At 29.2% G+C, this 57,671-nt stretch carries 56 protein-coding genes (2 of these 56 cut by a window edge); 43 read left to right on the top strand and 13 right to left on the bottom strand.

Translation table 11 applies throughout. From position 1 onward, the window contains the following. Together ACQZHJ_RS09105 and ACQZHJ_RS09100 are read left to right on the top strand one after the other, a co-directional pair. On the top strand, positions 1–1,471 hold the final stretch of the coding sequence (locus ACQZHJ_RS09105; RefSeq protein ID WP_430485240.1) for a discoidin domain-containing protein. The gene continues 4,436 nt to the left of window position 1, outside the view; only the last 1,471 of its 5,907 coding nucleotides appear in the window; its start codon lies off the left edge, out of view; its stop codon occupies positions 1,469–1,471. Between the two features lie 91 nt (positions 1,472–1,562). Beyond that, on the top strand, positions 1,563–2,012 hold the full coding sequence (locus ACQZHJ_RS09100; protein WP_430485239.1) for a thioredoxin family protein: 450 nt from the start codon (positions 1,563–1,565) through the stop codon (positions 2,010–2,012). A 142-nt stretch (positions 2,013–2,154) separates the two neighbouring features. Here ACQZHJ_RS09100 and ACQZHJ_RS09095 read toward each other — a convergent pair whose 3' ends face one another. Then, the gene (locus ACQZHJ_RS09095) at positions 2,155–3,810 is read right to left on the bottom strand and encodes an S-adenosylmethionine decarboxylase (RefSeq protein ID WP_430485238.1); all 1,656 of its coding nucleotides are present in this window, start codon (positions 3,808–3,810) and stop codon (positions 2,155–2,157) included. Positions 3,811–4,001: 191 nt separating this feature from the next. On the opposite strand from ACQZHJ_RS09095, the gene ACQZHJ_RS09090 reads away from it, so the two are divergent. The 3 genes from ACQZHJ_RS09090 to ACQZHJ_RS09080 all read left to right on the top strand — a co-directional run bounded on the left by ACQZHJ_RS09090 (position 4,002) and on the right by ACQZHJ_RS09080 (position 6,736). Next, complete coding sequence (locus tag ACQZHJ_RS09090; protein WP_430485237.1) at positions 4,002–4,445, top strand: PIN domain-containing protein; 444 nt, start codon at positions 4,002–4,004, stop codon at positions 4,443–4,445. A 99-nt stretch (positions 4,446–4,544) separates the two neighbouring features. After that, positions 4,545–5,708: a class I SAM-dependent methyltransferase gene (locus ACQZHJ_RS09085; RefSeq protein ID WP_430485236.1), complete on the top strand. Its 1,164-nt coding sequence runs from the start codon at positions 4,545–4,547 to the stop codon at positions 5,706–5,708. A gap of 230 nt (positions 5,709–5,938) precedes the next feature. Continuing rightward, the gene (locus ACQZHJ_RS09080; protein WP_430485235.1) at positions 5,939–6,736 is read left to right on the top strand and encodes a 5'-methylthioadenosine/adenosylhomocysteine nucleosidase; all 798 of its coding nucleotides are present in this window, start codon (positions 5,939–5,941) and stop codon (positions 6,734–6,736) included. Between the two features lie 162 nt (positions 6,737–6,898). Here ACQZHJ_RS09080 and ACQZHJ_RS09075 read toward each other — a convergent pair whose 3' ends face one another. Both ACQZHJ_RS09075 and ACQZHJ_RS09070 read right to left on the bottom strand, forming a co-directional pair. Then, positions 6,899–7,045, bottom strand: a complete 147-nt coding sequence (locus ACQZHJ_RS09075) for a hypothetical protein (protein WP_430485234.1) — start codon at positions 7,043–7,045, stop codon at positions 6,899–6,901. A gap of 92 nt (positions 7,046–7,137) precedes the next feature. Continuing rightward, entirely contained in the window at positions 7,138–8,322 is a 1,185-nt protein-coding gene (locus ACQZHJ_RS09070) for a class I SAM-dependent methyltransferase (RefSeq protein ID WP_430485233.1), read from the bottom strand. A gap of 333 nt (positions 8,323–8,655) precedes the next feature. On the opposite strand from ACQZHJ_RS09070, the gene ACQZHJ_RS09065 reads away from it, so the two are divergent. The 7 genes from ACQZHJ_RS09065 (at position 8,656) to hisJ (ending at position 18,598) form a co-directional block, all read left to right on the top strand. Next, positions 8,656–10,035 carry a sulfurtransferase gene (locus ACQZHJ_RS09065; RefSeq protein ID WP_430485232.1) on the top strand — a complete coding sequence of 460 codons (1,380 nt, stop codon included), beginning with the start codon at positions 8,656–8,658 and terminating at the stop codon, positions 10,033–10,035. 2 nt (positions 10,036–10,037) lie between these two features. Next, positions 10,038–10,463 carry a hypothetical protein gene (locus tag ACQZHJ_RS09060; RefSeq protein ID WP_430485231.1) on the top strand — a complete coding sequence of 142 codons (426 nt, stop codon included), beginning with the start codon at positions 10,038–10,040 and terminating at the stop codon, positions 10,461–10,463. 127 nt (positions 10,464–10,590) lie between these two features. After that, on the top strand, positions 10,591–12,804 hold the full coding sequence (locus ACQZHJ_RS09055) for a sugar-binding domain-containing protein (protein WP_430485230.1): 2,214 nt from the start codon (positions 10,591–10,593) through the stop codon (positions 12,802–12,804). Then, complete coding sequence (locus tag ACQZHJ_RS09050; protein ID WP_430486881.1) at positions 12,779–16,177, top strand: Ig-like domain-containing protein; 3,399 nt, start codon at positions 12,779–12,781, stop codon at positions 16,175–16,177. The genes ACQZHJ_RS09055 and ACQZHJ_RS09050 overlap by 26 nt, the downstream gene beginning before the upstream one ends. Positions 16,178–16,437: 260 nt before the next feature. Further along, complete coding sequence (locus ACQZHJ_RS09045) at positions 16,438–16,674, top strand: DUF1292 domain-containing protein (protein ID WP_430485229.1); 237 nt, start codon at positions 16,438–16,440, stop codon at positions 16,672–16,674. A gap of 164 nt (positions 16,675–16,838) precedes the next feature. Continuing rightward, positions 16,839–17,630: an endonuclease/exonuclease/phosphatase family protein gene (locus ACQZHJ_RS09040; protein WP_430485228.1), complete on the top strand. Its 792-nt coding sequence runs from the start codon at positions 16,839–16,841 to the stop codon at positions 17,628–17,630. 143 nt (positions 17,631–17,773) lie between these two features. Beyond that, positions 17,774–18,598 carry a histidinol-phosphatase HisJ gene (hisJ, locus tag ACQZHJ_RS09035; protein WP_430485227.1) on the top strand — a complete coding sequence of 275 codons (825 nt, stop codon included), beginning with the start codon at positions 17,774–17,776 and terminating at the stop codon, positions 18,596–18,598. Between the two features lie 333 nt (positions 18,599–18,931). Here the strand turns inward: hisJ and ACQZHJ_RS09030 are convergent, their stop codons facing one another. Further along, entirely contained in the window at positions 18,932–20,323 is a 1,392-nt protein-coding gene (locus tag ACQZHJ_RS09030) for a tetratricopeptide repeat protein (RefSeq protein ID WP_430485226.1), read from the bottom strand. 381 nt (positions 20,324–20,704) lie between these two features. After that, the gene (locus ACQZHJ_RS09025) at positions 20,705–22,612 is read right to left on the bottom strand and encodes an NAD(+) synthase (protein WP_430485225.1); all 1,908 of its coding nucleotides are present in this window, start codon (positions 22,610–22,612) and stop codon (positions 20,705–20,707) included. Positions 22,613–22,918: 306 nt separating this feature from the next. Here ACQZHJ_RS09025 and ACQZHJ_RS09020 point away from each other — a divergent pair, with 306 nt between their 5' ends. The 18 genes from ACQZHJ_RS09020 to ACQZHJ_RS08935 all read left to right on the top strand — a co-directional run bounded on the left by ACQZHJ_RS09020 (position 22,919) and on the right by ACQZHJ_RS08935 (position 38,262). Next, entirely contained in the window at positions 22,919–23,332 is a 414-nt protein-coding gene (locus tag ACQZHJ_RS09020; RefSeq protein ID WP_430485224.1) for an NfeD family protein, read from the top strand. A gap of 20 nt (positions 23,333–23,352) precedes the next feature. Beyond that, positions 23,353–24,300 carry an SPFH domain-containing protein gene (locus ACQZHJ_RS09015; RefSeq protein ID WP_430485223.1) on the top strand — a complete coding sequence of 316 codons (948 nt, stop codon included), beginning with the start codon at positions 23,353–23,355 and terminating at the stop codon, positions 24,298–24,300. Positions 24,301–24,499: 199 nt separating this feature from the next. After that, a complete protein-coding gene (locus ACQZHJ_RS09010; protein WP_430485222.1) occupies positions 24,500–25,555 on the top strand; it encodes an alanine racemase in 1,056 nt (351 codons plus the stop codon). 327 nt (positions 25,556–25,882) lie between these two features. Next, entirely contained in the window at positions 25,883–26,923 is a 1,041-nt protein-coding gene (locus tag ACQZHJ_RS09005; protein ID WP_430485221.1) for an RnfABCDGE type electron transport complex subunit G, read from the top strand. An 11-nt stretch (positions 26,924–26,934) separates the two neighbouring features. Then, positions 26,935–27,603, top strand: a complete 669-nt coding sequence (locus ACQZHJ_RS09000; RefSeq protein ID WP_430485220.1) for an RnfABCDGE type electron transport complex subunit E — start codon at positions 26,935–26,937, stop codon at positions 27,601–27,603. 31 nt (positions 27,604–27,634) lie between these two features. Then, complete coding sequence (gene rsxA, locus ACQZHJ_RS08995) at positions 27,635–28,210, top strand: electron transport complex subunit RsxA (protein WP_430485219.1); 576 nt, start codon at positions 27,635–27,637, stop codon at positions 28,208–28,210. A gap of 18 nt (positions 28,211–28,228) precedes the next feature. Continuing rightward, the gene (locus ACQZHJ_RS08990; protein ID WP_430485218.1) at positions 28,229–29,029 is read left to right on the top strand and encodes an RnfABCDGE type electron transport complex subunit B; all 801 of its coding nucleotides are present in this window, start codon (positions 28,229–28,231) and stop codon (positions 29,027–29,029) included. 97 nt (positions 29,030–29,126) lie between these two features. Continuing rightward, on the top strand, positions 29,127–29,627 hold the full coding sequence (locus ACQZHJ_RS08985) for a deoxycytidylate deaminase (protein WP_430485217.1): 501 nt from the start codon (positions 29,127–29,129) through the stop codon (positions 29,625–29,627). Positions 29,628–29,796: 169 nt separating this feature from the next. Next, the gene (locus ACQZHJ_RS08980; RefSeq protein WP_430485216.1) at positions 29,797–30,261 is read left to right on the top strand and encodes a MarR family transcriptional regulator; all 465 of its coding nucleotides are present in this window, start codon (positions 29,797–29,799) and stop codon (positions 30,259–30,261) included. A 2-nt stretch (positions 30,262–30,263) separates the two neighbouring features. Further along, the gene (locus ACQZHJ_RS08975; RefSeq protein WP_430485215.1) at positions 30,264–31,238 is read left to right on the top strand and encodes a beta-ketoacyl-ACP synthase III; all 975 of its coding nucleotides are present in this window, start codon (positions 30,264–30,266) and stop codon (positions 31,236–31,238) included. 99 nt (positions 31,239–31,337) lie between these two features. After that, positions 31,338–32,282, top strand: a complete 945-nt coding sequence (fabD, locus tag ACQZHJ_RS08970) for an ACP S-malonyltransferase (protein WP_430485214.1) — start codon at positions 31,338–31,340, stop codon at positions 32,280–32,282. A gap of 6 nt (positions 32,283–32,288) precedes the next feature. After that, positions 32,289–33,029 (top strand): 3-oxoacyl-[acyl-carrier-protein] reductase, encoded by a 741-nt coding sequence (gene fabG, locus ACQZHJ_RS08965; RefSeq protein WP_430486880.1) that lies wholly within the window; start codon positions 32,289–32,291, stop codon positions 33,027–33,029. Positions 33,030–33,040: 11 nt separating this feature from the next. Beyond that, the gene (gene fabF / locus ACQZHJ_RS08960) at positions 33,041–34,282 is read left to right on the top strand and encodes a beta-ketoacyl-ACP synthase II (RefSeq protein ID WP_430485213.1); all 1,242 of its coding nucleotides are present in this window, start codon (positions 33,041–33,043) and stop codon (positions 34,280–34,282) included. 11 nt (positions 34,283–34,293) lie between these two features. Beyond that, a complete protein-coding gene (accB, locus tag ACQZHJ_RS08955; RefSeq protein ID WP_430485212.1) occupies positions 34,294–34,797 on the top strand; it encodes an acetyl-CoA carboxylase biotin carboxyl carrier protein in 504 nt (167 codons plus the stop codon). A gap of 2 nt (positions 34,798–34,799) precedes the next feature. Next, complete coding sequence (fabZ, locus tag ACQZHJ_RS08950) at positions 34,800–35,219, top strand: 3-hydroxyacyl-ACP dehydratase FabZ (protein WP_430485211.1); 420 nt, start codon at positions 34,800–34,802, stop codon at positions 35,217–35,219. Positions 35,220–35,230: 11 nt separating this feature from the next. Next, entirely contained in the window at positions 35,231–36,583 is a 1,353-nt protein-coding gene (locus ACQZHJ_RS08945) for an acetyl-CoA carboxylase biotin carboxylase subunit (protein WP_430485210.1), read from the top strand. Further along, the gene (gene accD, locus ACQZHJ_RS08940) at positions 36,576–37,454 is read left to right on the top strand and encodes an acetyl-CoA carboxylase, carboxyltransferase subunit beta (protein WP_430485209.1); all 879 of its coding nucleotides are present in this window, start codon (positions 36,576–36,578) and stop codon (positions 37,452–37,454) included. The genes ACQZHJ_RS08945 and accD overlap by 8 nt, the downstream gene beginning before the upstream one ends. After that, the gene (locus ACQZHJ_RS08935) at positions 37,447–38,262 is read left to right on the top strand and encodes an acetyl-CoA carboxylase carboxyltransferase subunit alpha (protein WP_430485208.1); all 816 of its coding nucleotides are present in this window, start codon (positions 37,447–37,449) and stop codon (positions 38,260–38,262) included. The genes accD and ACQZHJ_RS08935 overlap by 8 nt, the downstream gene beginning before the upstream one ends. Positions 38,263–38,325: 63 nt before the next feature. Here ACQZHJ_RS08935 and ACQZHJ_RS08930 read toward each other — a convergent pair whose 3' ends face one another. Next, complete coding sequence (locus tag ACQZHJ_RS08930; protein ID WP_430485207.1) at positions 38,326–38,715, bottom strand: PadR family transcriptional regulator; 390 nt, start codon at positions 38,713–38,715, stop codon at positions 38,326–38,328. 124 nt (positions 38,716–38,839) lie between these two features. On the opposite strand from ACQZHJ_RS08930, the gene ACQZHJ_RS08925 reads away from it, so the two are divergent. Then, positions 38,840–39,085 (top strand): hypothetical protein, encoded by a 246-nt coding sequence (locus ACQZHJ_RS08925; RefSeq protein ID WP_430485206.1) that lies wholly within the window; start codon positions 38,840–38,842, stop codon positions 39,083–39,085. 56 nt (positions 39,086–39,141) lie between these two features. Here the strand turns inward: ACQZHJ_RS08925 and ACQZHJ_RS08920 are convergent, their stop codons facing one another. Further along, complete coding sequence (locus tag ACQZHJ_RS08920) at positions 39,142–39,960, bottom strand: TIM barrel protein (protein WP_430485205.1); 819 nt, start codon at positions 39,958–39,960, stop codon at positions 39,142–39,144. A 220-nt stretch (positions 39,961–40,180) separates the two neighbouring features. On the opposite strand from ACQZHJ_RS08920, the gene ACQZHJ_RS08915 reads away from it, so the two are divergent. The 7 genes from ACQZHJ_RS08915 (at position 40,181) to ACQZHJ_RS08885 (ending at position 46,540) form a co-directional block, all read left to right on the top strand. Beyond that, positions 40,181–40,891 carry a pseudouridine synthase gene (locus ACQZHJ_RS08915; protein ID WP_430485204.1) on the top strand — a complete coding sequence of 237 codons (711 nt, stop codon included), beginning with the start codon at positions 40,181–40,183 and terminating at the stop codon, positions 40,889–40,891. 6 nt (positions 40,892–40,897) lie between these two features. Next, positions 40,898–41,449 (top strand): tRNA (mnm(5)s(2)U34)-methyltransferase, encoded by a 552-nt coding sequence (locus ACQZHJ_RS08910; RefSeq protein WP_430485203.1) that lies wholly within the window; start codon positions 40,898–40,900, stop codon positions 41,447–41,449. 25 nt (positions 41,450–41,474) lie between these two features. After that, on the top strand, positions 41,475–42,353 hold the full coding sequence (locus ACQZHJ_RS08905) for a MurR/RpiR family transcriptional regulator (RefSeq protein WP_430485202.1): 879 nt from the start codon (positions 41,475–41,477) through the stop codon (positions 42,351–42,353). A gap of 234 nt (positions 42,354–42,587) precedes the next feature. After that, a complete protein-coding gene (locus tag ACQZHJ_RS08900; RefSeq protein WP_430485201.1) occupies positions 42,588–43,808 on the top strand; it encodes an NAD(P)/FAD-dependent oxidoreductase in 1,221 nt (406 codons plus the stop codon). A 342-nt stretch (positions 43,809–44,150) separates the two neighbouring features. Next, positions 44,151–44,804: a (d)CMP kinase gene (gene cmk / locus ACQZHJ_RS08895; protein ID WP_430485200.1), complete on the top strand. Its 654-nt coding sequence runs from the start codon at positions 44,151–44,153 to the stop codon at positions 44,802–44,804. 2 nt (positions 44,805–44,806) lie between these two features. After that, positions 44,807–45,655, top strand: coding sequence for a 4-hydroxy-3-methylbut-2-enyl diphosphate reductase (locus ACQZHJ_RS08890; RefSeq protein ID WP_430485199.1), 849 nt, complete (start codon positions 44,807–44,809; stop codon positions 45,653–45,655). A 93-nt stretch (positions 45,656–45,748) separates the two neighbouring features. Next, positions 45,749–46,540: a GNAT family N-acetyltransferase gene (locus tag ACQZHJ_RS08885; protein ID WP_430485198.1), complete on the top strand. Its 792-nt coding sequence runs from the start codon at positions 45,749–45,751 to the stop codon at positions 46,538–46,540. A gap of 148 nt (positions 46,541–46,688) precedes the next feature. On the opposite strand, the gene ACQZHJ_RS08880 is transcribed toward ACQZHJ_RS08885, so the two are convergent. Beyond that, on the bottom strand, positions 46,689–46,838 hold the full coding sequence (locus ACQZHJ_RS08880; RefSeq protein ID WP_430485197.1) for a hypothetical protein: 150 nt from the start codon (positions 46,836–46,838) through the stop codon (positions 46,689–46,691). A 303-nt stretch (positions 46,839–47,141) separates the two neighbouring features. On the opposite strand from ACQZHJ_RS08880, the gene ACQZHJ_RS08875 reads away from it, so the two are divergent. Further along, positions 47,142–47,717 carry a hypothetical protein gene (locus tag ACQZHJ_RS08875; protein ID WP_430485196.1) on the top strand — a complete coding sequence of 192 codons (576 nt, stop codon included), beginning with the start codon at positions 47,142–47,144 and terminating at the stop codon, positions 47,715–47,717. 92 nt (positions 47,718–47,809) lie between these two features. Here ACQZHJ_RS08875 and ACQZHJ_RS08870 read toward each other — a convergent pair whose 3' ends face one another. From ACQZHJ_RS08870 to ACQZHJ_RS08855, 4 genes are all read right to left on the bottom strand, one after another. After that, positions 47,810–48,280 (bottom strand): helix-turn-helix domain-containing protein, encoded by a 471-nt coding sequence (locus ACQZHJ_RS08870; protein ID WP_430485195.1) that lies wholly within the window; start codon positions 48,278–48,280, stop codon positions 47,810–47,812. A gap of 544 nt (positions 48,281–48,824) precedes the next feature. Beyond that, positions 48,825–49,220, bottom strand: coding sequence for a DUF5684 domain-containing protein (locus tag ACQZHJ_RS08865; RefSeq protein WP_430485194.1), 396 nt, complete (start codon positions 49,218–49,220; stop codon positions 48,825–48,827). 72 nt (positions 49,221–49,292) lie between these two features. After that, entirely contained in the window at positions 49,293–49,568 is a 276-nt protein-coding gene (locus ACQZHJ_RS08860; RefSeq protein WP_430485193.1) for a hypothetical protein, read from the bottom strand. Between the two features lie 88 nt (positions 49,569–49,656). Further along, on the bottom strand, positions 49,657–50,730 hold the full coding sequence (locus tag ACQZHJ_RS08855) for a type I restriction endonuclease (protein ID WP_430485192.1): 1,074 nt from the start codon (positions 50,728–50,730) through the stop codon (positions 49,657–49,659). Between the two features lie 215 nt (positions 50,731–50,945). On the opposite strand from ACQZHJ_RS08855, the gene miaB reads away from it, so the two are divergent. Next, a complete protein-coding gene (gene miaB, locus ACQZHJ_RS08850; RefSeq protein WP_430485191.1) occupies positions 50,946–52,292 on the top strand; it encodes a tRNA (N6-isopentenyl adenosine(37)-C2)-methylthiotransferase MiaB in 1,347 nt (448 codons plus the stop codon). Positions 52,293–52,528: 236 nt separating this feature from the next. Here miaB and ACQZHJ_RS08845 read toward each other — a convergent pair whose 3' ends face one another. After that, positions 52,529–53,821, bottom strand: coding sequence for an acetyl-CoA hydrolase/transferase family protein (locus tag ACQZHJ_RS08845; RefSeq protein ID WP_430485190.1), 1,293 nt, complete (start codon positions 53,819–53,821; stop codon positions 52,529–52,531). Positions 53,822–54,118: 297 nt separating this feature from the next. On the opposite strand from ACQZHJ_RS08845, the gene ppcA reads away from it, so the two are divergent. The 3 genes from ppcA to pflB all read left to right on the top strand — a co-directional run. Beyond that, positions 54,119–55,732 (top strand): phosphoenolpyruvate carboxylase, encoded by a 1,614-nt coding sequence (ppcA, locus tag ACQZHJ_RS08840; protein ID WP_430485189.1) that lies wholly within the window; start codon positions 54,119–54,121, stop codon positions 55,730–55,732. A gap of 400 nt (positions 55,733–56,132) precedes the next feature. Next, positions 56,133–56,549, top strand: a complete 417-nt coding sequence (locus ACQZHJ_RS08835) for a hypothetical protein (protein WP_430485188.1) — start codon at positions 56,133–56,135, stop codon at positions 56,547–56,549. 345 nt (positions 56,550–56,894) lie between these two features. After that, positions 56,895–57,671, top strand: the 5' portion of a protein-coding gene (pflB, locus tag ACQZHJ_RS08830; RefSeq protein WP_430485187.1) for a formate C-acetyltransferase. The gene runs 1,458 nt beyond the window's last position; the window shows 777 of its 2,235 coding nt (coding positions 1–777); its start codon is at positions 56,895–56,897; the stop codon falls past the right edge of the window.

Below are 57,671 nucleotides of genomic sequence, written 5' to 3'. Positions count from 1 at the left end.
AATAAGCTTTGTAGAAGGTACTCCAAAGTCAGTATATCTAAATAAAATAACACCAATATTTGCACAGGTTACTCCTGATAATGCAAATAACTTAAACTACAGATTAGTATCAGATAATCCAGAAGTTCTAGAAGTATTACGTGTTGATAGAGCAGCTGAAGTAACTTACTATGTTCGTGGATTAAAATCAGGTGTTGCTACTCTTATAGCTACTACAGCTGATGGAAAACACACTGTTTCTCATGAAGTAGTTGTTTCTGATGGAATAGATAAGACATTATTAGCTAACATGATAGATGAAGCTAAATCACATGAAACTTTAAGCGAAATCTATACACCAGAAACTTATGATGCATTAAGATTATCAATAATTGCTGCAGAAGAAGTTTTAAGTAATAGCAATGATGAGAAAGAAGTAAGTGATGCTATTGTAGATTTAAGAAATAAAATTAATGCTTTAGAAGAGCGTGGAACTATTGAAGAACAAAAGTTAGACTTCAATAAGTTAACTGCTATAGATGCTACAAGTGAAGCAGATCAGGATTATATGGAAAATGCAGTAGATGGAGATGAAAATACTATATGGCATTCAGGTTACCAAGCTGCTGATAAATTGCCTGTATCTATAACTATCGAGTTAGATGAAGCTCATACTCTTAATCAAATAGATTATTTACCAAGACAAAATAGTAGAAACGGTCATATTACTAAGTATATGGTTGAAACAAGCTTAGATAATGAGAATTGGACAGAAGCTAGAACTGGTGCTTTAGAAGTAAATAAAGCTGGAACTGCTTTAGCTGATACTGGATATAATCCAATAAGATTTAATTCTGTTAAAGCTAAGTATGTAAGATTTACAGCTCTTGAAACTTTAGGAGATACAAACAACAAGTATGCAAGTGCTGCTGAGCTTGTATTATATGGAACTAAAGATTCTATAAGTGCTGAGTCAATCACATTAGAGAAAACTGAGTTAGCTCTTAAAGTGGGCGGAACTGAGCAATTAGTTGCTGTATTAAACCCAGTTGAAAGTACTGATGAGATAACTTGGGCTTCAAGTGATGATTCTATAGTTACAGTTGATGCTAATGGATTAGTTACTGCTACAGGTGCTGGAGCTGCTACTATTACAGCTACAATACCAAATGGTGAGACAGCTACTGCTACTGTAACTGTAACAGAAGATTCAGAAGAAATCATAGTTAATCCAGTTAGAAACTTCAAGGAGGCTGAGGTTAATAAGAAAACTGTAAGTGTAACTTGGGAAGCGCCAGAAACTACAGTTGGATTAGAAAGCTATGTTCTTTACAGAGATGGAAAGAAAGTAGGAGAGGTTCCAGCTAATGAAACTTCTTATATGTTCAAAGGACTAAATAGACACACAATCTACAACTTCAAGATTGCTGCTAAATACTCTGATGGACAAGTTTCAAGCAAGGAATCAATAACTCTTAGAACTGCAAGATAATAAAATCATTAAATAATATAATTAAGAGGAGTGAGGATTTTGCCTTGCTCCTTACTACATACTGATATACATTGACGAGGAGAGGGATTAAATGAGAAGGATATTAAATTTATTATTAGTTGTATTATTAACATTTACTTTTATTGGATGTGGAAACAAGGAATATGAAAGAGATACATCCAGCGGAGAAAAAATTATTGTAAGCTTAGATGAAGCTCTTGCTATGGCTACGGATGAAGAAGCAATAATTCTTTTAGGGAGACCTACATGCAGGGATTGTTTGATTTTAGAAGATATACTTGTATCATATCTAGAAGATCATAAAATAACCATATATGAAGTTAATCTAGACAATGAAGGTACATCAGAAGAGGAAATTCAACGTAATAGAAATAAAATAAATAAAGTCTTTCCAGACTTTAATTCAACTCCATCAATGTATTATGTTAAAAGTGGAAAGATAATTGATGAAATAATAGAGGCTTCAAGTGAGGAAGAATTAGATAAATGGGTTGTAAAAAATAGACTTGATGCAAAATAAATATATTAAAGTCAAAAATATCTCTACAGGAAAAGTATTCACTTGTAGAGATATTTTTGTATATAATTAAAGCTTTTGAAGAGAATATAAATAAGATGTTTTTACAGAAATGCATATCTTAAATTTAAAATACTATTAAATCTTAATTATGTCTCATTCTATCCAATAAAGTTCCATCTGAAAATTTGTTTTCACCAATTATAATATCACCTATATGATGTTTTATATATTCACCATAGTTGTTTTTTGTTGAAGACAAAAGCTCATCAATAAAGTATATTCCTTTAGGTATATTATCTAAAGTTAAAACGCATAATGCGCCATATACACCGGATGCTACTTGAATATATGTTGCATTAGTCTTATATTTTTCATAAGTTTTTTTATTGTTTAAAGAATTATACATATATATTTCAAAATCATCATAACTTAAAAGAACACCAACTAAATCATCACCTATTAAAGAATCTTTTTCGGGATTTAAAACTTCAGTAGGTTTATTCCAAAGTTCGTCTATAGTATCTATATTATTTTTAATGATTTTTGTTGTATGATCATTAATCTTGTATATAAATCCAGTCTCCATGTTATACATTTTACCAAGAGTAATAGCTTCTTCATGGGGCATCAAACAACCATAAAAGATCTTATTTCCCAATGAAACCTTAAATTCTAATTCATATATTTCATTATAGAGGAATATGGATTCGTGATTTTTCATAAAGGTTGGATAACTATCTATAGCTTCATCTAAAAAGCCTTCAGGGTACCAAGTAGTATAGATTGTATCTTTATTTACCTTTGATTTATCCTCTAAAAAGGATGTATCTTCTTCTATGATATAACATCCATTAGGAAGATGATTTTTTCTTTTCATTAATTCTATGGCCATCCATTGAACTACTCCTGGATTCATTCCAGAGCAAATAATAGCTGTTGTATTTTTAAATTCATCCCTATGACTTTGAAAAATTTCATACCTTTCCTGAGATTGAAAGCCTTGGATATCTTCATTTTCATCTACAGATGTACTTTCTAAAGCAGTATTAATATATCTAACTCCTAAACTATTGCAACACTTTAAGGTTGATATAGTATCTGAATAAGAAAGATCTATAACTATTGAAGTTTTAGTATTCTTAAGATGGTTTTCAAGATTTGTTGCATCATTGGCATCAAATTCATATAAATTAATTTTATCTTTTAAGTTAGGAAATTTATTATTATAATATGATATAAGATTTTGATTTAAATCAACTAAATGAAGATTTACATCTTTTATAAAGTTATATATTGGGTCATCAGGGTCCTTAATTGCAATATTTAAAATTGATAAAAATGATTTAGAAACTCCACCATTGCTTCCTAAGATACTTATATTGTATGGAGGCGTTAAGGAAGAATCATTTCTATATAAATTTAGATTTGGGGTAAACTCACAAATAGATAAGTTTGGATTTAGAGATTCAGTTATTTCGCACTTTGTAGCCTTTAAAATTTTTTTTATATAATTAAAGCCTACAAAGGCGGTTTCATTATATAGATTGGTGAAAAAATCTATCTCTACATCTTGATTACTATCCTTAGTTTTAATGGATAATTTGGATTTCTTTAAATTAATTATAAAGGTTAGACCATCTGAATTTGGTAAAAAGAAAGAGTTTTTTATTTTACCTATATTTAATTCTTTAGTCATTTCATATAGATATAGTGTAAATAAAGAATGGTTAGATAATATTTCTTTACTACAATTTGTAAGATTAACTTTTATATGCCTTAAGTAATTTTCCTGAATCATGATTAAAGCTCCTATATTTTTATACTAATAATAATATGATTTAAAGTAGCTTTTTGACAATTTCACAATAAGGTTAGGATTTAAATAAGTACCAAGGGAAAATAGCATTGTAAAAATATTTTTATAATGTCATAAAGGTAATTTAAATACAGTCTGTAATAAAAAAATATATAAGTTGGTGATAACTAAAAATGGGAAAATATATATTAGATACTAATATAATCATAAGTCTTTGGAAACAAGATAGGGCGATTAAAAGTTTTATAGAAGATAATGATATTTTAATTCTGAGAGAAGTATTAGAGGAATTATCAAAAAAGGAGAGAAAAAGGTTTAATGGAGCAGAGATAATGTCTGAGAGATTTATGAAACTAGTTCCATTTATGTATGAAAGCAATAAATTTTCATTTGAAGAATTTTTAAGTGATATAAATTTTGAAAATATAAAAGGCAAATCATATTATTATCAAGGAAATAAACTTACAGAAATAGATTTACTTCTTGTTTTTGCCACAAAATGTAATGGAGAATTTCAATTGGTTACTGAGGACTTAGGATTATTTGATTTTGCTAAAAATATTCTAGGGGACAATAAAGTTTTACGGTTAGGCTCTGTTTTAAGTGAGTTATTATAAGTTTATTTGATATATGAGTAAATCTTAGGTATTATATTATATAGCAAGTTAAGTTATAGAAATTAATTTAACTTAATATAAAATTTGTAAGGTGATTTAATGGAAGAATTAATAAAGTCAATTGATAAGATTACTAATGAAGAAATAGTAAAGTTAGTAATAAGCAATAAAATGAATAAAGATATTGAATACAAGAAGATAGTATTTGAACTTAAGGAGAAAAATAAAAAAGAGTTTTATCAAATAGAAAAGTACACTGATAAGCAGGTTTTTCATGAAAATATAGAAAAGTCAGAAATAAAATCTAAAGTTTTAGAATTATTTGCTTCAAATTATAAGCAGTTAAATGCTTTTTCAAAGGATAAATCCTTTGATCTTAAAGTTTCTAAAAAAGGAAAGGTGTTTTTAGGAATTAAAAATAATGAGAATTTAAAGATTGTTAAGAAGGAACATAATAGAAAGAAAAATTACATATTAGAAGAGGGTATGATTATAGAGCCTCTTATAGATTTGGGTGTTTTTACTAAAGAAGGAAAAGTTATAAATTCAAAATATGATAAATATAAGCAAATAAATAGATTTATAGAAATTATAGATGATGAGATAAAGAAAATAGATCAAGAAGAACTTACTATATTAGACTTTGGATGTGGTAAGTCATATTTAACATTTATATTATACTACTACTTTGTTGAGATTAAGAAGATAAAGGTTAATATGATTGGACTAGACTTAAAAGCTGATGTAATTAAAAAATGTAATGATATAGCTAAAAAGTACAATTATGAAAATCTTCGCTTTGAATTAGGTGATATAAATGGATTTAAATATAATAATAAAGTTGATATGGTAATAACTTTACATGCTTGTGATACAGCAACCGATTATGCTTTATATAATGCTATTAAATGGAATACTAAAATGATATTCTCAGTACCATGTTGCCAACATGAATTTAATAGCCAAATAGAAAGTGAAAAGTTTTCTATATTAACTAATTATGGAATAATAAAAGAGAGAATATCAGCTCTTATGACAGATTCTGTTAGAGCAAATCTTTTAGAGTGTGCAGGATATAAAACACAACTTCTTGAGTTTATAGACATAGCTCATTCTCCAAAGAACATATTAATAAGAGCAACTAAGAGCAATGTTTCGAAGGGTAAGAAAGAGAAAGCTTTAAAGGAAGTTAATAATCTTATTGAGGAGTTTAACTTAAGTCCAACACTATATAAGTTACTACAAGAAGAGAATATTATATAATTCGTATAAAAGAACAATCAAGTTTTGATTGTTCTTTTTTGTTTTTATAGTTTTAATTGAATTTTATTTTTGGGTTAAATGTTAATAAATTGTATACTTTGCTAAAAAGCAAATAGAAACCCTTGTGAAAAAATAAAAAGTATGTATAATTATCTGTGTAATAACGAAATATTTATATTGTTTTTGGAATAAAGTTCGTTATATAAAATTCGAGGGGGATAAAATAGAGTATGTTAAAGAAAATGACAACTATTTTATTAGCAGTGCTTATTACAAGTTTAGCTTTTGTTGGATGTAGCATTGATAATAAAAAAGAGGCGAGGGCAGAAGAGAAAAATACCATAGGAATAATAGGTGCTATGAATGAAGAATTAGAAGTTCTTCTTAAGGATATGAAAAATAAAAAAGAAGTTAAAAAGAATGATTTAACTTTTTATGAGGGTGATCTTTGGGGACAACATGTAGTAGCAGTTGTTTCAGGAGTTGGAAAGGTAAATGCGGCATCATGTACTCAAATATTAGCAAGTGAATTTAAAGTTAATTCTATTATTAACATAGGAGTTGCTGGGGGAGTATCAAAAGATATATATCCTGGAGATGTAGTAATAGGAGATACATATGTTCAACATGATATGGATACTACAGTTTTTGGAGATAAAGTTGGACAGGTTCCGAGAATGGCTGTTTATGATTTTAAGGCTGATGAAAATTTGTTGAATTTAGCTAAAGAAGCTGCGAAGACAGTTCCAGATATAAATACTTATGTTGGCAGAATAGTTTCTGGTGATCAATTTATAGCCGATAGTGGAAAAGTACAATGGCTTGAAAAAGAATTTAACGCAAAGGCAGTTGAGATGGAAAGTGCAGCCATAGCACAAGTTGCTTACTTAAACAATATACCATTTGTAATAATACGTTCAATATCAGATAATGCTAATAATGGAGCACATATGGATTACGAAGAATTTATTCCAATAGGAGTTAAGAATTCAACGTCTATATTAAAAGCAATGTTTGAAAAAATGTAGTCTTAGTTTTAAAAAGATAATTGATATTTTAAAATAAACAAAAAAGATACATCAGAATGTTTTGATGTATCTTTTTTGTTAGATTTGTTTTAAATCAGCATTGATTTTATATAGGTCTAAATATATCGCAAAATCAATGCTCACTTAAAACCAAGACTTAAATTAAAATTTAGGACTTATTTCTTCTCTTTGAATTCTTTTAATCTCTTTAAGTCTTAAATTTGTTACTTCCATTATTTTATCAAATGATTCCCCATCAATAATCATTTGCTTAGCAAGATCATGGGAAGATTTATTTTTACTATTCATAATAAGTACCTCCTATTAAGTTAAAATTCATTTTAGTTTTAACTTAAGTAAGAAAATGTATGTTATGATTTTATAGGTAATTAAGTTATTTATTAATCTTCATATAAATATTTTCTTGTCATAGGAAGTGAGTTGTTTATTCCTTTTGAGTATAGAGTTTGATGAACATCTATATCCCAATAGTGGAAGGCAGCTGCACAAGTTGCTAAATATAGGTGCCACATTCTTAAGAAGTTTTCATCAAACATTTCGCGTTCTTCACCTAAATGATCCATAAAGTTTTTAACCCATTCTTCTAATGTTCTCATATAGTGAAGTCTTAAGCTTTCAACATCAATAACATGGAAGTTTAAATCAGCAGCAATTGTAAGCTCTTCTCTTAATGTTGGTAAATATCCTCCAGGGAAAATATATTTAGTAATCCATTTGTTACCTTCAGTTTCAACAAGATTAGTTATATTATGAAGTAAGAAAAGACCACTCTCTTTTAAAATGGAATCTACATTTTTAAAGAATAGAGGAAGGTTAGCGTGGCCAACATGTTCAGCCATTCCTACACTTACCACTCTATCAAACTCTAAGTTTGATTTTTCAAGGTTTCTATAATCCATAAGTTCAACCTTTACTAAATCTTCTAATCCTTCATTTTTTATTCTTTCATTAGCCTTTTTAAATTGTTCTTCGCTAAGTGTTATTCCTAAAGCTTTTACTTTGTAAAGTTTAGCTGCTTCTATTATTAAATAGCCCCAGCCACAACCAATATCTAAAAGTCTTTGTCCTTCTTTTAGATTAAGTTTTTTTAATATGTAATGTATTTTATTCATCTGGGCATCATAAAGAGTATCAGACTCTTCTTTAAAATATCCACATGAATAACTCATAGTTTTATCTAACCAAAGACTATAAAAATCATTTCCAATATCATAATGATGAGCAATATCCTTTTTTGATTTTAATAGTGACGGTGCTTTAATTTTTGAAGCAAGTCTAAATACAGTACTTTGATTCATAAAGCTATCTTTATTACGAAGTATGCTTTCAAAGAATTTTTGAAGATCTCCTTCTATATCAATATCCCCATTCATATAAGCTTCACCTAAAGCAACACTAGGATCTGATATAAGATCTTTTTTGCTTGGAAAGTTTTTTATTATTAATTTGAATTCTGGATTTCCTTCTCCATATTTAAGTGTTTCGCCATCCCAAAACTCTAAATCAAATGTTCTATCTGAAAGATGTTCAGCGATGGATTTAGCTATAGTTTTATTCATTTCCATTAAAATCACCTCTTTATAAAAGTTATATTTTTATAATACTCCTAATGATTTTAATTGACATAAATAAAGTAACCTTTAAATCTTTATTATCCTTTAAATATGCAAAATAATATATAAATTACTCAAAAATACACATGTATAAAAGAAAAAAATGGTATTTAAAATAGAAAAATATCATAAATTATCACTAAATAATAAATAAATTTAAGTTTTGAGAGTGAAAAATATAATTTTAACAAAAAAATAAGAGAATGTTTACTAATTTATATAAATTTGATATGCTTTTAAAAGAACTAAAAGTTTAAATTAAAACAAATACTAAGGAGGATAATAATGAGTTTATTAAAGAAATTTTCTTTAGGCTTAGTAGTAGCTATGTCTACATTTACTTTTGTAGCTTGTAGCAGCGATAAAAGTGTTAAAACTAATGATATAACACTTAAATCATTAACGACTAAAGAAGTACAAGAAGACTTAAAAGATAAGTCATGGGTTGCTGTTGATACTCGTTTAAGTGATTCATTTAATGGATGGATATTATACGATGAGGCAAGAGGCGGACATATTCCAAATGCAGAGGATTTTTCAGCGAATTGGATAACTTTTGAAGTTAAGGATAAAAAAGAAAAGGAAGCTAAATTAGAAGAAGCTCTAAAGACTAAGGGAATAACTCCAGATAAGAATATTATTCTATATGATGCTAATGGAGAAGATTCAAAGGTTGTAGCAAAGTACTTAGAAGAAAAGGGCTACAAGAACTTATATTCATATGATATTAAAGAATGGGCTAAAGATGAGAGTTTGCCATTAGAAAAATATGAAGATTATAAAGAGATAATTCCAGCTAAGGTTCTTAAAGAGATATTAGATGGTAAAAAGCCAGAAACTTTTGAAAATGCTAAAGATATAAAAGTGTTTGAAGCAAGTTGGGGAGATGAAAATCAAAGTTATGGAAAAGGACATGTTCCTACAAGTGTTCATATAAATACAGATACTATTGAACCACCAACAGAAAATCCGCCTCAATGGATGTTAGCTTCACCAGACAAGTTAACAAAATTTGCAGAAGAGTATGGAATAAATAAAGATGATACTATAATACTAACTGGTGCAGAGCAAATGGCAGCTTATAGAGTCGCAAGTGTGCTTAAATACATGGGAGTTAAGGATGTAAGAGTTCTAAATGGTGGAGATAGTGCTTGGACAAGTGCTGGATATGAATTAGAAACTAAGGTTAATCCTAAAACTTCAGGTGGAAGTTTCGGTGAAACTATACCAGGAGATCCAAGTGTAATAACTACTATTCCAGAACTTAAAGAAGATCTTAAGAAGTCAGATTTCACTTTAGTAGATAATCGTTCTTGGGATGAATACATAGGAAAAGAATCAGGATATAGTTACCATGATAAAAAAGGTAGAATTCCAGGAGCTGTATATGGATATGCTGGAACACATGGTTCAACTTCTCTAGATTATTATAGAAATGTTGATAATACTATGAGGAATGGATATGAAATAGAAAAAATGTGGGAAGACCAAGGAATAAACTTAAAAAATCATCTTGCATTTATGTGTGGAAGTGGTTGGAGAGCTGCGGAAGTTTATTACTATGCAAATGTGATGGGACTTAAAAATACATCAATTTATAGTGATGGATGGATTGGTTGGAGTAATGCTGGTAATCCATCAGTAACAGGAGATCCAACTAAATAATTATGAATAAATTAAAGAAAATTTTATATCCAATAATAGTATTAATTCAATTAGTTTTATGGGTAGGAGTAATTGCTGTACAGTATTTCACAAAGAAAAGTGCAGGGGTAATGCATCATATATATTTCAAAAGATATGAATATTCAAATATTTTAACTGATGCAAAATTAAATCAACTATTATTAAGTGTAGTGATTTTAACCATAGTATTTCTATGTTTAGCTATATATTTAATGAAGAATAAGAAAGATAGCTTTATAATAACTCAATTAGTTATTTTGGTAATAGCAGTTATAATATTAGCGCTAGTTATCAAACTTAAGTTTTTTGGAGGATTATTAGCTTATTATTACTTTATAATAGTAGCCAGTATAGTTTTCTTACTTCAATTTTTATGGAATGTGATACTTTTATTAAAAGCCAAATAACATAATATAATTTAAAATAAAACATCTTATTTAACGATAAGATGTTTTATTTTTTATCAAAGTATTGAAAAATAATTGAAATTATGTAAAAATTTAGATATAAATTAATTAAAAGGGGTGTGGAAACTTGAAAAAAGTATTAACCTTATTAATGACGGCGGTTTTAGTTACGTCAAACCTTGGAAGTACTTTAGCTTTAGCCAGAGAACCACTGAGCACACAGGGAACTTTTGAAAAAATGAAAGCTGAGTTTATTACAGAAGAAGGTAGAACCGTTGATTTTACAGAAGAGTGGAGATTTAATTTAGGTGATGTAGCTGGGGGAGAATCACCTGAATTAGATGATTCAAATTGGAGAGGACTAGATTTACCTCATGATTGGAGTATAGAACTTGATTTTAATAGTAGTTCTCCTGCTACTCATGAAGGGGGATATTTAGATGGGGGTACAGCATGGTATAGAAAGCACTTTATATTAGATAATTCTTATGAAAATAAGAAAATATCTATAGACTTTGATGGGGTTTACATGGAAAGTGAAGTATATGTAAATGGACATAAAGCTGGGGAATATCAAAATGGATATACGCCGTTTAGTTTTGATATAACAGAGTATTTAAAATTTAATGGTGAAGAAAACGTTATCTCTGTTAAGGTTAAAAATGCTCAACCAAGCAGTAGATGGTATTCAGGAAGTGGTATTTATAGAGATGTTAATTTAACAGTTACAAATCCAGTTCATGTTGATCGATATGGAACTTTTGTAACAACACCTACATTAGAAGAGGATTTAGCTAGAGATGGTAATGTAAATGTAGATATAGTTACAGAAGTAAATAATAGAAGCAGTGAAAATATAAGTGCTATTATTAAATCTACCATTCTAGATTTAGAGGGCAATGTTGTAGGAGAAGTAGAAAGTGAAGAGGCATTAACAAGTGGTATTAATAAAATTAATCATGATATTATAGTAAGCAATCCGAAACTTTGGGGTGTTTATGAAGGTAATCTTTATAAAGTAAAAACTGAAGTAATTGTTAATGATGAAATTACAGATACTTATGATACTCAATTTGGATTTAGATATTTTGAATTTGATGCAAATACTGGATTCTCTTTAAACGGAGAGTATATGAAGTTAAATGGTGTTTGTATGCATCATGATTTAGGTTCCTTAGGAGCAGCTGTTAATTATGATGCTGTTGAAAGACAAGTAGATAAATTAATTGGTATGGGAGTAAATGCTATAAGAGTAACTCATAATCCAGCTTCTAATGAACTTATAGATATTTGTGAGAAAAAAGGAATTCTTTTAATAGATGAGGCTTTTGATTGTTGGAACCAATCTAAAAAACAATATGATTATGGTAGATTCTTTAATCAATATGCTGAAAGAGATATTAAAGCTATGGTTGAAAGAGGAAAAAATAGTCCATCTATAATTATGTGGTCTATAGGTAATGAAATATATGACACCAATAATGCTAGTGGAGTTCAAATAGCTAAGAATCTTGTTAAATGGGTTAAAGAAGTTGATACTACAAGACCAACTACTATTGGAGAAGATAAATATAGAGGAAATAAAGTTGATGGAGTTGCAAACTTCCACCAATATAGAGATCAAGTATTTGATGCTGTAGATGTAGTTGGATACAACTATAGCGAAAATGTATACGATGTTCACCAAGAAGAAAAACCAGAGTGGATAAAATATGGATCAGAAATTTCTTCAGCAGTAAGGTCTAGAGGAGTTTATTTAGATCCAAGCAATCCTAATATAAGTGATTGGGAAAACCTTCAGACATCATCATATGATAACTCAGTAGTAGGTTGGGGAAGAAGTGCTGAGGACTCAACTAAGAGGGATAGAGATAGACAATTTATAGCAGGTCAATTTATTTGGACAGGCTTTGACTACATTGGAGAACCAACACCGTTCTATAATTCATATCCTGCTAAAAGTTCATATTTTGGAATAATTGATACAGCTGGATTTGAAAAAGATATTTATTACTTCTATCAAAGTCAGTGGACAGATGAACCAATGGTGCATATTTTACCACACTGGAATTGGGAAGAAGGAGAAAATGTAGAGGTTTGGGCTTATTCTAATGTAGATACTGTAGAGTTATTTCTAAATGGAGAATCTTTAGGAGAAAGAAGTTTTGAAAACAAGACAACTAATTATGGAGAATCTTATTTAGAAACTTCTGATGGTAAATTACATTTAGAGTGGGATGTACCATTTGAGGCTGGAACATTAAAAGCTGTTGCTAAGAAAGATGGAGAGATTGTAGCAGAAAAAGAAATAAAGACTGCTGGAGGATCCTGCTGCAGTTAAATTAACTCCAGATAGAAGAGTTATAGATGCAGATGGAGAAGCATTATCTTTTGTAACAGTAGATATTGTTGATGAAAATGGAGTAATAGTTCCAAATGCTGATAATCTAGTAGAGTTTGAAGTTACTGGAGGAGAGTTAGTTGGAGTTGATAATGGAAATGCTTCAAGTGTAGAGAGATATAAAGATGATAAAAGAAAAGCATTTAGTGGTAAAGCTTTAGCAATAGTACAATCTAATGAAGAGGCTGGTCCTATAACAATTAAAGCTACTTCTAAGGGATTATCATCAGATATAGAGCTTGTTTATTCAGTAGATAATCCAGATGAAAACAAAGATAGCATAATAGGAGTTAGTCCTATAAGCATAAATATTGATAAAGGGAATATTCCAGAATTGCCAAGTACAATAGACGCTGTTTATGGAGATGGTTCTGTTAAGGCGGTTAATGTAATTTGGGATTCAATTGATGAAAGTGAGTTTAATAAAGTTGGAGTAATAAAGATTTCTGGTGCTGTAGAGGGTACAGATATTAAAGCGGAAGCTGTTATTACTGTTAGAGATATAATAGGTGTTAAGCCTTTCTCGACTGCCGTGGAACTTGGAGAAGAGCCAGTTCTTCCAAGTGAAGCTTGGGTAATTTACAGTGATGGATATCAAACAAGTAAAAATGTAGTTTGGGAAGAGATTAATCCAGAAGATTATAATTCGGTAGGTAACTTTACTGTTTATGGAACAGTTGAAGGAATAGATGATTTTAAGGCTGAGGCTAGAATAAGAGTAACTGATGAATTAGAAAGAGAAAACATAGCTCTTTCTTCAAGCTTAGCTAGAGGAAAGACTTTTGCATCTCAAACTGGATCTGGAGATTCTGTTTCTCATTTAAATGATGGAATAATTTCTTATGATAACAGTCCTAAAAATAGATGGACTAACTGGCCAGCAACTTCTAGTGAGTGGATAGGTGTTGAGTGGGAAGAGGCTCATAAGATTGATAATGTAAGTCTTTATACATTTGCAGATAGTGGTTGTGAAAAACCAACTAATATAGAAGTTGAATATTTTGATGGAACTAATTGGATAGCGGTAGAAAACCAAGCTATGAATCCAAGTAATATTCAAAATAATGAAAGACATGATATAACATTTAGTCAGGTTATTACAAATAAAATAAGAGTTAAAATGGACCCTACACAAGGAAAATCTTTAGCTGCCACAGAACTTGAAGTTTATGGTGAAGTATTAGTAGAAAATGATGAAGCTCTTTTAGCAAACATCTTAATAAATAATGAACCTTTAGAAGGGTTTAACTCAGAAACTACTAACTATTTAGTAGATTTAGATTTTGGTTCAGAAATCCCTGAAATAGCTGTAGAAGTTTTAGAGAATGGTACCGAGGTTATAATTCCGCCAACTGAATTACCAGGAAAAGCTACAATAGTTGTTACTTCAGAAAGTGAGAAAAACACTAGAGAATATACTATAGATTTAAGAGTAGAAGATCCAGGTTTAGATAGAGTAGAGATAGCTTTAGATAATACTAATTTATCAGAAGATGATTTAGTACCGTTAAACATTACTTCATTTTTAGTTGATGGAAGTGAAATAGATAATTCTTTAATTAATTTAGAGTATTTTATATCAGATAAATCAGTTATAGAAATGAGAAATGGAAATATAGCTGCTATAGGTGAAGGTACTTCAGATATATACATTGAGGGTGAGTATAAAGGTGAAAAGGTTAAATCTAATACATTAAGAGTTTCAGTAGAAAAATCTTTAGAGAATAAGATAATAATTTCATTAAGTCCGGCAACTGTGGTTACGGAAAAAGGTGTAGAACCAGTTTTACCTGAAACTGTAGTTGCAAAGTACAATGTTGGATTATCAAGAAATAAGGAAGTTGTTTGGGATAGTGTACCAGCAGATGATTATAGTGAAATAGGAACATTTAATGTTTATGGAACAGTAGAAGGTACATCTATTAGAGCCATGGCAAAAGTAGAAGTTAAAGGTGTTCTTACTGTTGAAAATTTATCTACTGTAACATTACTTGGAGAGATACCAAAACTTCCTGAAACAGTAGATGTTCACTATAGTGATAAATCTATTTTAGAAAAAGAAGTTGTTTGGGATGAAATAAATCCAGAAGATTATAATGCAATTGGAACATTTGAAGTTTTAGGAAAGGTTGAAGGAATAAATGAAAAAGCTAAAATAGTTGTTAGAGTTTCAGATCAATATGAAGAGGGATTAAACATATCTAGATTCCAAAATGGATATGATTATCCAAGAACAGCAGCGTCATACTCTAATGAGCCACCACATGATAATTATTCAAATGATAGATTAGCTCATATTAACAATGATATTATATCTTTTGATAATTCACCTCATGATAGATGGACTAACTGGAAGAGACAGAATGATCCAGATGGATGGGTATCAGTTCAATTTGGTAGATCAGGTCCTGAGGAGCATTATGTAGATGAAATGAAAGTTCATTACTTTACAGATAATGGTGTTTCATTACCTCATACAGCTAGGGTTCAATATAAAGAAAATGGTCAATGGATAAATGTTTCAAATCAAACTGAAGAAAATGGAGAGTTTGAAAATAGTAGAGTTTATAAATTTGATAAGGTTAAGACTTCAGAATTAAGATTATTTATGGTAGCAACTCCTGGTAAAGCTTTAGGAATAACTGAATTACAGGTATTTAAGAAAGATGTTGTAGAAAACACAACTAATACAGCAAGTGAAATACTGTTAGATGGAATTGTTTTAGAAGGATTTGATTCTAATACTTTTGAATATACAGTTAATTTAGAAGAAAATAAAAAAGTTCCAGAAATTACAGCAAAAGCTTTAGATAATGCTTCTGTAACAGTAATTCAAGCACAGCATAGCAATGATACAGCTAAGGTAATTGTTAAAGGAGAAGATGGAATAAGTCAAAATATTTATGAAATAAGATTTGTAAGCAATGAGCATTCTGTATCTAAAGAGGAGTTGAATTTAAAGTTAGCTGAAGCTAATGAGCTATTAAATGGAAACTATACAGAGGAAAGTAAAGCTATACTAAATCAAGCTATAGAATATTCTACTATTATAAGTAACAATGAAAATGCTACAGAGTATGATGTTAATAGTGCTATAAGCCTATTAAATGATGCCATAGTTCAATTAGAAGAAATAGATGTGGAAATTTCAGCTGACTTAAATAATGATGGAAAAGTAGATGTTGGAGATCTTTCTTTAGCATCTAAGCATTATGGACAAGAAAAACCTGAATATGATTTAAATGGTAATTCAATAGTAGATCAGTTTGAAATAAATTATATATCTGATACTATTCTGAATTCTAATAAATAAGTTTTAAATTAAAAATAACAATATAACAAATTTAAACCACTAAGGTAATAAATTACCTTGGTGGTTTTTTAGTTAACAAAGGTTAAGAAATCAAATAGAGTTTAAAAGTATTAAAAAACAATATATACTTTTAAATACTTTTAAATAATATACTCGTAAATGAGTATTAAAATTAAAAAAAGAATAAAAAAAAGAAAATAATAAACAATAATAAAGAAAAATAAAAAACGAATTGGATAATTTTGTAAGGAGGTATTGTAATGGATGAACAAATTGTATCTTTTAGAGATGAAAACGGAAAGAAAATTGATTATTTGGTGTTAGAGCAAAAACTAATATGTGGTGAAGAATATGTGGCTATGGCACCAAAGGATGATAAGTCACATATAGAGCTATACAAAATCAAATTTGATAAGGAATGGAATGAAAGTTTAAATTCTGTTGAATCAGAAAAGGAAATAAATATGTTTAAACAAGTTTCAAGCTTGAAATTTTAGATTAGATGAGTTAAAAAATAATAAATTGTCATATAAATTATAGAAATTTATTTAAACACATAATTTGTATTTATAACTAAATTATGTGTTTATTTCTTGTAAAAATAAGTTCATATTATTATAATTATTTTAAAGATTTATTTAATTAGAAGGGATAGAAGAGTATGAGCAATTTAAGAGTAATGTCATTTAATTTGAAGTATGATTTTAAATCTAATGATAATAATGAATGGAAAAAAAGATGTGAAAGAATAATAAAGGTCTTTAAAGAAAATAACCCAGATATAATAGGAACTCAAGAAGGTCTTATTCATATGCTTAAAGATATGGAAGAAGGTTTAAGTGAATATGCCTGGGTTGGTAATGATAGATCCGGAGAAGGCATTGACGAATTCAATGCGGTTTTCTTTAAAAAGGATAAGTTTGAACTTTTAGAATGGAAACAATTTTGGTTATCTAAGACTCCAGAAGTTCCAGGTAGCAAGGATTTTAATAGTTCTCTTCCAAGAATATGTACAGAAGTTATTTTAAGATGTAAAGAAAATAATAAAAATATTGTTTTTTATAATACACACTTAGATCATGAAAGTGAACTTGCAAGAGAAGAAGGTATAAAAATAATAATTAATAAGATTAAAGAAAGTTATTTTTCAAATGGCTATCCGTATATGATAGTAGGAGACTTTAATTGCTATTTACATAATGAACTTTTTAATATAGTAGAAGAGTTGGAAGAAGAAAATGTTAAGTTTAATAATTGTTATACAAATATAGATCATTCAATTAAAGGAACATTCCATGATTTTAAAGGTGGATATGATGGTGATATTATAGATTATTTACTTTATTCAGAAGAGTTTAAGTTACAAGAATTATATATAGATGATGATTTAATTTGTGGGGGATATCCATCAGATCATTATCCAGTAATAGGTGATTTTATAATAAATCAATAGATTTATTAATTTATATCCGTTATTAGATTATTAAATTTAGAATTAATACAATTATTTATCTTTGGTAATTAATTTTGTCTTATTAAATTAATAAGGTATAATAATACTGTGAAAAAATTAATAAGGTTTTACGGAGGATAAATATGATTTTAAACACAAGAAGAGATGGTCATGTACATAGCACTTACTGTCCTCATGGGAGTGATGATGAATTAGACATGTACATAGATACTGCATTAAAAAACGGCATTGAAGAAATAACATTTACTGAACATATGCCTTTACCAATGGAGGATCCGTCACCAAGAAAAAATAGTGCACTTCCTATTGAAAGATTAGAAGAGTACTTAGAGGGTATTTCTGCTTTAAAAATGAAATACAAGGATAAAATAAAGATTAATGTTGGATTAGAAGTTGACTATGTTGAGGGATATGAAAATGAAACTAAAGCCATATTAGATAAGTATGGAAGATTTTTAGATGATGCAATTCTTTCTGTTCATATAGTTAAGTTTAATGGTGAATATTATCAAATAGGAAATGGATCAGATATGATTGGTGCATTAGTTAATAAGATCGGTGGAATGGATAAGCTATATGACTTATATTATGAAACAATGCTTAAATCAATTAAGGCTGATTTAGGAAAGTACAAGCCTAAAAGAATTGGACATCCCACTTTAGTTAGAAAATATAAGGCTGACTTTCCAAATGAAAAATATAATCTTAAGCTTTTAGAAGAAGTTCTTAAAGAAATGAAAAAAGGCAATTATGAGATTGATTTAAATACATCTGGCTTAAGAAGAGCTAAATGTGGAGAAGTTCATCCTCAGGGTATATTCCTTGATTTATGCTTAAAGTATAATATACCTATGGTTTTAGGTTCAGATTCTCATAGTTCAAAATATGTTGGAGTTGAATTTGAGAAAGTTGCTAATATGATTTTCCCAGATTCAAAGGCAATTTAAATTTTAGGCTCTGTTTTAAGTGTTGGTTGATTTCTAGCTATATCTTCAGACCTGACTTAATTTCGCAAAGAGTTTCTATTGTCTATTCCAGAATAATAGCTAAAGCTTTTAAACTCACTAGCGTTCAAACAGAAAAAGCTTTTTAACGCGATTATTCTTACATATACAATGAAACTCTAATGCTCATTAAGAGGGGCTTTCATCTATATCTAGAAATCAACCATGGTTTAAAACAAAGCCAAATTTTAAATTATATAAAAAGTTTTATATAATTTAAAGAATCCTATAGATACTTAATTCTATCTATAGGATTCTTTTATTTGTATATTAATTTTAACCATATATAATGTTTTTAGTTACATCATTATAGAACATTGAATTAGGGTAGTTATCCTCAATTTCTTGAGCATACTTTTTAGCTTCAGCTTTATTTCCTTCTTCGTTATATAAAACAGCTAAGTTGTACATACATTGAGGAGTATACATTACATCTTCAGCATCTGGTTTAGCTTTATAATCAGATAAATACTCTTGGAAGTATTTTATTGCTTCTGTGTTTTTATCAAGGTTCTCATAAGATGTTCCCATAAAGTATATTAAGTGAGGTCTTAAATATGAATCACCTGCATATGTATATGCACTTTCAAAATCTTTAAGAGCTTCTTCATATTTCTTTTCTTTGAATAAATCAGATCCTTTTAAGTATAACTCTTTAACTCCTTCTTCTTTCATTAGGTTTTCAGCTTTAGTATAAGTATCTAAAGCATCGGCAGGAACTTTATCCTTAGGAGTAGTGCTTAATATATTCGCTATAGCACTATAATTTTTCCCTTCAATAGCCTTATTTAAATCTTCAGCCTTGAAAGTGTTAGTATCTTTAGATTCTATTGAGTTATCCTTATTTGCAGAATTATCTGTTGCATTATTATTAGTTTTATCTTCTGAAGTGTTTGAACCATCGGCAACAGTAGAGTTATTTCCAGCAGCAGAAGTAGAATTCATATTTTTTGCTATACCATAAGCTAGTGATAATACTATAACTCCTGATACTGCTATGGCAACGAATTTAACAGTTTTTTTATTCTTTTTATTTGATTTTTTTGAATTTGAGTTTTCATTTGCAAAGCTAGGAGTACTTATAACTCTTGGCTCTTCAGTTTTATCCTCTTTAACTTCATCCTTCTTAGTAAAATCTACTTTTGTAACATTTGAAATCTTACTAGCTTCTTCTTTTTTAGGTTCAAATGCTTTTACTTCTTCAATTTTTATTTCTTCTTGAACCTCTGGAGTTTCTTTTTTAATTTCTATAACAGGTGCTTGTTCATTTTTTCCTGTTACTTTAATTTCTTCAACTTCATGTTCTCTTTTTTCTAATTGTTTTGAGAATTCTTTTTGTGCTTCTTCTTGAAGTTTAGCTTTTATCTCATCTTTCATTGTTTCACTAAAAATAGTGCTCATAGCAAGTTTCTTTTCATCTATATTATTGAATTTATCAAGTTTTTTTCTAGCTTCTTCATTATTATTATATTCAGCATTTATTTTCCAAGAAACAACTGCATCACTAATTCTTTCAAGTTTTTCTAATGCCCTACCTTCTATTAAAAGCGCTTCTTCATTATTATAATCCTTATCAAGGACTTTTTCACATATATCTAATGCTTCCTCATAATTTCCTTTTTCAAATTGAGCTAATGCTTTTTTAAGTTTTTTATCATATTTACTCATAGCCTCATAGCTCCTCCTTTTTTAATAATTTTTATCAAACATATTTTGACAAAATAGACCATTTTAAAATAGTATCTGTCTAAATTCTAATTATACATTATACATATAAAAGTTTACAATATATTTTTGGCAAAAGTATGTCAATGTTCTTAATTTTTTAACAAATTAGGATCTTTTCAAAAAATAAAAGCAAAATAAATAAATTTTTATGTGAAATATCGGTGCTTTTTCTTTGTTAATTAGAGAGTTTGTTATAAATTCTACAAATTTTTACAAATAAAAAATCTATAACCATATAACTAGAACAAAGTGTTAATAAAATAATCAATAATTTCTAGAAATATGATTATAGATTTAAATAATCTATCTATTTATTTTTTATTAGATTAAAAAATCATTATATACAGCATCAGATGGCATTCTCCAATCGCCTCTAGGTGAAAGTGATATAGAACCAACTTTTGGACCATCTGGTAGAGCAGAACGCTTAAATTGTTGAGTAAAAAATCTTCTTGTGAATTTATCTAACCATTTTCTTAAAGTTTCTTCATCATATTCATCTTTGAAAGCTTCCTTAGCTAAGAAAATAATTCTTTCAGGTTTTGAACCATGTTTTATAAAGTGATATAGGTAGAAATCATGAAGTTCATATGGTCCAACTATGTCTTCAGTTTTTTGAGTTATTTTACCTTCTTTGTCTTTAGGTAATAACTCTGGACTAACAGGAGTATCTAATATATCTAATAAAGCCTCTTTAGCATCATCTGATATTTCATTGTTAGCAAAGTATTTAACTAGGAATCTAACAAGTGTTTTAGGAATAGAACAGTTAACGGAGTACATTGACATATGATCTCCATTATATGTACACCATCCTAAAGCTAATTCAGAAAGATCGCCAGTACCTATTAAAAGACCAGATTCTTTGTTAGCAATATCCATAAGAATTTGTGTTCTTTCTCTTGCTTGAACATTTTCATAAGTTACATCATGAATATCTTTATCATGACCAATATCTTCAAAGTGCTGAAGAGCAGCTTTAACAATATTTATTTCTCTAAAATCACAACTAAGTTCTTTGCAAAGAGTAACTGCATTGTTATATGTTCTATCTGTTGTACCAAATCCAGGCATAGTAACAGTTATTATATTTTTTCTAGGTATATTTAGCATATCAAAAGTCTTAACAACAACTAGTAAGGCAAGAGTAGAATCAAGCCCACCTGAGATACCAATTACAGCTTTCTTTAAACCTGTATGTTCAAATCTTTTAGCTAGAGCAGCTGCCTGTATATTTAGTATTTCTTCACATCTAGCTTCCATAGCGTATTGAGATTTTGGCAAGAATGGATGTTTATCTATTTCTCTATCAAAGTTATTTATTTCAGTACTTTCTAGAGTAAATGGTATAAATCTTGGATTAGTTTGCTCTGTAAAAGTAGAATTTCTAAAACTTATGTTTTTAGTTCTTTCAGCATCTAATCTGAATAAATCAACTATACCAGTTAATAAATCATTTTCTCTTGAAAATCTTTTATTTTCTTTTAGTACTGTTCCATTTTCAGCTATTATCATATGACCACTAAATAATAAATCAGTAGTAGATTCATAAACACCAGCAGATGAGTAGATATAAGCACTCATTGTTCTAGCACTTTGATTTTGAACTAGTGATTTTCTGTATGAACTTTTAGAAACTAATTCATTTGAGGCAGAAAGATTACATATAACATTAGCTCCCATAAGTGCTAAATTTGAACTAGGCGGTATAGTAACCCATAAATCTTCACATATTTCAAAACCTAATTTAAGATTTCCATATGAGAATATTAAATCAGTTCCGAAAGGTACCTCTTCTTGGAATAGTAAGTCTATATTTAATCCTTTTATATTAAGCCCTTCAGTAAACCATCTTTTTTCGTAGAATTCTGAGTAATTTGGTATATAGCTTTTAGGAACTATTCCTAGAACTTTTCCATTTAAAATTATGTATGCACAGTTATATAAACAATATCTATATAATAGAGGAGCACCTACAGCTATAACTATATCTTTTCCTTTTGAAAATTGAACTAAGTCTTTTAGAGCTAAATTACAATTATCAATTAATTTTTGATTTGTAAATAAATCTCCACAAGTGTATGCTGATATACTTAATTCTGGGAAAACAATAAGTTTAACCTCTTCATCTATAGCTTGTAGAATCATAGATTCTATTTCTTTAAGGTTGTACTTCGTATCACTTATCTTTACTTTAGGTGAAGCTGCACCTACTTTTATGAAATCCATCATATCATCTCCAGTTACATTTTTATTTTTATTATTTCTATACTAGTAAAAGTTTATCCTTTGATAATTATTTCTTATAAAAATAAGTATTTCATAACATAGAAACTTTTACTAAGTTTATGTATATATTAAATATTAATGTGAAATATAAATAAAATCAACCTAATTAATAAGGTTTAAGATACCATTTAGAAAGTTTAGAAATATTATTTAAAAAAGTCTAAAATAATACTTGCAAAAATATTGTATGAAATGTATAATAAAGTAAATATTAATAAAAAGTAAATTGTAAAGGGGGTTACGCCTATGTTGTGGCTTTGGTTAATAGTTATTTTAGCAGGAATGCTTATAGACTATTTAAGTTCAGATGTACTATTTGTAGGATTTTCTTTCGGAGCTTTTGGTGGTCTATTATTAGCATTTTTAAATGTTAATGTAATATTACAATTCACACTTTTCGCAATAATAACAATTTTCTTTTTCTTTTATATATATCCTAAGATTAAGAAAAAGATAAAAGTTGATAATATAGGTACTAAAACAATGGAGCAAACCTATATTGGAAGAAAGGTTATATTAGATGAAAATGTAGAAGATTCAGCTCTAATTAAGTTTGAAGGAGTTTACTGGACATTCAAAAGTGTTAGTGGTCCTTTAAAGAAAGGATCGGAAGTCGAAATCATAGGTATAGAAGGTAATAAAATACTAGTAAAAAAATAAAAATATAGGAGGGGTTACTTATGGTAGCTACTATAATTATTGTAATCTTATTATTAATAGTCGTATTTGCAGCTATTTCTTCAATTAAAGTTGTAAATACAGGATATGTTTATGTTTTAGAACGTTTTGGTCAATTTAGTAAAATTTTAGAGCCGGGATGGCATTTAGTAATTCCATTTGCTGATTTTGTGAGAAAGAAAATATCAACGAAGCAACAAATACTAGATATACCTCCTCAATATGTAATAACAAAGGATAACGTAAAAATAGAAATAGATAACGTTATTTTCTATAAAGTATTAAATGCAAAAGATGCGGTTTATAACATAGAAGATTTTAAATCTGGTATAGTTTACTCAACAATAACTAATATGAGAAATATAGTAGGTAATATGTCTTTAGATGAAGTTTTATCTGGAAGAGATCAAATAAATTTAGAACTTTTAACAATAATAGATACAATAACAGATGCTTACGGCATAAAAATTTTATCAGTAGAAATTAAAAATATAATGCCACCATCAGAGATTCAAGATGCGATGGAAAAGCAAATGAAGGCAGAAAGAGACAAGAGAGCAACTATTTTACAAGCTGAAGGTTTAAAACAGAGTGAAATAGCAAGAGCTGAAGCTGAAAAGCAAGCTAAAATTTTAAGAGCAGAGGCTGAAAAAGAAGCAAATATAAGACATGCTGAAGGTATGAAAGAATCTCAATTACTTGAAGCAGAAGGTAAAGCTAGAGCTATAGCAGAAGTTTCTAAAGCAGAGGCTGCTGCTATTGAGAGAATAAATACAGCTATAATTGAATCAGGAACTAATGAAACTGTAATTGCTTTAAAACAAGTTGAAGCATTGAAAGAAATGGCTACAAATCCAGCTAATAAACTTATACTTCCAAATGAAGCAGTATCTTCACTAGGTAGTATAGCAGCTATTGCTGATATGCTAAAGGATAATAAAAAGTCATAATAAATTAAAAAGAATAAAAAGCAATTTTGAGAATATACTATTTATGAGCCTAAATTAAGGGCTTACGTAGGAATTTACTTTTCCCTCCACTTCTTAAGTGGAGGGCTTTTTTTATACTAAATAAAAATTAACAATTTATATTAATCTCAAAAAATGTTATTATATAAAATGTAATTTTAATTGGAAAGAGGATTAAAACATGAGTAAATATTTTTGGTGCGATGTTAATTTAAAAAACATAGAAAATAACATAAATGTTATCCGTAACTTAATAGGAGATAAAACCCTTATTTCAGTTATAAAAGGGGATGCTTACGGATTAGGAAGTAAAGAAATAGCTAAATTTATAGAAGACAAAGTTGATATTATAGCTGTTGGAAATATAGAAGAGAGTCTTGTATTAGATGAAATAGAAAAAGATATACTTATCCTTTCTCCACTATGTACTATTGAAGACTTTAGTGATAAAAGAGAAAATTTAATATTAACTTTAGATAATGAAGAAATTTTAGACTCTTTAAACAAAGATACTAAGAGAAGAGTACATATATATGTTGATACAGGGATGAATAGAATGGGAATTAAACCATCAAGATTAGATTCATTTGTGGAAAGAGTATCTAAAGAGTTTCCTAATATAGAGATTGATGGTATATATACTCATTTACATAATGCAAAAGATGTAAAGTACACTTTAAACCAAGTAAACTTATTCAAAAACACTGTAGAGAAATACAAGGATAAGGTAAGAGTTATACATTGTATGGCATCTAGTGCTATTGTAAATGATGAATTGAGAAATGCATGTAGATTTACAACTGGTGCTAGAGCTGGAAATATTCTTTATGGATACATAGGATTTAATAAAGGAATAAAAAAGGTATATGAGTATTATGCTAAACCAGTGAATACATATAAAATTTCAAAAGGACAAACAGTAGGATATGGATGTCTTTTCAAAGCTGATAAAGACATGGAAATAGGAATAATAGAATGTGGTAATGTTCATGGGTTAGGAGTAAGCAGAGAAATTAAGAATAACATTTTCTATGATATATTTAGGATGGTGTACAGAAGATTTAAAGAAAGAAGTGTTATCTTTAATAAAAATATACCTGTTAAGATATTAGGAAAAGCTAATATGAATATAACCATAATATCAATGGAGAATTGTTCAAAAGATTCAGTTTTAAAAATTGATATATCTCCAATAATATCAGATTCAAGTATTGAAAAAAGATATATTTATGAGTAAGAAAAATTAAAAATTGCATATTTATATAAAATGGATTTTAAAACATAAGACTTACAAATTAAGTCTTATGTTTTTTTCTTTTTTTGTAATATTTTATATATTAAAGCACTACCTTTTAATATAGTATAAAATTTAATACATTAGTAGTATAAAATTTAATACATTAGAATAATGATGTTTCTTATATATTTGAATAAGAAGCAAAAAACAAAGTCACAAAGGGATAAAAGTGATTTACTTTAATCAATACTTTCATAATTGAAATATACACTAAGGATTTTAGATTTTTAAGCAAATCAATGTTTATGTGGGAGGGAGAATAAGTTTATGAGAGAAAATCTAAAATTAGGGCTTATACTTTGTCTAATAACTTCCTTTGCAGGAGTCTTTTTAGGACTTGCTAATGAGTTTACTAAGGAAGTAATAGCTCAGAATTCAAAGTTAAGTTCAGATGATTTAAAGGAACTTTTGCCTAATGCTAATAAAATAGAGGATTTTACTTTTGAAAAGAGTGAAGATTCAAGTGTGTCAGAAGTTTTTGAGGCTAAAAGCAATTCTAATACTGAAGGATATGTTATAAAGGTTTCTCCAAAAGGATTTAATGGAGCTATCGATATGGTAGTAGGTATAAATAATGAAGGAGAAATTGGAGGAATAAAAGTACTATCTCAAGCAGAAACACCTGGGCTAGGAGCTAGAATAGAAGAAACTGAATTTACAGATAAATTTAAAAATTTAACAGTGAATGATGAAATAAAAATAGTTAAAAGTTCACCAAATAACAATACTGAGATTCAAGGGTTAACTGGAGCTACTATTTCTTCAAATGCAGTACTTAGCGGGGTTAATGATGCTTTGAATTTTTATAAGGTAAATATATTAGGAGAAGAGGTAGTTAGTAAGGTCAAAGAATTAGACTTAATTGCCTTAAATTTAGAAGGAGAAATGAAAGAGCTAACTATTGAATTACCGGATGGAATAACTGCTGTTTATATAGTATCAAAAGATGGAAAAGAAGTAGGATATGCTATAGAAGGTATAGAGGCTGGAATGTACAAGGATAAACCTATAAAATTTGGAGTTGGAGTTTCTACAGGTGGGATAGTTACTGGAGTTCAAATAATAGAACATAAAGAAACTACTGGATTAGGCGATTTAATAGAAGGTGAAGAATTCTTAGAAAGTTTCATAGGTGTTTCTTCTCTAGATAAGATTTCTATAAAAGAAAATACTGAAGAAGTTGATATGAGTGTATATGGAGAAATTTTAGAGGTTGACTCTATTAGTGGAGCAACTAAGAGTTCTACAGCTGTTATAAAAGGGGTTACAAATGTAATGAACTTTTATAATAACAAACTAAGTAATTAGAGGTGATGGTTTTGAAGGTTTTATTTGAAAGATTAAAGAATGGTATAGTAACTGAAAATCCTATTTTTGTTCAAGTATTAGCTATGTGTCCAACTCTTGCTGTTACTTCAAGTGTTGAAAATGCAGTAGGAATGGGAATTGCCTCTACTGTAGTTTTGGTTTTTTCTAATATGATAATTTCTGCTTTAAGAAAACTTATTCCAAGTAAGATAAGAATACCTGCTTATATAGTTATAATAGCTTCCTTTGTTACTGTAGTAGACATGCTTATGAATGCATATGTTCAGTCATTATATAAATCACTAGGTATATTTATACCTCTTATAGTTGTTAACTGTGTAATCTTAGGAAGAGCAGAAGCTTATGCATCTAAAAATTCAGTGATTCCTTCTATTTTTGATGCTATAGGAATGGGAATAGGATTTACAATAGCACTTTTCTCTATAGGTACATTTAGGGAGATATTAGGAGCAGGAACATTCTTAGGAATTAATGTTATGCCAAGTGGGTTTAAACCTGCTACCATAATGATTTTAGCGCCGGGAGCATTTTTAACACTTGGTGCCTTAATGACATTCTTAAATTATAGAAATATAAATAAAGCTAAGAAGGAAGGAACTAAGGTTAAATGTTTAGAGCATAACTGTAGTACATGCTCAGGATGTGGAAAAAAATCATAATAAACTGAATTTATAGGTAGGGGTGAAATTTATGGAATTATTACTTATTTTTATTGGTGCTATGTTAGTTAATAACTTTGTTTTATCGCAGTTCTTAGGTATATGCTCCTTCATAGGAGTTTCTAAAAAGAAGGATGCAGCTATTGGTATGGGATTAGCTGTTACTTTCGTAATGATTTTAGCAAGTGTGATTTCTTGGTTAGTTTATAATTTGATTTTAGATCCTTTGGAAATAACATATCTAAAGACTATAGTCTTTGTATTAGTTATAGCTTCTTTAGTTCAATTTGTTGAAATGGTTGTAAAAAAATATAGTCCTAGTCTTTATAAGGCATTAGGGATATTTTTGCCTCTAATAACTACAAATTGTGCAGTTTTAGGTATGGCAGTTACAAATGTGGAAGAAGGATATACCTTAATTCAATCTATAGTACATGCTTTAGGAGCAGCAGGTGGCTTTATGCTTGCAATAGTTTTAATGTCATTTTTAAGAGAAAAGATTGATGATAATGAAGAAATTCATCCTTATTTCAGAGGGCTGCCTATAACACTTTTTACAGCAGCATTAATGTCTATAGCATTTTTAGGTTTTCAGGGACTTATATAGGTTAGGAGGGAATAAGGAATGGATTTTTCAAGTATTTTATTTTCGATTTTAATTCTAGGAATTCTAGGATTGTTATTTGGAATTCTTTTGGGGTTTGCTTCTAAAAAGTTTGAAGTTCAAGTTGATGAAAGAATTCCTAAAATAAGAGGAGTTTTGCCAGGTGCTAACTGTGGTGGATGTGGATATCCAGGGTGTGATGCATATGCTACTGCTATGGTAGAAGATGGGGCTGATATTACTTTGTGTGGAGTTGGAGGACCAAGTGTTTCAAAAGCTATCGGAGAAATACTAGGAGTGAAAGTTAAAAAAGTAGAAAAGAAAGTAGCTTATGTAAAATGTAATGGAGATTGCAATAAAAAGAAAATAGCGTTAGATTTTCCAGAAGGAAAAAGCTGTGATGAAGCTAAAGAGTATATTTCTAATAATGAAGTGGCAGGATGTCAATATGGATGCTTTGGACTAGGAAAATGTGCAGAAGCTTGTAAATTTGGTGCGATAAGCATAGTAGATGGATTAGCAAAAATAGATTCTTCTAAATGCGTAGCTTGTAAAGCATGTGTTAAAGCATGTCCTCAAAATCTTATTGATATAATAAAAGATGATAAAAAGATAATAGTTAAATGTAATTCTAGAGATTCTGGTAAGAATGTTAATCAAAATTGTTCAGTTGGATGTATAGGATGCAAATTGTGTGAAAGAAATTGTCCAAGTGAAGCTATTAAGATTAATGAATTTTTAGCAACAATAGACTATGAAAAGTGTACTTCTTGTGGCATTTGCAAAGAAAAATGTCCTAAAAAAACAATTAACTCCAGATAAAAACATTAGTTAAAAACAAATAAATATATTATATACCCTTGAAAAATTTCTTAAAAACATTTAAATTAGTGTTAAGTTCTTTTTAGGAGGGTTTTAAATGATTAGCAAAAGAGAAGATTATATTTCATGGGATGAATATTTCATGGGAGTTGCATTAATTAGTGCAAAAAGAAGTAAGGATCCAAATACTCAAGTTGGAGCTTGTATAGTAGATTGTGATAATAAAATAGTAAGTATAGGATATAATGGCTTTCCTAAAGGATGTTCAGATGATGATTTACCTTGGGGAAATCAAGGAGATTTTTTAGAAACTAAATATCCATATGCTTGCCATGCAGAACTTAATGCTATTTTAAATAGTACAGGAAAATCTGTGAAGAATTGCAGAGTGTATGCTACTTTATTCCCATGTAATGAATGTGCAAAGGCAATAATTCAATCAGGAATAAATGAAGTCATATATTTATCAGATAAATACAAGGATACAGATATAGTTAAAGCATCTAAACTTATGTTTGATAAGGCAAATGTAAGATATAGAGCTTTAGATAGCAAAAGAGAAAACCTAATGATATCATTCAATCCAGAAGATGTTTAACATAAAACCTGTAGGATTTTTTTCCTATAGGTTTTATGTGCTTAAAATTTAGAATAGTTGACAATTCTTATTGATTATAGTATATTTTGAATATCAAAATATTTGATTTGATTTTCAAAGTGTTTGAATGTGATATCTAAAGATGTTTAAAGTAAGGGAGAGTTTTGAAATGAACGAAAGCGAATTAATATTAAATAATATTTTGGTGAAATTATTCAATAATATTTTGAGAATAGAGGAATTTGCACTTAAAAGTGCACCTTTTAATGATTTGTCTATAACAGAAATGCATACTATAGAAGCTATAGGGGTATCAAAATCAAGAACAATGTCAGAAGTGGCAATGGACTTAAATATTACTGTAGGGACATTAACAACAGCTATAAATAAATTAATAAAAAAGGGCTATGTAACTAGAAAAAGAATCGAAGAAGATAGAAGAGTTGTTATGATCGAGCTTACAGAGAGAGGAACTTTAGCTTACAAGGTACACGAAACTTTTCACGCAGAGATGATAGATCATGTTTTAGAAGAGTTAGGTGTTGAAGAGGAGGAAGTTTTAATTAATTCTTTAGAGAAGCTAGATAAGTTCTTCTTAAAGAAGCTAGAACTTATAAAATCAAAGGAGATTTAATAATGAAAAATGCTAAAATGATAGGCTTCGGCTTGTACACACCTGAAAATTTAATAGAGAATGATAGATTGAAAGAATTTTTAGAGACTAGCGATGAATGGATTAGAACAAGAACTGGCATAGAAAGAAGATATATATCAACTGGTGAGAATACATCAGATTTAGCAACTGAAGCTAGTAAAAAAGCTTTAGAACAGTCTGGTTTATCTCCAGAAGATATTGATCTTATAATATTAGCTACTGTAACGCCAGATAATTTTACTCCATCTACAGCTTGTATAGTACAAGATAAATTAGGAGCTAAGAATGCATGGGCTTTTGATATAAATGCAGCTTGTACTGGATTTATTTATGCTCTTAAGATAGGAAGATCTTTAATAGCATCAGGAGAAGCTAACAATGCATTAATAATTGGGGCAGAAACTTTATCTAAGGCTTTAAATTGGGAAGATAGAGGAAGTTGCGTTCTATTCGGAGATGGAGCAGGTGCAGCGGTTCTTACAGCTACAGATGAAGATTGTGGTATAAAATGTGTAAATGTAAAATCAGATGGATCAAAGGGAAGTTCTCTTGTAGTAGAAGGATTACCTTTAAATAATCCATTTATAGAAGAAAAAACTTCAAGTAAGAATTACATAAGCATGAATGGTAGAGAAATCTTTAAATTTGCTACAAAGGTTATGGAAGAGAGTATTGCAGAAATACTCGAAAAAGAAAATATGAGTATTGATGATATTGATGCCATAATTCCTCACCAAGCAAACTTAAGAATAATAGATTATGTAGGAAAAAAATTAAATATAACAAATGATAAGTTTGTATTAAATTTAAAGAATTACGGAAACACATCAGGGGCAAGTATTCCAATAGCACTTTGTGAAGCAGTAAATGAAGGCAGAGTGAAAAAAGGCGACAACATAATAATGGTTGGTTTCGGCGGAGGCTTAACTTGGGGGGCTACTTTAGTAAAGCTTTAATCGTATAAGAATAAAATATATAAAAATAAAGAGTAATATTATATTTAGTATAAATATATATAATTTTTTGAATCCGAAGGGTTTTAGGAGGTATTTTTAATGGCTAAACTAGGATTTTTATTTGCAGGGCAAGGAGCTCAATACGTAGGTATGGGAAAAGAGTTCTTTGATAAATTTGATGAGAGTAAAGAAATATTTGAAATAAGTAGTAATGCTTTAGGCATAGATATGAAAGAATTATGTTTTAATGATCCAGAAGGGTTATTAAATAAAACAGAATTCACTCAACCTGCAATAGTAACAACAAATATGGCTATATTATCAGTTTTAGATAAATTAGGAATTAAATCAGATATAGGTTGTGGATTAAGTTTAGGAGAATACTCTGCACTTATCCATAGTGGTGCCATTAACTTTGAGGATGGAGTTAAGCTTGTTAAAAAGAGAGGTAAGTTCATGCAAGAAGCTGTTGAAGAAGGCGTAGGAGGTATGGTTGCTGTTCTAAGAATGACTCCAGAGCAAGTAGATGAAATAATAGAAAAAAGCTCAGAGTTTGGAATAGTAGAAGGAGCAAATTATAACTCACCTGGACAGATAGTTATCTCAGGAGAGCTTAAGGCTTTAGAAAAAGCAATGGATTTTATTAAAGAAGCTGGTGGAAGAGCTATAAAATTACCAGTATCAGCACCATTCCATTGTTCAATGCTACAGCCAGCAGCTAAAAGACTTGAGAAAGAATTAGAAAATATAACAATAAATAAAATCGAAGGAACTGTTATGTCAAATGTTAAGGGGGAAGCTTATACAGAAGAGGATAGCATAATAAACCTTTTAACAGAGCAGGTTAAAAAGCCCGTTTTATTTATAAATGATATAGAGAATATGATAAATGCAGGTGTGGATACATTTATTGAAATAGGTCCTGGAAAAGCTTTAAGTGGATTTGTAAAGAAAATAAACAAAAATGTAACTATTCTTAATGTTGAAGACTTAAATTCTTTAGACAAAACATTATCAAAATTAAAAGAGATGGAGGTACTTTAAGCTATGATGTTAAAAGATAAAGTAGCAATAGTAACTGGTGGTACTAGAGGAATTGGAAAGGCAATTGCTTTAAAATTAGCAGACCAAGGAGCTAATATAGTTATAAACTACAGAAGTTCAGACAAGGAAGCAGAAGAGTTAAAAGCTATCCTTGAAGAAAAAGGTGTAAAAGTATTAACTGTTAAATGTGATATAAGTAAATTTGAAGATTCTAAGAATTTAATGGATAAGTGTAAAGAAGAATTTGGGAAAATAGATATACTTGTAAATAATGCTGGAGTCACTAAAGATACCTTAATAATGAGAATGAAGGAAGAAGATTTTGATAGTGTAATAGATGTTAATTTAAAAGGTACATTTAATTGTGCAAAACATGCTTCTGCCATAATGTTGAGACAAAAGTTTGGTAAAATAATAAATATGACATCTGTTGTTGGAATAACAGGTAACGCAGGACAGGTAAATTATGCAGCTTCAAAGGCTGGTGTAATCGGCTTAACTAAGTCATTAGCAAGAGAATTAGGAAGTAGAGGAATTACTGTTAACGCAGTGGCTCCAGGATTTATAAATACTGATATGACATCAGGATTATCTGAAAAAGTTAAAGAGGAAGCTATAAAAAATATTCCTTTAAAGAAATTAGGAGAAGCTGAAGATGTCGCTAACCTAGTTGGATTCTTAGCATCAGATGCAGCAAATTATATAACAGGTCAAGTCATAAATGTAGACGGCGGAATGGTAATGTAGGAGGATTTTTTATGGAAAACAGAGTTGTTATAACGGGAATGGGAGCAGTTACTCCAATAGGAAACAATGTGAATGAATTTTGGTCAAATGCAAAAAAAGGAGTTTTAGGAATAGATGAAATAACTCTATTTGATGCTACTGACTATAAAGTAAAAATTGCAGGAGAAGTTAAAAATTTTAACGTAGAAGAATTCATTGATAAGAAAGAAGCTAAGCGTTTAGATAGATTTACTCACTTTGCTCTTGTAGCTACAGAAGAAGCTATGAAGGATGCAAAATTAGATTTAAATGATGAAAATATAGATCCAACTAGAGTAGGTGTTATGGTTGGTTCAGGTATTGGAGGATATGGTACTTTAGAGGCTCAATTTGAGAACTTATTAACTAGAGGACCTGGAAGAGTATCTCCATTCTCAATTCCAGCAGGAATAATAAACTTAGTAGCTGGAAATATAGCTATAAAATATGGAGCTAAAGGAGTATGTGAATCATTAGTTACTGCATGTGCTACAGGGGTTAGCTCAATAGGTGCTGCTTATAGAAACATAAAACATGGATATTCAGACATAATAATATCTGGAGGATCAGAGGCTGCTATTACAAGAGCTGCAATTGCCGGATTTACAAATCTTAAAGCATTAAATACACATAATGATCCAGAAAGAGCATCAATTCCATTTGATAAAGAAAGATCAGGATTCGTAATGGGTGAGGGTGCCGGTATATTAATACTAGAAAGTTTAGAAAGTGCTGAAAAAAGAGGAGCTAAAATTTATGGAGAAATCATAGGTTATGGCGCAACTTGCGATGCATATCATATAACTTCACCAGATCCAGAAGGAGAAGGTGCAAAAAGATCATTAGAAGCTGCTATAGCTGAAGGTAAAATAAATAAGGATGAGGTTTCATACATAAACGCACATGGAACAAGTACACCTTTAAATGATAAATTTGAAACTTTAGCAATAAAAGGATGTTTTGGTGAACAAGCATACAACATACCAGTTTCATCTACTAAATCAATGACAGGTCATCTTTTAGGAGCTGCTGGAGCTATAGAATCTGTTATTTGTGTTAAAGCATTGGAAGAAGGATTTATTCCTCCAACAATAGGATATAAAGTTCCAGATGAAGATTGTGATTTAGATTATGTTGTAAATGAAGGTAGAGAAGCAGACTTAACTTATGTTATGAATAATGCATTAGGTTTTGGTGGTCACAATGCCTCTTTACTATTTAAGAAATGGGATTAGGAGTGAAATTAATGAATCTTAATGATATTAAAGAGCTTATAGATAAGATAGATTCTTCTAATATTGCTTATTTTGAAGTAAAAGTTGATAATTCGTATATAAAAATGGATAAATCATTGACTAGAAACTTTAGTGAAGAAAAGAAAACTGTATCAGAGGAGGCTTCTTCTAAAGAAGCCACTCTTGCTAATGAGTCAGTATCTACAACTAAATCAAACGAAGTAGTTAATGAGTCAAATGAAGAAAAGGTAGAAAATAACATTTTGGATGAAGATTTACATGTTGTAACTTCACCAATGGTTGGTACATTTTATGAATCACCAGGAGTTGGTGAGCCAAGTTATGTTTCTGTAGGAAGTAAGATTTCCACAGGAGATGTTTTATGTATAGTAGAAGCTATGAAGTTAATGAACGAAATTGAAAGTGAAGTATCTGGAGAAATAGTAGAGATACTAGTTCAAAATGGAAATATGGTTGAATACGGTCAACCATTATTTAAAGTTAGGAGAGCATAATTATGATGAATATAAATGAGATAAAGGAAATACTTCCTCATAGATATCCATTCTTACTTGTAGATAAAGTAGAGGAAATAACAGAAAATAAAGTTGTTGCATATAAGAATGTAACTGCTAATGAACCATTTTTTCAAGGGCATTTCCCAAACTATCCTGTTATGCCAGGAGTATTAATAGTTGAGGCTTTAGCACAAGCTGGTGCTATTGCTATGCTTAATAAAGAAGAGTTCAAAGGAAAAACTCCTTTCTTTGCAGGAATAGATAAATTAAGATTTAAAAAGCAAGTTTTACCTGGAGATACACTAAGATTAGAAGTTGAAATAATAAAACTTAGAGGAAGCATTGGATTTGGTAAAGCTACGGCTACTGTTGATGGAAAAATCGCTTGTTCTGGAGAAATTATGTTTGCAATAGGTTAGGTGATTGGAATATGTTTAAAAAAATATTAATAGCAAATAGAGGTGAGATAGCAGTTAGAATAATTAGAGCTTGTAGAGAACTTGGGATTCTTACCGTTGCAGTGTATTCTGAGATAGATAAGGATGCTTTACATGTACAATTAGCAGATGAAGCTGTTTGTATAGGGCCTTGGAATTCTAAAGAGAGCTACTTAAATATTCAAAATATACTAAGTGCCTGTGTTTTAACAGGGGCTGAGGCTATACACCCCGGATTTGGATTCTTATCTGAGAACCCTAGATTTGCTAAAATGTGTGAAGAGTGTAATATAGAGTTTATAGGGCCAAACTGGAGATCTATAGAGCTTATGGGAAATAAAGCTATGGCAAGAGAGATTATGAAAAAAGCTGATGTGCCTGTTGTTCCAGGATATGAAGGCGAAATAGAAAATCCAGAATTTGCTTTAGAAATAGCTAAAAAAATAGGTTTCCCTGTAATAGTTAAAGCTTCAGCAGGTGGCGGTGGAAAAGGAATAAGAATCGTACACAAAGAAGAAGATTTTATTTCAAGTTATAATACTGCTAAATCAGAGGCTGAAACAAACTTTGGTGATGATAAAATCTATATAGAAAAGTTTGTTGAAAGACCTAAGCATATAGAGGTTCAGTTACTATGTGATAAACATGGAAATGCTGTTCACCTTTTTGAGAGGGACTGTTCAGTTCAGAGAAAAAATCAAAAAGTTTTAGAAGAAGCTCCTTCAAGTATATTAACTGAAGAGCAAAGAGTAAAAATTGGAGAAATAGCAGTAAGAGCTGCTAAGGCTGTTAACTATCATAATGTTGGAACTATTGAGTTTTTATTGGATAAATCTGGAGAGTTTTACTTTATGGAGATGAATACAAGAATACAGGTTGAGCATCCTATAACAGAGATGATAACAGGTATTGATCTTGTTAAAGAACAAATAAAAGTTGCAGCTGGTAAAGAACTTGAAGTATCACAAGAGGATCTAAAGATAATGGGTCATTCTATTGAGTGTAGAATAAATGCAGAAGATCCTAGTAAAAACTTTATGCCTTGTCCTGGATTAATTAATGATGTTAATTTTCCAGGAGGATTCGGAGTTCGTTTAGATACAGCTATTTATTCAGGTTACAAAATTCCTCATTGTTATGATTCAATGATTGGTAAATTAATTGTTCATGGTAAGGATAGAGAAGAGGCAATTTCTAAAATGAAGAGAGCTTTAGATGAATTTGCTATTGATGGTATAACAAGTAACATAGATTATCATTTCCTAATTCTAGACCATGAGGACTTTAGAAATGGGACTTATAATACTTCGTTTTTAGCTGAAAAGTTGGTGAATAAGTATGATTAAGAATTTATTAAACAAAAGAAAGTATATAACTGTTAGTTCAGTTGAATTACAGGAAACGGAACATCAGCAAGAAGAAAAGCCTAATATACCTTCTGGTATGTGGAGCAAATGTGATAAATGTGGAAAGATATTATATACAGAGGATTTAAAAGAAAATTATAATGTATGTCCTAATTGTAGAAATCATTTTAAGTTAGGGGCATATGAAAGAATAGAATGCTTAACAGATAAGAATAGTTTTATTGAGTTTGATTCAGAACTTATAGGAAGAAACCCTCTTGATTTCAAAGGATATGAGGAAAAAATTAAAGGATATCAGAGAAAAAGTAATGTTGTTGAAGGAGTTGTAACTGGTGAAGCAACTATAGCACAGAGAAAAGTGGTTCTTTGTGTTATGGATTCAAACTTCATGATGGGAAGTATGGGAACAGCTGTTGGAGAAAAAATTACGAGAGCAATAGAATATGCTACTAAAAATAGACTTCCTTTAATAATATTTACATGTTCTGGTGGAGCAAGAATGCAAGAGGGAATCTATTCTCTTATGCAAATGGCTAAAATTAGTGGTGCTATATATAAACATAGTCAAGAAAACTTATTATATATAACAGTATTAACAAACCCAACAACAGGTGGAGTTACTGCTAGTTTTGCCATGGAAGGAGATATCATACTAAGTGAGCCTGGTTGCTTAGTTGGTTTTGCAGGTAGAAGAGTAATTGAGGGAACTATAAATGAAAAGTTGCCTGATGACTTCCAAACAGCTGAGTTTTTATTACAAAAGGGCTTCATTGATAAAATAGTAGAGAGAAAAGATTTAAAACAAATTTTAACTTCTCTTTTAAGAATGCATGAGGTGAATTATGAGTAGAGAACTAATAAGAACAGCAGATGCATGGAGTAAAGTAAAGATAGCTAGGGATCCAAGTCGTCCAAATGCTAAATTTTATATAAATGAAATCTTTGATGAGTTTATAGAGTTACATGGCGATAGAAACTTTGGTGATGATAGTGCTATAATAGGTGGTATTGCACTTTTAAATAATTTAAGTTATACAGTAGTTGGTATATGTAAGGGAGAGAATACTAAAGAAAACATAAAAAGAAACTTTGGTATGCCTCACCCAGAAGGATATAGAAAAGCATTAAGACTTATGAAACAAGCTGAAAAGTTTAAAAGACCTATAGTATGCTTTGTTGATACACCTGGTGCCTTTTGTGGTATAGGTGCAGAAGAAAGAGGGCAAGGTCATGCTATAGCTCAAAACTTAGTTGAAATGATGGGGCTTAAAGTACCTGTTATATCAATAGTTATAGGCGAAGGTGGAAGTGGTGGTGCTTTAGCTTTAGCTGTAGCAGATAAAGTATTTATGCTTGAACATTCAGTTTATTCAGTATTATCACCTGAAGGATTTGCATCTATATTATGGAAAGATGCAAGTAGAGCTGAAGAGGCTGCTAATGTAATGAAAATAACTGCTCAAGATTTAAAGTACTTTAATATAATAGATAAAATTATTAAAGAGCCAAGAGGGGGAGCACATAAGAACCCTACTAAAACGGCTCAAAATATAAAGAAAACAATATTAGAAACACTTTCAGAAATGAAAGGTACATCTATAGATGAATTATTAGAAAAAAGATATCATAAATATAGAGATATAGAGTGCGAAATATAAAGTTTATAATATAAAATTAAAAAAGAAGCTAAATTAAGGAAAATTCTTAATTTAGCTTCTTTTTTAATCAGTAAGCATTCTTATTAAAATATCTATTATTGATTTGTTTTTATTTAAAGCATCAACATAATCTGCAACGTGAAGTCTATAATACTCTTTTCCTTCATCTGTTATTCTATACATTTTCTTAGTTCTTTTATTGATGAAATCATCACCTATCCAATAGCTTGTCACTAATCCTTTTTGTTCTAAGTCATATAGTGTATCATATACTGTACTGGATGATACTGGAAATGGAAGCGGAGAACTAGAAAATTCATCTTTGAAAGCTTCTAAAACCTTATTTCCAAATACTTCATGTCCTTTTGAAAGCTCCTTTAGTACATAAAATGAATATAATTGTTTTGCATTAATAATATTTCTTGGTGCAACCATACGAGTTCTTTTATTCAAAATACCTCACCTCCAAATTTACTTTTTATATTATAAGTATAACCCAAAATCTTACTGAAAGTAATTAACAATTTGTGATTTCTTGAATATACTGTACTATACAAAAGAAGTGAGGTGAATTATTATGTCAAGAAGAGATTGCTGTTGTAGATGTAATTCTTGCAGAAGAAATTGTGGATGTGGCTGCAGCTGTAGAAATAATTGCGGTGGATTTGGAAACTGCGGTGGCTGCGGATTTGGAAATTGTGGCGGATTTGGCGGTGGCTGTGGATTTCCATTAATCTGGCTTTTACTATTAGGTGGAGGCTGCGGAGGATTTGGCGGCTTAGGTAATTGTGGTGGATTTGGAAACTGCGGTGGATACTGTTAATATTTTTATAATAGCATTATAAGTATTAGTATAAGATAGGGGAAGATTCTCCTATCTTATAATTTTTCATAAGTTTCTTTTAATAATAAGGCATCTTTTTCTAAAAGTGGACTTTCACAAATTACACAGCCCTTTACTTTATAATCTTTAAGTGCTCTTAAGCATTCAACAAAATTAAAATCACTTTCTAAAAATGGAAGATGGTGTCTTTCACCTTTATCTGTATAATGTATACCTGACATATGAATATGTAAATCTTCTAAGGCTTCCATTCCTAAATGTTCTTTAATATATTCTAAGATTTCAGCAAAGTCTTTATATTCTTTTAAGGCACCGATTCCTCTTGCATGTATATGTGAAAAATCTATACATAGTTTGCATGAAGGTACTTCTTTGCATATATCAACTAACTCTTGAAGATTACCAAATTGAGTTCCTTTTCCTGTAGTTTCTAATCTATAATCAACGCCTTCGTATGGAAGTTTCTTTAAATTCTTTTTGATTTCAGCTAAAGCCTCTTCTTTAGAAGATTTTAAATAAAACCCTGGATGGAATATTAAACTTCTTCCTCCTACACTTTTTAAAGCTTCTGCTCCTTTTAAAATTCTTTCAATAGATTTTTCCTTTTTATCTTCTTCAACTGCATTTAAGTTTATAAAATATGATCCATGAGCTGAAAGATAAAAATCATTTTTAGTTTTTGATTCGATTATTTTATCTCTATTTTTAGCTGTAACATTAACAGATCTAACAAATGGAAGTTCCATAGCTTCTAAACCAATGTTTTTTAAATATTCTATTCCTGTTGCATAATTGAATTTCTGTCCTTCTTCTCCGTTTGGTAGTCCAGAAATACCAAATAAAAGTTTTTCCATGTTATCACCTCTTTATAAAAGTATAGCAAAATAGTAGGGATTATTCAATAAAAGATATTAATTATTATATAATATGAATTATAAATTGTAGAAATTGTTAATATATAGATATATTTTCTGCTTTTTTAGAGAAAAAATGCAATAATTCGAAATAAATATTGCATTTTAGAGCATAGTTCTTTAAAATTATTAATAGAAACTATAAGATGGAGTGTGCAAAATGGAAGAAAGATTGCAAAAATACATGGCTAGATGTGGAGTGGCATCAAGAAGAAAATGTGAAGAGATAATTTTGAGTGGAAAAGTAAAGATTAATGACGATACTATTGATTCACTTGGAACAAAAGTTAATCCAGATGTAGATGTTGTTACTGTTAATAATAGAGTTATAAGACCAGAGGAAAACAAAGTATATATAATGCTTAATAAACCAGAAGGATATGTAACAACTAATAAGGATGAAAAGAACAGAAAGACTATCTTAGACATAGTTAAAGTTAATGAGAGAATATATCCAATAGGAAGACTAGATTACGATAGTTCAGGACTTCTTCTTTTAACTAATGATGGTGATGTTTATAACCAAATAATTCACCCAAGAGTCAATTTAAATAAAGAATATGTTGCTTTAGTAAAAGGAATATTCACAGAAGAGGAAATGAATAAATTTAGATCAGGCGTTGATATTGGAGACTATAAAACAGCAGAGTGTGAAATAGAGCTTTTAGAGAAGTACACTAATAGTTGTAAAGTTAAAATAATAATACACGAGGGTAAGAATAGACAGATAAGAAGAATGTGTGCTGCTTTCAATCATGAAGTTGTTTCTCTTAAAAGAGAGCGTATAGGTAGTTTAAATCTTAGAAGTCTTAAGAAAGGGGAATGGAGATATTTAACTGACAAAGAAGTTAATTATATAAAATCTCTATAATCTATTATGTTTAAATATGTAACTGATGTAAGTAATATATATCATAATATAATAACTACATTTATAGAAGAAAAAAATGTTGCTATTGATGCTACTTTAGGAAATGGTCATGATTGTGATTTCTTAAGTGATTTATTTAAAAAGGTTTATGCCTTTGATATCCAAGAAGAGGCAGTAAACACATATAAAGAGAAAAATAAAAGTAATGTAGAAGCTATACTAGATTCACATGAAAATTTTAATACATATATAAAGGAAGAAAGTGTTCAATGTATAGTTTATAACTTAGGTTATCTACCAGGTAATAATAAGCATATTACAACTATTGCTGAAAGTACATTAAAGAGTATAAATATAGGATTAGATTTATTAGATACGAACGGAATAATGATAATAGCTCTATATAGTGGACATGAAGAAGGCAAGATAGAGAAAAATGAAGTGCTTAGCTTTGTTGAAAAGTTACCTAAGAATAAATATGGAGTTTTGCATACTGAATTTATAAATAGAGCAAAAACTGCACCTTCTTTGGTTGTAATTGAAAAGAAATTTAAATAAATAAAATGAAGAGAGGATTTTTAAAATGGAGAATACTCAAGATTTAATGAGATTAATTCAAGTAAAGTTCCCAAAACTTAGTAAAGGACAAAAACTTATAGCTGAATATATCTTAAAGAATTATGATAAGGCAGCTTTTATGACTGCTGCTAAATTAGGAAATAACGTTGGAGTAAGTGAGTCAACAGTAGTTAGATTTGCAACGGAGCTTGGATTCTCAGGATATCCAAAACTACAAAAGGCTCTACAAGAGTTAATAAAGAATAAACTTACATCAGTACAAAGATTAGAGTTATCAAATGACTTTATAAGTGAAGAAAATGCTTTAAAGGGTGTTTTAAAGGCTGATATAGAGAATATAAGAGCTACTTTAGAGAAAATAAATCATAAGACTTTTGATGAAGTTGTAAATGAGATATTTAAAGCTAAAAGAATATATATAATAGGATTAAGAAGCTCAACAGCTCTTGCTGAATTTTTAGGATTCTACTTAAATTTAATATTAGATAATGTTAGAGTTATATCAAATGGTATAAGTGATACCTTTGAACAAATGCTTAACTTAGGAGAAGGAGATTTAGTTATAGGAATTGGATTCCCGAGATATGCATTAAAAACAATAGATGCTTTAGAGTTTGCTAAGAGTAGAAATGCTAAAATAGTATCAATAACAGATAGCTTAATCTCACCACTTGCATCTCAATCAGATCACACACTTATAGCCCAAAGTAACATGGCATCATTTGTTGATTCATTAGTTGCTCCACTAAGTGTAATAAATGCTTTAATCATTGCTGTAGGGATAAGAGAAAAAGAGAAAATAACTTCTACATTCAATGAACTTGAAAAGATATGGAAAGATTATAACGTATATTCATACAACAAAAACAACATAGAGTCTTAATATAGACTTTTACAGTGATTTTAAAAAAACTTACAAATAAATTCCGATAATTTCTTAAATTCTAAAGCTTTTACATATATTATCTTCATATTATTTGTAAGTTTTTTTATTGAAATCAGTAATAAGTCTATTTTTTATCTTTTAGAACAAAATAATAAACTTATATGTCAGTTGACAATGTTTTTAAGAAAGTTTATTATTAGTTTGATTCAATTAAATTAAGGAGCTGATATATTGGCTAAGGTAATAGTTATAGGTGCTGGCCCTGCGGGGATGATGGCAGCAATATCTGCAGCAGAGAACCATGATGTTACTCTTTTAGAGAGTAATGAAAGACTTGGTAAGAAGCTATTTATTACAGGTAAAGGGAGATGTAATGTAACGAATGCAAAGGATATAGGTGAGTTTTTTGAGTTCATACCAGGAAACCCTTATTTTTTATATAGTGCATTATACACATATACAAATATAGATGTAATGAATTTCTTTGAGGATGCAGGAATTAAGTTAAAAGTAGAGAGAGGCTCTAGAGTATTCCCAAACTCAGATAAATCTTCTGATATAATAAGAGGACTTTCAAAAGGTCTAGATGAAGCGGGAGTAAAAGTTAGATTACATAGTAAAGTAATAGATGTTATATTTAATAACGATAAAATAGAGGCTGTTGTATTAGAAGGAGGAGCTAAAGTTAAAGGTGATTACTTCATAATAACAACAGGAGGTAAATCTTATCCTTTAACAGGTTCAACTGGTATAGGCTTTGATTTAGCTAAGAAGATGGGACATACAATAATTGATCCAAAACCATCTTTAGTTCCAATAGAGATTGAAGAGGCTTGGGTACGTGCACTTCAAGGGTTATCTCTTAGAAATATAGAGCTTAAGATAAAAAATAAGAAAAACTCAAAGGTTGTTTATAGCAATCAAGGAGAAATGATATTTACTCACTTTGGAATTTCTGGTCCACTTGTTTTAAGTGGAAGTAGATTTATAAAAGAAGGAGAAAAATTTGAGATTTCTATTGATTTAAAACCAGCTTTAGAGGATAAAGAGCTAGATTTAAGACTTCAAAAAGATTTTAAGAAGAATCTAAATAAAGATTTTAAAAACTCTTTAGATGAACTTCTTCCTAAAAAACTTATACCAACTATAATAGAGCTTTCAGGAATAGATGAAAATAAAAAGGTTAATTCTATAACTAAAGAAGAAAGAAGAAATCTTTTAAATCTTTTAAAGAACCTAACATTCACTGTTAAGGGCTTAAGAGATATTTCTGAAGCAATAGTTACAGCTGGTGGAGTTTCTACTAAGGAAATAGATCCTTCAACTATGAAGTCTAAAATTGTAGAAAATTTATACTTTGCAGGTGAAGTTATTGATGTAGATGCTTTTACAGGTGGATACAATGTGCAAATAGCATTATCAACAGGGTATTTAGCAGGAAAGTCTATTTAGTTTCATTATTAACTTAAAGCTTTAATATAAGAAACTTATTTTAAAATTTTGTTCTATTTTAAACAAGTGTTGATTTCTAGATATAGATGAAAGACCAGCTTAATGAGCATTAGAGTTTCATTGTCTATGTAAGAATAATAGCGTTAAGAGGATTTTTTGTTTGAGCGATAGCGAGTTTAAAATCCTTAGCTATTATTCTGGAATAGATAATAGAAACTCTTTGCGAAATTAAGTTAGGTCTGAAGATATAGCTAGAAATCAACACTCACTTAAGATAGAGCCTAAAAGTTCAATATATATGGTAAATAAAACTTGATGTTTTGTGAGAAAGGAATTAACAATATGAAAAAGATTATTACAGTAGCTATTGATGGACCAGCAGGTGCTGGAAAAAGCACAATTGCTAAAATTATAGGAAAGAACTTTGATTTAATGTATATAAACACTGGTTCTATGTATAGAGCTGTTACTATAAAAGCCTTAGAAAATGATATTGCAGCTGAAAATGTTGAGAAATTATTAGAAATGATAGATGGAATGGATATGCATTTTGAAAATGATGAGCTTATATTAAACGGAGAAAATATAAACTCACAATTAACTATGCCTGAAATAAGCAAAAATGTTTCAGCTTATGCTTCAATAAGAGAAGTGAGAGAAAAACTAGTAGAACTTATGAGAAAAATGGCTTCTAAATATAGTGTTATAATGGATGGAAGAGACATTGGAACAGTTGTATTAAAGGATGCTGATTATAAGTTCTTCTTAACTGCTAGTGCTGAAGAAAGAGCTGATAGAAGATACAAAGAGCTTATGGAAAAAGGTTTAGAAGTTAATTACGATGAAATATTACAAGATATAATAAGAAGAGATTACCTAGATTCTAACAGAGAGGTAGATCCTCTAAGAAAAGCTGAGGATGCTATTGAGATAGATACTACTGGCATAGGCATAATGGGAGTAGTTGATAAGATATCTAGCTATATGGAGAAATAATTATGGAAAGAAAAATAACTTTAGCAAAGAATGCAGGATTTTGCTTTGGAGTAAAAAGAGCTGTAGACGAGGCTATAAAGTATCAGAAAGAATTTGATAAAAAAATATATACTTTAGGACCTCTTATACATAATAACGATGTTGTTAATTATTTAGAGGACAATAATATATTTGCTATAGAACTTTCAGAAGCTGATAATTTAACCCCTGGAGATGTTGTACTTATAAGATCTCATGGAGTTAAAGAATGTGTTATAAAGGATTTAGAAGCTAAAGGATTAATAGTTAAAAATGCTACTTGTCCTTATGTAACTAACATCCAACAAAAAGTTAAAAAATGCTATGAGCAAGGATATAAGATAATTATAGTTGGAGATAAAAATCATCCAGAGGTTATTGGAATAAATGGATGGTGTAATGATTCAGCCATAATAACAAATGGAAAAGAAGATCTTACTAATATTCCTGTTAAAGTATGCGTTGTTTCTCAAACAACAGAGAAAAAAGCAACTTGGAATAAGGTTTTAAATGAAATAGTAAGTGAAAGCAAAGAGATTGTAGCATTTAATACTATTTGTTCAGCTACAGATGTTAGACAGAAAAGTGTACAAGAACTTTCAGAAGAATCTGATTTAGTTTTTGTTATAGGTGGTAAGAATAGCTCTAATACAACAAAACTATATGAAATATGCAAGAAAGAATGTCCTAAAAGCTATCATATAGAGAATGTTAAAGAGTTAGATGAAAGTCTTTTACAAGACGAATCTATAAAAAATATTGGTATTACAGCTGGTGCTTCAACTCCAGACTGGATAATCAATGAAGTTATAGATAGATTGAAAGAATTATAGGAGCAATATTTTGCCATATAAATTCCATTGTACTGGAATTTATATGGCAATTGTTTTATACTATAATATATGACAAAAATTAGGGGTAGTAAAATGAATATAGTTAGGTTTAAGTTATGGGATTATTTTAAATATGCAAGATTATTAAGGTTTTCACTAGGAAGCCTGTGTACTAATTATTTCTTGAAGGTTATTTGTGAGGACAAGGATATTATGCTTTGGGAGATAGACTATGCAGCTAATAAGGAAGCGTATATAAAAAATATTACTCATGTGAATTATAATAGAGATTTTAATGGTAATAATAAAATTAATTCAGAATTTAACATTGATAAATTTATATATGAGACTAAGGAAAATGAGGGGACTAATTTGAATATATATGGTTTTACAAAAAAAGCGTCCAACATAATAATGAGTCTAGATCTAAAGAACTTTTCTAAAGAAGAGAGTTCAGATCTTGAATTTAGAAAGTTTATAAAAGGGCAAGATGAAAAATTACGTTGTGATATTCAAAATAAAATATTTCATGAGGAAAATAGAATACCTTTAAAACCTAAGGATATAGTATATGAATGTAGTAGAAAAGCATTTTTACCAAATTTATCATTCTTTGCAGTAAAAAATGATGAAATTTTAGGATATGGTCAAATACTAATATTAAAAGGCAAACATACTGTAGCTAACTTCGGAATTGTTGAAGAATTCAGAGGAAAAGGATATGGGGAAAAGCTTATTATTCATATACTTAATAAAGGCAAAGAGATGGGATTAGAAGAGGTTTATATAAAGGTTAAATCAGATAATATAAAGGCTTTAAATTTATATAAGAAAATGGGCTTTAAAGAGTTTTCAGAAGTTAAGATATACGAATTACTAAGCTAAAAATTTAAATGGGCTGTATCAGAATTAAATAATAAGACTTTCAAACAGTATTAATAGAATAAAGTTTGAAAGTCTTATTAAAAGGTTATTTTGATATAGCCCATTTATGTATTTTAGATAAAGCTTTTTTATATCTTTCCACTATAAGCTATAGCAAATAATCAGTTGATATGTAAGATGTCTTAGTTCTGAATACACTATCTGTTAAATGGGCACTGTAATAAGATCTATCGCTAATATCTCTAGGTGCATTTTCTTGGTTATTAACATTATTTTCTAGTTCTTTTAGATCATACATAAAAATCACCTCCTAGTTTTATTATTTACATATTTTAAAATCTTATTTAATAATATTTATATAATTCCTCATTAAGATGGTCTTTTATCTATATCTAGAAATCAGTACTTGTTTAAAATATAGTTATAAATTAATATTAATTAATAGGCCTAATTAAGCAAAAGTCTAAAAAGGTTGATTTAAATTATTTGAAAATTTAAAAGCTTTATTAGAACATCTATAAAGAAGATGAATTAAATATAGACAAATATAAAACTTTATTATATAATAATTATTATTAATTATAAAAACGAGGTGTTTTTTATGGGAAACAAAATTAGTTTAGTATTTGAAAATGGTGAATATACAGTATATATAAATGATAAAGCTATTACAGTTAATAAATATATGGATAATGCAATAGAGAAGTTTACTCAAACTATAAATAATAATGCTATGCCTAAATCAATTGAATGGGAAACTATAGAAAAAGAACTAGATAGCGTTGAACTAGAAGGATTAGAAGTAAATAAGGACTTTAAAACAGCTACATATAAAGAGATGAAATATTTCTTTAGTACAGATAAAGTATTTAATATGCATGGTGGAAAAATGCAACAGTTACTAGGAGGATATCAATTATTCTCATTTGTGGTTAATATGATTAAAGAAAAACATCTAGAGGATTACTTAGGACTTTTAGATTTCTGTGAAGAAATATTAAAATGTAAAGTTACATACAGAGTAACTGGAAGTAGCTTTGTGGTAGGAAGTCCAGCATTTAACTATGGATCAGCTTCATATGATTTCTCAACTAGAAAAGTCAATAAAGGTGCCACAATAGAAAGTATGACTTTTGAAAATTTTAAAAACTATGTTTTAAATATAATAAGAAAATAGAGTATACAAGTTTTAAGAAAAGACCCCTGTCAAAATTAAGTTGTTTGACAGGGGTCTTTCTTACTATTAGTTAATTACTTTTAAAAATACTTTTAGTTTTCTAAGGTTTTTAATGTCTTTATAATGAATTCAACATCACCAAATAGAGTGAATCTAGCCTTGGAGATTTCCTTTATATATTCATAAGAAAATCTAGCTCCATTTTTAACAGCCTCTTCATCTTCATTTATTATAGTCATTAGCTTACTTGAAAGCTCTTTACCTTCCAAAATGTTTTTACAATATAAGTCTACTACTGTGCATATTTGTATCTTTTTATTTGAATCTACATTTTGTCCTTCTAAAAAATCTATAACTTCTGTTTTAGAATTCTTAGCTAGTTCCTCCTTAGTTTTTCTACTATCAAATAGATTTTCAATATCTTTCATGGTGAATCTCCATTGTCCACCTATTTTTCTTCCTTCTAAGATACCATCCTTTAGATAGCTTCTTATGGTACGTGAAGTTAATCTAGTCATTTTAGCAATGTCATCAATTGTATAAAGTTTTTCAAAATCATTCATAGTTAACACCTCTCACAAATATTTCCTATATATTCATTATATTTCATATATTTTCATATTGGAAGAGGGTGTTGTAAAAAATATGCAATTAATTTGAAAAATGATATCTCTAAAGAAGTGTTATATAAAAGATAGGTTAAATGAAAGGAGCTATATCAAAACTTAATAATAAAATTTACAGACAGTATGAAAAGAATATGCTTGCAAATTTTATTAAATAGTTATTTTGATATAACTCACCAAAATTTCTGCCTTTAAGGCTATGTTTTTATAAATTTCCAATTAAAATTTAGTTTCTGTTTTAAGTGAGGATTGATTTTTAGCTATATATTCAGACCTAACTTAATTTCGCAAAGAGTTTCTATTGTCTATTCCAGAATAATAGCTAAAGTTCAGAACTCCCTTCGGTCTAATGCTATTATTCCATATACAATGAAACTCTAATGCTCATTAAGATAGTTTTTCATCTATATCTAGAAATCAACCACAATTTAAAACATAGCCTAAATTTTAATAATGTGTTGATATGTAATTCAAAAGGTATTTAATATTCTTGATATTCTCTTGGGATATCGCCTACAAAATCTCTTCCACTTAAAACTATGAACCAAAATGCTATAAATGCTATAAATGAGAATATTATTCCTAAAATAGTCATAAATAAGCCAAATCCAAAGTTTCTAAGTATTTTATAGAATACTATTATACCAAGAATTACATTAACAAATGGGACAATATAAAGTAAAAAATACCAATAAGACAATCCTGCTAAGTGTAATAATTGTAATTCACCAAGTATAGGGAAAAACATCATCCATGCATGTTTTAAATTAGCTCTCTTAGCCATAACATAACTAGGGTATAGTCTTATTAGATAAAATATAAAGGCTATTAATACACTTGAGTTGCTAAAAGAATATAATTCGTTAAAATAAGCCATAAATATCACCTCCTTTACTAAATTATATCATAAATCCCAAGAATGAGTTTTTATTTAGAGTGTCGTTGATTTCTATCTATATCCCATATCATACATTTTTAAAGTCACTAAATATAATATTTGCACAAAAGCATAAAAATATAACAATAATAAGATTACCCTAAAGAAAAAATTAACATTACTTATAAAGTAATCTAAACAGAATTTATTGAAAAGATATAAGGAAAAAATAAAGGAAAGTTGAAAAAAAGTCTTTGTCTTACGATTAAAATCTATATCAATTTCATCAGAGAGATCTCTTATATCCCAAAAGAAAAGTATTTTATTTATAAGTGATATTTTTTTCATTTTATAGCCTCCTTTTTACGGATTATATATAGTTAAAGCAAAGTACCATACTCATACTTATGTCAGTATGGTACTTTAAATATAATTTCTATTTAGAGGATATACATAAATTTGCAACACCTGAAATCAAGTCTTTTATTACTTCAAGCTGACATATCTCTTCAAAGTAATATTCCTCTTCATAATCATAGTCATCAAACTTATGCAATAGAAAAACCTTTTGATTCTTTTTAAGAAAAATTCTACAAACCCAACGTCTTACATTGTTTCCTAACTGTATAGCTAAATATTTATCAGTCTTCTTATAGAGTATCTCTTCATCTACCTCTATTAAACCAGCTATAAAATCTAACATCTCTTTTTCATCTTTAGTAATTTCATTTTCAATGCTTTTAGGTTTTACAACTTCTTTATTGTTAGCTATAAGAGAAGGCTTTTCTAAATTTCCCATTTCTATAACTGTATTCAACTTATCTCTTAGTAGTTCATTTATATATTCGTTAAATGAGGTTTTAACAAGAACTCTAAACTTGTCCATAACAGCTTGAGTTTTTACTCCTGAATAAACCCCTTTGTTGAGAATAGCCTTAATAAATTGATCTGTAGGTTCTGAAAGTTGTTCTGCCAACACATTTTTTATCATGGCAGTATATTTTAGTTCAGAAGCACTACAAAGAATGTCTTTTAGGTTAAAAGCTTCTTTCTGAAATCTCTTTAGTTCTGGTATTAAAGACTCATTAATATCAAGTAGGTTTATCTCTAAAAATGGTATATTATCCATCTTATTAACCTCTTCAAGATCAGAATAAAATCTATATATTACTCCATTAGTCAATATTCCAAACTTAGCTTTGGTAACTGAAAAATATCTTAGCAACTGATTTATATGCTTATTATTAAGCTGAGTACCACAAGATTTCACCTCTATAATTATCATAGGTTCATTATCCTTTAGTATTGCGTAATCAACCTTTTCACCTTTTTTTGTACCTACATCTGTTGTGTATTCTGGCACAAATTCCAAAGGATTAAAAATATCATATCCAAGTAGCTGAAAGAAAGGTAAAACCAAACTAGTTTTGGTGGCCTCTTCAGTTGCTATACTATCCTTTAGAGTATTTATTTTAATTGTAAATTGTTTTAATTCTTCATTTAAATCCATAATATTCTCTCCTTAAACTTTAATCCCTTTTACTATAAATTTGTAATTTAATATCTATAAGAATAGAATACCACTTTACCAGTTATTATCCAATTGTTTTGCTTCGTTAACCTTCTTAATTAAAAAATTCATATTAAAAAATTCTATCTTTTAATATGAATAATTTTTATGATATAATAAAAACATTAATGTTTTTTTATTTTGGAGGAACTGAAATGACAATGGAAAATAATAAAGAAAAAAAACTCTTCTATATTGGTACTTATGGATGCCAAATGAATGAGGAAGATTCAGAAAAATTATCAGGGATGTTAAAGTCTCAAGGTTATGAGAGAACAGAAGAGAAGGAAGAAGCTTCTATAATAATATTTAACACTTGTTGTGTGAGAGAAAATGCTGAGAATAAAGTTTTTGGTAACATTGGACAGCTTAAAAAATTAAAGAGAAAAAATCCTAACTTAGTTATTGCTATATGTGGATGTATGATGCAACAAATAGGTATGCCAGATAAGGTTTTAAAAACTTACCCTTATGTTGACATAATATTTGGAACTCACAATGCACATAAATTCCCAGAGTATTTAAACAGAGTTCTTCAAGAAGGAGTTCAAGTTAAGGAAATCTTAAATAAAGAAGAGGGAATAGTTGAAGGTTTACCTATAGATAGAAAGAGTGATGTTAAAGCATTCGTTACTATCATGTATGGATGCAACAACTTCTGTACATACTGCATTGTTCCTTATGTTAGAGGAAGAGAAAGAAGTAGAAAATCAGAGGATATCATAAAAGAAATAGAAGAATTAGTATCAAAAGGATACAAAGAAATAACTCTATTAGGTCAAAACGTAAACTCATACGGAAAAGGCTTAGAAGAGGATATAGACTTCGCTGGTCTTTTAAGAAAGGTTAATGAAGTTAAGGGAATAGAGAGAGTTAGATTCATGACTTCTCACCCTAAAGATTTAAGTGATGATGTAATCACAGCTATAAAAGAGTGTGATAAGCTTTGCGAGCAGGTTCACTTACCAGTTCAAAGTGGATCATCAAGAATATTAAAAGAGATGAACAGACACTATGATAGAGAATACTACTTAGATTTAGTTAAGAAAATAAAATCTGAGATTCCAGATGTTACTTTAACAACTGACTTAATCATTGGATTCCCTGGAGAAACTGAGGAAGACTTCCAAGATACATTAAGTCTTTGTGAAGAGGTTGGATATGATTCAGCATTCACATTCATATACTCAAGAAGAAATCACACTCCTGCTGACAAGATGGAAAATCAAATTCCAGATGATATAAAACATGAGAGATTTAACAGAGTAGTTGAAGCTATCAACAAAAAGGTTATATTAAAGAACAAAGAGTATGAAGGTAAAGTAGTTGAAGTTCTTGTTGAAGGACCAAGTAAGAATGATGAAACTAAATTAACTGGAAGAACTAGAAATGGTAAATTAGTTAACTTTGCTGGAGACATAAGCTTAGTTGGAGAATTAGTTAATCTTAAAATAGTTAGAGCTCAACCATTCTCATTAATCGGAGAAATAATAGAGAAGTAATTTTATCATAAATTATATAACTATAGTATGTAAAACTTATAAATACTATTCCGAAAATTCTTAGTAAACCTAATAATTCTCGGAATATGTTTATAAGTTTTTTTCTTTGAAATTCAGTCTATTTTAAACTGGTGTTGATTTTAGATAGATTGGAGGTATAAGTTCAAAATACAAAATTATAAATTTTGATTTTCACTTAAAATTAAGTAGGTCTGAAGGGCTAGCTAAAATCAACACTAATTAAAATAGTTCTTGTAAGCCTCTAAAAGTTCATCTCTGAATTTAGGGTGAGCTACATTTATTAATGCCTTAGCTCTTTCCTTCAAAGTTTTTCCTCTTAAATCTGCTATTCCATACTCAGTTACAACATAATGCACATCATTTCTAGAGGTTGTAACAGCTGCTCCATAATCTAATCTTGGAACTATCCTAGAAATTGTTCCTTTTGAAGCAGTTGAAGGAATAGCTATTATTGATTTTCCATCTTCACACATACTAGTGCCCCTTACATAGTCAACTTGCCCCCCAACACCACTGAACTGTTTACCACCTATGGATTCGGAGTTTATCTGACCAAAGAGATCAACCTGTATGCAAGAGTTAATAGAAATCATTTTATTATTTTTAGCTACAGTTATAGGGTTATTTACATAATCAACGGGATACATTTCTATTACAGGATTGTTATTTACAAAATCATACAGTTTTTTTGTACCCATAATGAATGTAAGAACTATTTTATTTTTATGAATGCTTTTCTCCTTGTTATTTATAACCCCCATGTTAAATAGGTCTACAATACCATCTGATACCATTTCTGAATGTAATCCTAAGTTCTTTTTGTCATGTAGGAACATTAAAACAGCGTCTGGTATAGAACCTATTCCTAGTTGAAGAGTTGAACCATCTTCAACTAAGCTTGCACAATATTCCCCAATAGCCTTTTCAACATCATTAATAGGCTTTGGTGGAAGTTCTGGAAGAGGATAATTAACTTCTACAATATAATCTATATCAGATACATGTATGAAATTATCTCCTAAAACTCTTGGCATATTAGGATTTATTTCTGCAATAACAAGCTTTGCACATTCAGAAGCTGATTTTGTATAGTCACAAGATGTACCATAACTACAATATCCATGTTCATCTGGTGGGGATAATTGAAGTAAACATACATCAACTTGCAAGTAATCCTTCTTAAATAATCTAGGAATTTCAAAGAAGAATGATGGAGTATAGTCAGCAAAACCAGATTGAACAGCTGCTCTAGTATTTGAATTCACAAACAATGCATTGTGTTTAATATGTCCTTCCATTTCTTTTTTGACATAATCACCTTTACCTAAAGATACTAAATGAAGTATTTCTAAGTTTTCAAATTTCCCATAATTAAGAACAAGTTCATCTAACAAAACCTTTGGCTCTGCAACAGCGTGACCTGTTACAATCCTTGAATTAGAACGTATTTTACTGATGGCTTCTCTAGCAGTCACTTTTTTATTTTTATAAAGTTCCTCCCAGTTCATAATCCCTCCTAATAAAAAAATAGCTTCTTAATAAATTAATATGTTTGTTTTGGGAATAATATAATTTATACTTCACAAAAGTTAGTTGCACGAACAATATTATATTAATAAGAAAACAATGTTCATACATTATTAATATGTGATGAATTAATGAAATTTTTCTTGCAAATATAAAATGCAAGAAGAATTTAAAATAAATTGCATTTTTTCTTTAAAAACACTTGAAATTTATGAAAAAGTGCAATATAATTTAATCATAAATTTCATTTCGGCAATAACCAAAGAGGGGGATATATTATGAAAATACCTTGTTCAATGATGACACAACATCCGGATAATGTAGAAACATACGTTTCAATACAAGAAGAGCCGGCTGAAGCAATAAAAGGATTAACACCACAAAGCGAAGGTGGTTTAGGAATAGAAGAAGTTATGATAGATTTTGAAGGAAAATTAACTCCTTATCATCAAACTTCACAAGTAGCACTTGGATTAATAGGAAAAGGAATAATTCCTGGTAAGGATGTTAGAGTAACTCCTAGAATACCAAATGCTAATAAAGAATCTGTTTTTAGACAGCTTATGAGTATAATGTCTATAATAGAGACAAATGTACAATCAAAAACATTAACAGGAATTCCTGCTATATCAGAGGTTGTCGTTCCAATGATAGAAACAGGTAAGGAAATTTCGGAATTTCAAGATAGGGTTAACTCAGTTATAGATATGGGGAATAAAAACTATGAAACTAAGTTAGACTTAAATGGCGTTAGAATAATACCACTAGTTGAGGATGTCCCTGCACTAGTAAATATAGATAAAATTTTAGATGAACATTATGAAATAGAAAAGAGTAAAGGTAACGTATTAAAAGACCTTAGAATAATGATTGCAAGATCAGATACTGCTATGTCTTATGGACTTATTTCAGGAGTATTATCAGTACTTATGGCAGTAGATGGAGCATATAAATGGGGAGAGAGAAATGGAGTTGAAATAAATCCAATATTAGGATGTGGTTCACTTCCATTTAGAGGTCACTTCTCAGAAGAAAATATAGAAGAAATAATTGCAACATACAGCGGAATAAAAACTTTCACATTCCAATCAGCTTTAAGATATGATCATGGTGAGGAAGCAACTAAGAGAGCGGTAAATGAATTAAAAGAAAGAATTGCTGATTCAAAGCCAAGAAACTTATCAGAAGAAGATAAAGATTTAATGAAAGAGTTTATAGGAATATGTTCAAAGCATTACCTACATACTTTCTTAAAAGTTATAGATAAGGTTTCCTTTGTATCTGACTTCATTCCTAAGAATAGAGATAGATTAACAAAAGCTAAAACTGGATTAGAGTATAATAGAGAAGTAGCAAACTTAGATAATGTAGCAGATTTAGTTAAAGACGAGGTCTTAAAACAAGAAATTCTTAGCATAGATAACTCAAAAGAATATGCAGTTCCAAGAGCAATATCATTTACTGGAGCTATGTATACATTAGGAATGCCACCAGAACTTATGGGTATGGGTAGAGCATTAAATGAAATAAAAGAAAAGTATGGCCAAGAGGGAATAGATAAGCTTCTTGAAATATACCCAATCTTAAGAAAAGACTTAGCATTTGCTGCTAGATTTGCAAATGGTGGAGTATCTAAGAAGATAATAGATGAAGAGGCTAGACAAGAGTACAAAGAAGACATGAGATATGTAAATGAAATTCTTAACCTTGGATTAGACTATGACTTCTTAAACGAAAATGAATTCTACCATACTTTATTAAAAACAACTAAGCCTATAATTATGCACTTAATGGGACTTGAGGAAAATGTAATGCGTAATAGTACAGAAGAACTTAAAATCCTAAATGAGTGGATAGTAAGAATGGGTAAAGTAAGAGGAAGTATAGGCTAAAATTAAAATTGAATGGGTAAATTTATTATAAATAATCTAAATTTACTCATAAAAAAGCCAATAAACATATTTTGAAGCTAATAAATATGAATTAAAAAGGTTGCAAAAACATCTTTTGTTAATTAATTAGATTAACAAAAGATGTTTTTATTTTTCGAATAAGTGGCTATTTGTTAAGTTAGTTTTTATTGAATTTTAGAAAAGATTATATTAGTAACTGAACATAATTAATTAGAGAATTATTTGTTAATTTTATAGGAAAACCTAACTGAAACAAGTTTATTTTTAAAATTATAACTAGATTAACTATATAATTTTAAATTATGATATGCATCATAGTCTTAATTAAACTTTATTGTTATTATTAAGTCATTGAGAAGAAACACACGAGGTGATTGAGATGATTTTAGATTATGATAAAGTATTAAACGATAATAGTATTAGTGGTGAAGTTCAAAAAATATTAAATGATTATGATTTTAAAGATAAGGATATAAAGAAACGTAAAGAGGTTTTAAGAAAAGAAATAAATGAATTAAGTAATTTAGAATTGTGGGAATTAGAAGAGTTTAAATTACAAGATACTTATTTAGGATCTTTTGATGTAGCTTGTGAAGAGGTTGCAAATGCAATTATAGATTACTTAATAGATGAAAAGGCAATTATGAGTTTAGTAGCTGAAGGGTTTATTTATCCAGTTACAATGAAGGATGCTAATTTTATAAGTAAAAGATTAAAAATGGAATATGAGAATAAGGAAACTTATGATAACATAGAAATTTTTACTGTTCCATATAGACATTTTAGAAAGATATAGTAAAGAGCGCTTTATAGTGCTTTTTATTTTTTTACTTAAAATTCTCAATTAGTCACATAATGGAATTGGAATTTTTAGTAAATGTTTTCAAGGAAAATTTTATGTTTTTTCTATTTATAAATTATTAATTAAATGAAAATTTTAGCCTTTTATTATTTATATTATTTAAAAAAGAAGGTAGAATTTAAATGATTAAACTATAATTGATTTAAATTTTAACAATTTTCAAAAAGAAATTTTAGCAAAGATTATTGAAATCGATTATCAACTGCTTTACATTTCTTCTGGAATGTGTTAAATTTAAGTTGATAAAGATTTTCAATTAAGAAAGAGGGGATATACCATATGTTTAAACAATGGGAAGGTTTTAAAGAAGGAACTTGGCAAGAAGGAATTGACGTAAGAAACTTCATACAAAAAAACTATACTGCATATGAAGGCGACAAAGAATTCTTAGCAGGTACTACTGCAAAGACTGATGCTGTTTTAGCAAAAGCTCAAGCATTAATAATAGAAGAGATAGAAAAAGGAATTATTGATGTAGCTACAGATAGAGTTTCAGGTATAGATAAATATGAGCCTGGATATTTAGATAAAGATAACGAAGTTATCGTTGGTTTCCAAACAGACGCTCCACTTAAGAGAATAGTAAATCCTTATGGTGGAATGAGAATGGTTGAAAGTTCTTTAAAAGAATATGGATATGAGTTAGATAGCGATATAAGAGAGCACTTTAACGCTTATAGAAAAACTCATAACCAAGGTGTTTTCCACGCATATTCAGCTAAGACAAGAGCTGCAAGATCTGCTGGTCTTTTAACTGGTCTTCCAGATGCTTATGGTAGAGGAAGAATCATAGGTGACTATAGAAGAATAGCTCTTTATGGTATAGATTATTTAATAGAAGAAAAGAGAAAAGATTATGATAATATATCATTTGAAAGCGAAGGATCAGTTGAAGAGTACATTCAATTAAGAGAGAATGTTTCAGAGCAAATTCAAGCTTTAAATGAAATGAAATCAATGGCTTTAAAATATGGTTTTGATATATCTAAGCCAGCTGCAAACGCTAAGGAAGCAGTTCAATTCTTATACTTTGGATATTTAGCTGCAGTTAAAGAA

Source organism: Clostridium sp. B9 (assembly GCF_050509515.1).
Taxonomy (GTDB): domain Bacteria; phylum Bacillota; class Clostridia; order Clostridiales; family Clostridiaceae; genus Sarcina.
The sequence above is the reverse complement of the archived record's forward strand: the minus strand, read 5'-3'. Positions and strand labels throughout refer to the sequence as shown.

What these genes read in the sequence shown, in the direction of transcription:
- ACQZHJ_RS08875 (WP_430485196.1), top strand. Translation starts at nt 47,142, where the DNA reads ATGGGAAACAAAATTAGTTTAGTATTTGAAAATGGTGAATATACAGTA.
- ACQZHJ_RS08855 (WP_430485192.1), bottom strand. Translation starts at nt 50,730, where the DNA reads ATGGATTTAAATGAAGAATTAAAACAATTTACAATTAAAATAAATACT.
- ACQZHJ_RS09100 (WP_430485239.1), top strand. Translation starts at nt 1,563, where the DNA reads ATGAGAAGGATATTAAATTTATTATTAGTTGTATTATTAACATTTACT.
- hisJ (WP_430485227.1), top strand. Translation starts at nt 17,774, where the DNA reads ATGATTTTAAACACAAGAAGAGATGGTCATGTACATAGCACTTACTGT.
- ACQZHJ_RS08835 (WP_430485188.1), top strand. Translation starts at nt 56,133, where the DNA reads ATGATTTTAGATTATGATAAAGTATTAAACGATAATAGTATTAGTGGT.
- ACQZHJ_RS09080 (WP_430485235.1), top strand. Translation starts at nt 5,939, where the DNA reads ATGTTAAAGAAAATGACAACTATTTTATTAGCAGTGCTTATTACAAGT.
- ACQZHJ_RS09020 (WP_430485224.1), top strand. Translation starts at nt 22,919, where the DNA reads ATGTTGTGGCTTTGGTTAATAGTTATTTTAGCAGGAATGCTTATAGAC.
- ACQZHJ_RS09075 (WP_430485234.1), bottom strand. Translation starts at nt 7,045, where the DNA reads ATGAATAGTAAAAATAAATCTTCCCATGATCTTGCTAAGCAAATGATT.
- cmk (WP_430485200.1), top strand. Translation starts at nt 44,151, where the DNA reads ATGAAAAAGATTATTACAGTAGCTATTGATGGACCAGCAGGTGCTGGA.
- ACQZHJ_RS08915 (WP_430485204.1), top strand. Translation starts at nt 40,181, where the DNA reads ATGGAAGAAAGATTGCAAAAATACATGGCTAGATGTGGAGTGGCATCA.
- ACQZHJ_RS08880 (WP_430485197.1), bottom strand. Translation starts at nt 46,838, where the DNA reads ATGTATGATCTAAAAGAACTAGAAAATAATGTTAATAACCAAGAAAAT.
- ACQZHJ_RS08885 (WP_430485198.1), top strand. Translation starts at nt 45,749, where the DNA reads ATGAATATAGTTAGGTTTAAGTTATGGGATTATTTTAAATATGCAAGA.
- ACQZHJ_RS09005 (WP_430485221.1), top strand. Translation starts at nt 25,883, where the DNA reads ATGAGAGAAAATCTAAAATTAGGGCTTATACTTTGTCTAATAACTTCC.
- fabF (WP_430485213.1), top strand. Translation starts at nt 33,041, where the DNA reads ATGGAAAACAGAGTTGTTATAACGGGAATGGGAGCAGTTACTCCAATA.
- ACQZHJ_RS09085 (WP_430485236.1), top strand. Translation starts at nt 4,545, where the DNA reads ATGGAAGAATTAATAAAGTCAATTGATAAGATTACTAATGAAGAAATA.
- ACQZHJ_RS08865 (WP_430485194.1), bottom strand. Translation starts at nt 49,220, where the DNA reads ATGGCTTATTTTAACGAATTATATTCTTTTAGCAACTCAAGTGTATTA.
- ACQZHJ_RS08870 (WP_430485195.1), bottom strand. Translation starts at nt 48,280, where the DNA reads ATGAATGATTTTGAAAAACTTTATACAATTGATGACATTGCTAAAATG.
- ACQZHJ_RS09045 (WP_430485229.1), top strand. Translation starts at nt 16,438, where the DNA reads ATGGATGAACAAATTGTATCTTTTAGAGATGAAAACGGAAAGAAAATT.
- ACQZHJ_RS08925 (WP_430485206.1), top strand. Translation starts at nt 38,840, where the DNA reads ATGTCAAGAAGAGATTGCTGTTGTAGATGTAATTCTTGCAGAAGAAAT.
- ACQZHJ_RS09010 (WP_430485222.1), top strand. Translation starts at nt 24,500, where the DNA reads ATGAGTAAATATTTTTGGTGCGATGTTAATTTAAAAAACATAGAAAAT.
- ACQZHJ_RS08905 (WP_430485202.1), top strand. Translation starts at nt 41,475, where the DNA reads ATGGAGAATACTCAAGATTTAATGAGATTAATTCAAGTAAAGTTCCCA.
- rsxA (WP_430485219.1), top strand. Translation starts at nt 27,635, where the DNA reads ATGGAATTATTACTTATTTTTATTGGTGCTATGTTAGTTAATAACTTT.
- accB (WP_430485212.1), top strand. Translation starts at nt 34,294, where the DNA reads ATGAATCTTAATGATATTAAAGAGCTTATAGATAAGATAGATTCTTCT.
- ACQZHJ_RS09040 (WP_430485228.1), top strand. Translation starts at nt 16,839, where the DNA reads ATGAGCAATTTAAGAGTAATGTCATTTAATTTGAAGTATGATTTTAAA.
- fabZ (WP_430485211.1), top strand. Translation starts at nt 34,800, where the DNA reads ATGATGAATATAAATGAGATAAAGGAAATACTTCCTCATAGATATCCA.
- ACQZHJ_RS09095 (WP_430485238.1), bottom strand. Translation starts at nt 3,810, where the DNA reads ATGATTCAGGAAAATTACTTAAGGCATATAAAAGTTAATCTTACAAAT.
- ACQZHJ_RS08845 (WP_430485190.1), bottom strand. Translation starts at nt 53,821, where the DNA reads ATGAACTGGGAGGAACTTTATAAAAATAAAAAAGTGACTGCTAGAGAA.
- ACQZHJ_RS08910 (WP_430485203.1), top strand. Translation starts at nt 40,898, where the DNA reads ATGTTTAAATATGTAACTGATGTAAGTAATATATATCATAATATAATA.
- ACQZHJ_RS09025 (WP_430485225.1), bottom strand. Translation starts at nt 22,612, where the DNA reads ATGGATTTCATAAAAGTAGGTGCAGCTTCACCTAAAGTAAAGATAAGT.
- ACQZHJ_RS08945 (WP_430485210.1), top strand. Translation starts at nt 35,231, where the DNA reads ATGTTTAAAAAAATATTAATAGCAAATAGAGGTGAGATAGCAGTTAGA.
- fabD (WP_430485214.1), top strand. Translation starts at nt 31,338, where the DNA reads ATGGCTAAACTAGGATTTTTATTTGCAGGGCAAGGAGCTCAATACGTA.
- ppcA (WP_430485189.1), top strand. Translation starts at nt 54,119, where the DNA reads ATGAAAATACCTTGTTCAATGATGACACAACATCCGGATAATGTAGAA.
- ACQZHJ_RS08975 (WP_430485215.1), top strand. Translation starts at nt 30,264, where the DNA reads ATGAAAAATGCTAAAATGATAGGCTTCGGCTTGTACACACCTGAAAAT.
- ACQZHJ_RS09060 (WP_430485231.1), top strand. Translation starts at nt 10,038, where the DNA reads ATGAATAAATTAAAGAAAATTTTATATCCAATAATAGTATTAATTCAA.
- ACQZHJ_RS08980 (WP_430485216.1), top strand. Translation starts at nt 29,797, where the DNA reads ATGAACGAAAGCGAATTAATATTAAATAATATTTTGGTGAAATTATTC.
- ACQZHJ_RS08890 (WP_430485199.1), top strand. Translation starts at nt 44,807, where the DNA reads ATGGAAAGAAAAATAACTTTAGCAAAGAATGCAGGATTTTGCTTTGGA.
- fabG (WP_430486880.1), top strand. Translation starts at nt 32,289, where the DNA reads ATGTTAAAAGATAAAGTAGCAATAGTAACTGGTGGTACTAGAGGAATT.
- accD (WP_430485209.1), top strand. Translation starts at nt 36,576, where the DNA reads ATGATTAAGAATTTATTAAACAAAAGAAAGTATATAACTGTTAGTTCA.
- ACQZHJ_RS08860 (WP_430485193.1), bottom strand. Translation starts at nt 49,568, where the DNA reads ATGAAAAAAATATCACTTATAAATAAAATACTTTTCTTTTGGGATATA.
- ACQZHJ_RS08985 (WP_430485217.1), top strand. Translation starts at nt 29,127, where the DNA reads ATGATTAGCAAAAGAGAAGATTATATTTCATGGGATGAATATTTCATG.
- ACQZHJ_RS09065 (WP_430485232.1), top strand. Translation starts at nt 8,656, where the DNA reads ATGAGTTTATTAAAGAAATTTTCTTTAGGCTTAGTAGTAGCTATGTCT.
- ACQZHJ_RS08920 (WP_430485205.1), bottom strand. Translation starts at nt 39,960, where the DNA reads ATGGAAAAACTTTTATTTGGTATTTCTGGACTACCAAACGGAGAAGAA.
- ACQZHJ_RS09090 (WP_430485237.1), top strand. Translation starts at nt 4,002, where the DNA reads ATGGGAAAATATATATTAGATACTAATATAATCATAAGTCTTTGGAAA.
- ACQZHJ_RS09015 (WP_430485223.1), top strand. Translation starts at nt 23,353, where the DNA reads ATGGTAGCTACTATAATTATTGTAATCTTATTATTAATAGTCGTATTT.
- miaB (WP_430485191.1), top strand. Translation starts at nt 50,946, where the DNA reads ATGACAATGGAAAATAATAAAGAAAAAAAACTCTTCTATATTGGTACT.
- ACQZHJ_RS08990 (WP_430485218.1), top strand. Translation starts at nt 28,229, where the DNA reads ATGGATTTTTCAAGTATTTTATTTTCGATTTTAATTCTAGGAATTCTA.
- ACQZHJ_RS08935 (WP_430485208.1), top strand. Translation starts at nt 37,447, where the DNA reads ATGAGTAGAGAACTAATAAGAACAGCAGATGCATGGAGTAAAGTAAAG.
- ACQZHJ_RS09030 (WP_430485226.1), bottom strand. Translation starts at nt 20,323, where the DNA reads ATGAGTAAATATGATAAAAAACTTAAAAAAGCATTAGCTCAATTTGAA.
- ACQZHJ_RS09070 (WP_430485233.1), bottom strand. Translation starts at nt 8,322, where the DNA reads ATGGAAATGAATAAAACTATAGCTAAATCCATCGCTGAACATCTTTCA.